General features: G+C 69.6%; 43 protein-coding genes and 1 tRNA gene (3 of these 44 running past the window's edge). 14 read left to right on the top strand and 30 right to left on the bottom strand.

What is annotated here, in order from left to right; translation table 11 throughout:
- From drmD to ACZ69M_RS09395, 3 genes are all read right to left on the bottom strand, one after another.
- Positions 1-1,626, bottom strand: the 5' end (the start) of a protein-coding gene (gene drmD / locus ACZ69M_RS09385) for a DISARM system SNF2-like helicase DrmD (RefSeq protein WP_470048136.1). It extends 1,626 nt beyond the left edge of the window; only the first 1,626 of its 3,252 coding nucleotides appear in the window; the start codon lies at positions 1,624-1,626; its stop codon lies beyond the left edge, outside the window.
- A gap of 138 nt (positions 1,627-1,764) precedes the next feature.
- The gene (locus ACZ69M_RS09390; RefSeq protein WP_470048138.1) at positions 1,765-3,030 is read right to left on the bottom strand and encodes a protein kinase domain-containing protein; all 1,266 of its coding nucleotides are present in this window, start codon (positions 3,028-3,030) and stop codon (positions 1,765-1,767) included.
- A 99-nt stretch (positions 3,031-3,129) separates the two neighbouring features.
- Positions 3,130-4,071, bottom strand: a complete 942-nt coding sequence (locus ACZ69M_RS09395; protein ID WP_470048140.1) for a serine/threonine-protein kinase — start codon at positions 4,069-4,071, stop codon at positions 3,130-3,132.
- Positions 4,072-4,214: 143 nt separating this feature from the next.
- Between ACZ69M_RS09395 and ACZ69M_RS09400 the strand changes: the two genes are divergently transcribed.
- Positions 4,215-6,200 (top strand): N-6 DNA methylase, encoded by a 1,986-nt coding sequence (locus ACZ69M_RS09400; protein ID WP_470048142.1) that lies wholly within the window; start codon positions 4,215-4,217, stop codon positions 6,198-6,200.
- Positions 6,201-6,272: 72 nt separating this feature from the next.
- Here ACZ69M_RS09400 and ACZ69M_RS09405 read toward each other — a convergent pair whose 3' ends face one another.
- On the bottom strand, positions 6,273-7,730 hold the full coding sequence (locus ACZ69M_RS09405; protein ID WP_470048144.1) for a serine/threonine-protein kinase: 1,458 nt from the start codon (positions 7,728-7,730) through the stop codon (positions 6,273-6,275).
- Between the two features lie 167 nt (positions 7,731-7,897).
- Between ACZ69M_RS09405 and ACZ69M_RS09410 the strand changes: the two genes are divergently transcribed.
- The 4 genes from ACZ69M_RS09410 to ACZ69M_RS09425 are packed head-to-tail and all read left to right on the top strand — an operon-like array spanning position 7,898 to position 17,571.
- Positions 7,898-9,628, top strand: coding sequence for a PD-(D/E)XK nuclease family protein (locus ACZ69M_RS09410; protein WP_470048146.1), 1,731 nt, complete (start codon positions 7,898-7,900; stop codon positions 9,626-9,628).
- Positions 9,621-10,808 (top strand): pPIWI_RE_Y domain-containing protein, encoded by a 1,188-nt coding sequence (locus tag ACZ69M_RS09415; RefSeq protein ID WP_470048148.1) that lies wholly within the window; start codon positions 9,621-9,623, stop codon positions 10,806-10,808. The genes ACZ69M_RS09410 and ACZ69M_RS09415 overlap by 8 nt, the downstream gene beginning before the upstream one ends.
- Entirely contained in the window at positions 10,801-14,460 is a 3,660-nt protein-coding gene (locus tag ACZ69M_RS09420; protein WP_470048150.1) for a pPIWI_RE_Z domain-containing protein, read from the top strand. The genes ACZ69M_RS09415 and ACZ69M_RS09420 overlap by 8 nt, the downstream gene beginning before the upstream one ends.
- Positions 14,461-14,481: 21 nt before the next feature.
- On the top strand, positions 14,482-17,571 hold the full coding sequence (locus ACZ69M_RS09425) for a pPIWI_RE module domain-containing protein (RefSeq protein ID WP_470048152.1): 3,090 nt from the start codon (positions 14,482-14,484) through the stop codon (positions 17,569-17,571).
- A gap of 693 nt (positions 17,572-18,264) precedes the next feature.
- Here ACZ69M_RS09425 and ACZ69M_RS09430 read toward each other — a convergent pair.
- Positions 18,265-18,585: a helix-turn-helix domain-containing protein gene (locus tag ACZ69M_RS09430; RefSeq protein WP_037737487.1), complete on the bottom strand. Its 321-nt coding sequence runs from the start codon at positions 18,583-18,585 to the stop codon at positions 18,265-18,267.
- Between the two features lie 21 nt (positions 18,586-18,606).
- Between ACZ69M_RS09430 and ACZ69M_RS09435 the strand changes: the two genes are divergently transcribed.
- The 3 genes from ACZ69M_RS09435 to ACZ69M_RS09445 are packed head-to-tail and all read left to right on the top strand — an operon-like array spanning position 18,607 to position 20,804.
- Positions 18,607-19,611 (top strand): hypothetical protein, encoded by a 1,005-nt coding sequence (locus ACZ69M_RS09435; RefSeq protein ID WP_343325420.1) that lies wholly within the window; start codon positions 18,607-18,609, stop codon positions 19,609-19,611.
- The gene (locus ACZ69M_RS09440) at positions 19,608-20,480 is read left to right on the top strand and encodes a hypothetical protein (protein ID WP_470048154.1); all 873 of its coding nucleotides are present in this window, start codon (positions 19,608-19,610) and stop codon (positions 20,478-20,480) included. The genes ACZ69M_RS09435 and ACZ69M_RS09440 overlap by 4 nt, the downstream gene beginning before the upstream one ends.
- A gap of 3 nt (positions 20,481-20,483) precedes the next feature.
- Positions 20,484-20,804 (top strand): hypothetical protein, encoded by a 321-nt coding sequence (locus ACZ69M_RS09445; RefSeq protein WP_470048156.1) that lies wholly within the window; start codon positions 20,484-20,486, stop codon positions 20,802-20,804.
- 582 nt (positions 20,805-21,386) lie between these two features.
- Here the strand turns inward: ACZ69M_RS09445 and ACZ69M_RS09450 are convergent.
- Together ACZ69M_RS09450 and ACZ69M_RS09455 are read right to left on the bottom strand one after the other, a co-directional pair.
- Positions 21,387-21,471 (bottom strand) — tRNA-Leu (locus ACZ69M_RS09450).
- Positions 21,472-21,681: 210 nt separating this feature from the next.
- Positions 21,682-22,131, bottom strand: coding sequence for a MarR family winged helix-turn-helix transcriptional regulator (locus ACZ69M_RS09455; RefSeq protein ID WP_470048158.1), 450 nt, complete (start codon positions 22,129-22,131; stop codon positions 21,682-21,684).
- Positions 22,132-22,231: 100 nt separating this feature from the next.
- Here ACZ69M_RS09455 and ACZ69M_RS09460 point away from each other — a divergent pair, with 100 nt between their 5' ends.
- Positions 22,232-23,167, top strand: a complete 936-nt coding sequence (locus ACZ69M_RS09460) for an LLM class flavin-dependent oxidoreductase (protein ID WP_470048160.1) — start codon at positions 22,232-22,234, stop codon at positions 23,165-23,167.
- 23 nt (positions 23,168-23,190) lie between these two features.
- Here ACZ69M_RS09460 and ACZ69M_RS09465 read toward each other — a convergent pair whose 3' ends face one another.
- The 3 genes from ACZ69M_RS09465 to sucC form a co-directional block, all read right to left on the bottom strand.
- Positions 23,191-24,744 carry an aldehyde dehydrogenase family protein gene (locus ACZ69M_RS09465; RefSeq protein ID WP_470048162.1) on the bottom strand — a complete coding sequence of 518 codons (1,554 nt, stop codon included), beginning with the start codon at positions 24,742-24,744 and terminating at the stop codon, positions 23,191-23,193.
- Between the two features lie 239 nt (positions 24,745-24,983).
- Positions 24,984-25,883, bottom strand: coding sequence for a succinate--CoA ligase subunit alpha (sucD, locus tag ACZ69M_RS09470; RefSeq protein ID WP_470048164.1), 900 nt, complete (start codon positions 25,881-25,883; stop codon positions 24,984-24,986).
- A 14-nt stretch (positions 25,884-25,897) separates the two neighbouring features.
- Positions 25,898-27,028, bottom strand: a complete 1,131-nt coding sequence (sucC, locus tag ACZ69M_RS09475; protein WP_470048166.1) for an ADP-forming succinate--CoA ligase subunit beta — start codon at positions 27,026-27,028, stop codon at positions 25,898-25,900.
- A gap of 144 nt (positions 27,029-27,172) precedes the next feature.
- Between sucC and ACZ69M_RS09480 the strand changes: the two genes are divergently transcribed.
- From ACZ69M_RS09480 to ACZ69M_RS09500, 5 genes are all read left to right on the top strand, one after another.
- Positions 27,173-28,858: a thiamine pyrophosphate-binding protein gene (locus tag ACZ69M_RS09480; RefSeq protein ID WP_470048168.1), complete on the top strand. Its 1,686-nt coding sequence runs from the start codon at positions 27,173-27,175 to the stop codon at positions 28,856-28,858.
- Positions 28,859-28,868: 10 nt separating this feature from the next.
- A complete protein-coding gene (gene frc, locus ACZ69M_RS09485) occupies positions 28,869-30,128 on the top strand; it encodes a formyl-CoA transferase (RefSeq protein WP_470048170.1) in 1,260 nt (419 codons plus the stop codon).
- A 3-nt stretch (positions 30,129-30,131) separates the two neighbouring features.
- Positions 30,132-32,276, top strand: coding sequence for an acetate--CoA ligase family protein (locus ACZ69M_RS09490; protein ID WP_470048172.1), 2,145 nt, complete (start codon positions 30,132-30,134; stop codon positions 32,274-32,276).
- Between the two features lie 124 nt (positions 32,277-32,400).
- Entirely contained in the window at positions 32,401-33,789 is a 1,389-nt protein-coding gene (locus ACZ69M_RS09495) for an OFA family MFS transporter (protein ID WP_470048174.1), read from the top strand.
- Between the two features lies 1 nt (position 33,790).
- Positions 33,791-35,194: an OFA family MFS transporter gene (locus ACZ69M_RS09500; RefSeq protein ID WP_470048176.1), complete on the top strand. Its 1,404-nt coding sequence runs from the start codon at positions 33,791-33,793 to the stop codon at positions 35,192-35,194.
- A 113-nt stretch (positions 35,195-35,307) separates the two neighbouring features.
- Here ACZ69M_RS09500 and ACZ69M_RS09505 read toward each other — a convergent pair whose 3' ends face one another.
- A complete protein-coding gene (locus ACZ69M_RS09505) occupies positions 35,308-36,468 on the bottom strand; it encodes a sugar phosphate isomerase/epimerase family protein (protein ID WP_470048178.1) in 1,161 nt (386 codons plus the stop codon).
- A 156-nt stretch (positions 36,469-36,624) separates the two neighbouring features.
- Positions 36,625-38,025, bottom strand: a complete 1,401-nt coding sequence (locus tag ACZ69M_RS09510) for a nucleotide pyrophosphatase/phosphodiesterase family protein (protein ID WP_470048180.1) — start codon at positions 38,023-38,025, stop codon at positions 36,625-36,627.
- Positions 38,022-39,191, bottom strand: coding sequence for a metabolite traffic protein EboE (eboE, locus tag ACZ69M_RS09515; RefSeq protein WP_470048182.1), 1,170 nt, complete (start codon positions 39,189-39,191; stop codon positions 38,022-38,024). Before eboE ends, ACZ69M_RS09510 begins: the two co-directional genes overlap by 4 nt.
- Before the next feature lie 3 nt (positions 39,192-39,194).
- On the bottom strand, positions 39,195-40,043 hold the full coding sequence (locus ACZ69M_RS09520; protein WP_470048184.1) for a TatD family hydrolase: 849 nt from the start codon (positions 40,041-40,043) through the stop codon (positions 39,195-39,197).
- Positions 40,043-40,747, bottom strand: a complete 705-nt coding sequence (locus ACZ69M_RS09525) for an EboA domain-containing protein (protein WP_470048186.1) — start codon at positions 40,745-40,747, stop codon at positions 40,043-40,045. The genes ACZ69M_RS09520 and ACZ69M_RS09525 overlap by 1 nt, the downstream gene beginning before the upstream one ends.
- Positions 40,744-41,715: a sugar phosphate isomerase/epimerase family protein gene (locus ACZ69M_RS09530; protein WP_470048188.1), complete on the bottom strand. Its 972-nt coding sequence runs from the start codon at positions 41,713-41,715 to the stop codon at positions 40,744-40,746. Before ACZ69M_RS09530 ends, ACZ69M_RS09525 begins: the two co-directional genes overlap by 4 nt.
- Positions 41,712-42,797 (bottom strand): SCO3242 family prenyltransferase, encoded by a 1,086-nt coding sequence (locus ACZ69M_RS09535; protein ID WP_470048190.1) that lies wholly within the window; start codon positions 42,795-42,797, stop codon positions 41,712-41,714. Before ACZ69M_RS09535 ends, ACZ69M_RS09530 begins: the two co-directional genes overlap by 4 nt.
- Positions 42,794-43,927, bottom strand: a complete 1,134-nt coding sequence (locus ACZ69M_RS09540; protein WP_470048393.1) for an inositol-3-phosphate synthase — start codon at positions 43,925-43,927, stop codon at positions 42,794-42,796. Before ACZ69M_RS09540 ends, ACZ69M_RS09535 begins: the two co-directional genes overlap by 4 nt.
- A 117-nt stretch (positions 43,928-44,044) precedes the next feature.
- A complete protein-coding gene (locus tag ACZ69M_RS09545) occupies positions 44,045-45,388 on the bottom strand; it encodes a ThuA domain-containing protein (RefSeq protein ID WP_470048192.1) in 1,344 nt (447 codons plus the stop codon).
- A 15-nt stretch (positions 45,389-45,403) separates the two neighbouring features.
- Entirely contained in the window at positions 45,404-47,908 is a 2,505-nt protein-coding gene (locus tag ACZ69M_RS09550) for a carbohydrate-binding protein (RefSeq protein ID WP_470048194.1), read from the bottom strand.
- An 80-nt stretch (positions 47,909-47,988) separates the two neighbouring features.
- On the bottom strand, positions 47,989-48,993 hold the full coding sequence (locus tag ACZ69M_RS09555; RefSeq protein WP_470048196.1) for a sugar phosphate isomerase/epimerase family protein: 1,005 nt from the start codon (positions 48,991-48,993) through the stop codon (positions 47,989-47,991).
- 13 nt (positions 48,994-49,006) lie between these two features.
- Positions 49,007-50,281 carry a Gfo/Idh/MocA family protein gene (locus tag ACZ69M_RS09560; RefSeq protein ID WP_470048198.1) on the bottom strand — a complete coding sequence of 425 codons (1,275 nt, stop codon included), beginning with the start codon at positions 50,279-50,281 and terminating at the stop codon, positions 49,007-49,009.
- A 52-nt stretch (positions 50,282-50,333) separates the two neighbouring features.
- Positions 50,334-51,392, bottom strand: a complete 1,059-nt coding sequence (locus ACZ69M_RS09565) for a substrate-binding domain-containing protein (protein ID WP_352044747.1) — start codon at positions 51,390-51,392, stop codon at positions 50,334-50,336.
- Positions 51,393-51,412: 20 nt separating this feature from the next.
- On the bottom strand, positions 51,413-52,435 hold the full coding sequence (locus tag ACZ69M_RS09570) for an ABC transporter permease (RefSeq protein ID WP_351709255.1): 1,023 nt from the start codon (positions 52,433-52,435) through the stop codon (positions 51,413-51,415).
- The gene (locus ACZ69M_RS09575; RefSeq protein ID WP_470048201.1) at positions 52,432-53,949 is read right to left on the bottom strand and encodes a sugar ABC transporter ATP-binding protein; all 1,518 of its coding nucleotides are present in this window, start codon (positions 53,947-53,949) and stop codon (positions 52,432-52,434) included. Before ACZ69M_RS09575 ends, ACZ69M_RS09570 begins: the two co-directional genes overlap by 4 nt.
- 237 nt (positions 53,950-54,186) lie before the next feature.
- Positions 54,187-55,368, bottom strand: coding sequence for an ROK family transcriptional regulator (locus ACZ69M_RS09580; RefSeq protein WP_470048203.1), 1,182 nt, complete (start codon positions 55,366-55,368; stop codon positions 54,187-54,189).
- Positions 55,369-55,582: 214 nt separating this feature from the next.
- A complete protein-coding gene (locus ACZ69M_RS09585; RefSeq protein WP_054230090.1) occupies positions 55,583-56,257 on the bottom strand; it encodes a GntR family transcriptional regulator in 675 nt (224 codons plus the stop codon).
- A 161-nt stretch (positions 56,258-56,418) separates the two neighbouring features.
- Positions 56,419-57,366, bottom strand: a complete 948-nt coding sequence (locus ACZ69M_RS09590) for a beta-ketoacyl-ACP synthase III (protein WP_352044744.1) — start codon at positions 57,364-57,366, stop codon at positions 56,419-56,421.
- A 179-nt stretch (positions 57,367-57,545) separates the two neighbouring features.
- Positions 57,546-57,671 carry the 3' portion of an MFS transporter small subunit gene (locus ACZ69M_RS09595; RefSeq protein WP_165853968.1) on the bottom strand. Its footprint extends 12 nt past the window's final position, so 126 of the gene's 138 nt are visible here — the last part of the coding sequence; its start codon lies beyond the right edge, outside the window; its stop codon occupies positions 57,546-57,548.
- On the bottom strand, positions 57,649-57,671 hold the end of the coding sequence (locus tag ACZ69M_RS09600) for an OFA family MFS transporter (protein WP_470048206.1). 1,315 nt of this gene lie beyond the right edge of the window; the window shows 23 of its 1,338 coding nt (coding positions 1,316-1,338); its start codon lies off the right edge, out of view; it ends in the stop codon at positions 57,649-57,651. The genes ACZ69M_RS09595 and ACZ69M_RS09600 overlap by 35 nt, the downstream gene beginning before the upstream one ends.

Here is a 57,671-nt window from a genome sequence, read left to right on the forward strand (position 1 = left end):
TTCGTTGGTCCAGTGCTTGCCGTCGGACGTCCGGCAGATCGCCTTGAGTTCACGGATGAGCGCGTCCGCCTTGGAGTCGGGCGCCGCCTCGTGGGTGAGGGCCCAGCGCTCCATCTCCTGGAGCAGGTCGAGTTCCTGACCGTCCTCCGCGGGGGTGAGCGAGGTGGAGCGGGTCAGGGCGTCGTCCTCGGCGTCGACCAGGCCCGTGTCGTCGAGATCGGCGACGAGGTCCGCGAACTCCTCCAGCCACTCGGGGACTTCGGCCGCCGCCGTACGGCCGCGCGCGGGGCCGGTGTCCTCCAGGTGGGAGAGGTAGACCTGGACGGTGTGGAGGAAGGCGGCCGGGGAGGAGAACAGCCGCTTCTTCAGCAGCAGGGTCACCAGGTCGGCGGCGCGGCGGCCGCCCCGGGCCGTCGGGGTCAGCTTCTTGCGGCGCAACTCGGCGAACGAGCCGAGCAGTTGGTGGATCGTGCGTTCCTGCTGGGTGTAGTCGACGGAGAGGTCGTGCATCCGGCGGCCACGGAAGCGCTGCGTCACGCCGTCCCGCTCCGTGATGGTCGACTTCAGGCGTCGTACGACCGTGTCCTTGAGCGCTTCCTTGTCGGGGTCGACGCCGCGGGCGAAGCGCTGGTCGTCGATCAGCTCCAGGAGCGCGGTGTAGGACTCGGGGTAGCCGTTGTGCGGGGTGGCGGAGAGGAAGAGGCGGTGCTCGAAGTGCGGGACGAGGCGCCGGATCAGCTTGGTCTGCTGGGAGTCGACCGCGTACACCTGCTTGGGCGCCGCGGGCGCCACATGGTGGGCCTCGTCGAGGACGAGCAGGTCGAAGAAGCGCTTGTGCTCGCCGTCGGAGCCCTCCTCGGGGGCGCCGATGACCTCGTCGAGGAGGCGCTGGGCCTTCTGCCCGCGCAGCCAGGGAAGGGAGACGATGGTGAGCGGGTGGACGCGGAAGGGGTTGGCGGCCGTGCCGTGGGTGCGGCGCAGGCGGGCGCAGTGCTCGGAGTCGACGATCGTGAACTCCAGGCCGAACTTCTCCGCCATCTCGTCGCGCCACTTGAGGGTGAGGCCGGCCGGGCAGACGACCATGGTGCGGCGGGCCCGGCCGCGCAGCATCAGTTCCTGGACGACGAGGCCGGCCTCGATGGTCTTGCCGAGGCCCACGTCGTCGGCGAGGAGCAGGTTGACGCGGGGCGCGCCGACGGCGCGGGAGACGGGCTCCAGCTGGTACGGCTCGACGGCGACGCCGGAGCGGAACGGGGCCTGGAGGGTCTTGGCGTCGGCGGAGGCGACGGCCGACCAGCGCACGGCGTCGAGGAAGGCGGCGAGGCGGTTCGGGGAGTCGTAGGAGCCCGTGGAGGCGTCGGGGAGGGAGCCGGCGGGCAGGACGCGGCGGCCGGGCTCGACCTCCCAGATGACGGAGAGGGTGTCGCCGAAGCGGCCGTCGGCGACGGACTGGAGGTGGAGCAGCGTCGCGGGACGCCGGTCCTCCTCGCCGTCGGAGGCGGCCGGGGACGGCTCGACGCGGGCGACCACCCAGGACTGGCCGCGTACCTCGACCAGGTTCCCTTCTTCGGGGAGCGCCTGCTCCGCCCCCGTCCGCTCGGTCTCGCGCTGAGCTGCTGGCGTCATCGGCGTTTTTCCCCTCGGTGCTTGCGCTGCCGTCCGTAGACAGTGTCCTGCCTCCCCACCGGAACGGTGCAGCCGGAGACTAACATGAGCAATTCACTGTGAACAGAGATTACAAAACAACGGCCCGTCCGGCGCTCTTCAGGCCATGCGCCGCAGCCGGTCCAGGAGCGAGCCGGTGCGTCCGCTTCGTATGTCGTCAGCGGGCAGGACCCTCTCCTCGTCGTCCACGAGGCGCCTCAGCAGTTCCACAGCCGCGTGGCGCTCTCCCGTACGGACCAACAGCACGGCGATCTCGTACCGCGTGTCCAGCACCGCGGGATCGCCCGGCCCGAGGAGGCTTCGCTGTTCGGCGAGGACCGACTTCAGCTCGTCCAGCGCCTCGCGGGTGCGGCCGAGCGCGCCCGCGCACAAGGCGGCTCCGGCTCGGGCGGCGAGGAAGTTCGCGCGACCGAGGCCGGGGGCGGCCATGAGTTCCTCGTACTCCTCCAGGGCGCGGGCGGGGCGGCCCGCCTGGCGCAGTGCGGCGATCTCCGCGAGTCGCGGGTGCGCGAGCGCCGTCGCGGAGGCCGGGCCGGACTGTGCCGGGACCCACGCGGTGAGCAGTGCCGCCACCTCGGCCGCAGAGGCCGGCCGGTCCTCGGGCTTCTTCTCCAGCAGGGCCGCCACCAGCGTGCGCAGACCGGTCGGTACGCCAGAGCGCCGGTCGGCGAGCGGGGGCACGGGCTCGTTCGCGTGCCGGTGGTACAGCATGAAAGGGCTGCCGTCGGTGAACGGCGGCTCCCCGGTGAGCAGTTCATAGAGGACACAGCCGAGCGAGTAGAGGTCACTGGCGGGCACGGTCTTGCCCACGGCCTGCTCGGGTGCCATGTAGACGACCGTGCCGGGGGTGGCGTTGGCGGCGGTGAAGCGGGTTTCGCCGGGCTGGGGTTCCAGGGCGGCCGCGACGCCGAAGTCGAGGACCTTGACCTCAGCGTCCGGGGTGATCATCAGGTTCGACGGCTTGAGGTCGCGGTGCACGACACTCTGACCGTGGGCATAGGCGAGTACGTCGGCGACACGGCGCGCGACATCCGCGGCCTGCTCGACTGAGAGTGGGCCGTCGCTTTCGAGAACGGCGTCGAGGGCACGGCCCGGGACCAGATCCATGACGAGATACAGCTCGCCCTCATGGCTGCCGTGATCGTGGACGGCCGGGATGCCCGGGTGATCCAGACGGCTGGTGAGGCGGGCTTCGCGCAGGAACCGCCGCTCCAGCGTGGTGAGCTCGGTGCCGCGGCTGCGGGGCGCGAGGAGTTTTACGGCCACTTCCCGGCCGTGGTCATGATCGTACGCCGCCCAGACGACCCCCATGCCGCCCCGGCCGAGCTCGTGGGTGAGCTCGTACCGTCCAAGGCTTCGCCGCATTGCGCCCGTCCCCAGTCCCGGCGCCCGCGGCGCCTGCCACACCCCCGGTGGCCGGGGGCGACGCGGCGCACCCGGTCAGTCGGTTCATCTTCTCACTGTTCACACGAGCCTCGGCCCTTGCGGTACCAGGAAAGGGCGGCGGGGATCCTCGGGCAGACCGCGGCGGGTGGCCAGACCGGGCTCCGATTCCGGCAGGTAGGGGGCGAGAGCCGCGTAGACCTCGGTGGCGGAGGAGGGGCGGTCGTCCGGACGCTTGGCGAGCAGGGCCGTGACCAGCTCCTGCAATGCGTCGGGGACCCGCACCCCCGCATCGGAGATGACGGGCGGGGGTGAGCTCAGATGGCGGGAGGCGAGGAGCGCCGGCTGGTCGGTGGCGAAGGGCGCTCCACCTGTGAGCATGTGGTGCAGCAGGCAGCCGACCGCGTAGAGATCGCTGCGGCCGTCGAGCCGACCCTGGCCGGAGAGCAGTTCGGGGGACGCGCAGAGAATGTTGCCGATGCCTTCACCGGTCATGGTCAGGCGCGGGTCGACATCGGTGAGCAGTTTCACCAGTCCGAAGTCGAGAATCTTGACGACGCCGTCCCGCCGGACCATGACGTTCTGCGTCTTGAGGTCACGATGGACGAGGCCGGCGGCGTGGGCCGCCGACAGTCCGGCGCACAGCTGAGCGGCGACGGCCGAGGCCGAGGGCACGTCGAATCGTTCGTCGTCCTGCTGATCGAAGAGGTATTCGAGGGTGGTGCCCTCGATCAGCTCCATGACCAGGCAGCAGGTGTCGTCCGTGATCGAGGCGTCGAAGACTGTCGTGATGTTCGAGTGGTCGAGCCGCGCCGCGGCCTGCGCCTCCCGCTTGAAGCGGGCCAGCGCCTCCGCGCGGCTCCGGGGAACGGCCAGCAATTCCGCGGCGATCGTCTTCACGGCCACGGGCCGCTCGAGATACAGGTCGCGTCCTTGCCAGACCTGCCCCATCACGCCCTGACCGAGGACCGACTTCAGCTGGTAGCGATCGCGCAGCACTGTTCCCGGCGTGAATTTCTGCATTTCTCCCACCCTCCACACTTCCCACACAGCGACCTCGCAGTTCTACACTGTGAACAAAGTCAATGAGCGTAGTAGCCTTCCCCGCATCACGGCCGCTGGGACGCCGACCAGCCCAGCCGGCCCAGCACCTCGGAGACTGTTCGATGAGTACACCCAAAGCCGTACCCGTCAGCTTGGCCGAGATCGCCCGGATCGCCGGTGTGGGGCGCGCGGCTGTGAGCAACTGGCGCCGCCGCCACGACTCGTTTCCGACTCGCATCGGCGGCACCGACGTCAGTCCGCAGTTCTCGCTGGCGGAGGTGGAGCAGTGGCTGCGGGACAACGGGAAGCTCAAGGACATCGGTGGCCGTGAGTTTCTCTGGCCGCGGTTCGAGGCGCTCGGCAGCAGGGACGAGTCGGGCTTGGCCGTCGCCGAGTCGGCCCGTCTGATGCGTGCGCCTCGCGCTCGCATAGCGCAGTCCGAACTCTCCAGCGCTGCAAGAGAGTTGGTGGGCGAGGCAGCGCGACTGGGGCGGAGCGAGGGGCCACGTGAGATCTTTGAGTTCCTGCTGCAACGGTGGCTCGAGACGCATGTACGACAACTCAGCACCACGCCTTCACAGCTCGCCTCGCTGATGACCCGGATCGCTCTCACCGTACGTCTGGGGAGGGATGAAGGAGGGCTGACCGTCTTCGACCCAGCCTGCGGCACTGGCCATCTGTCCGCTGCGGCCGCGCAGGAATACGCCGGTTCAGGTCTGGTGGTGCTGGGGTGCGAGAGAGATCCGGCACTCGCGGCACTGGCCTCCGCCCGGCTCGGATTCATCACCGAGAACCGGAGCGTCCGTACGGAGATCGCCACGGCCGACGCACTGCGCGACGACCCCTTCGCAGGAGTGCGCGCCGACATCGCGCTGTGCAATCCACCCTTCAACGAACGCGATTGGGGCTACGAGGAGCTCGCCACCGACCAGCGTTGGACTCACGGATTGCCCCCACGGACCGAGCCGGAACTGGCCTGGGTGCAGCACCTGCTCTCCCACCTCAAACCCGGCGGGGCGGCTGTCGTCGTCCTTCCGCCCGCCGTCGCGTCCCGCAAGGCGGGTCGCCGCATCCGGGGCTCACTCCTGCGTACCGGGGTGCTTCGAGCGGTGGTGGCGCTGCCACCCGGTAGTGCGCAACCGCACAGCGTGTCACTCCAGTTGTGGGTCCTGAGAGCCGCCCCGGACAGCCCGGTTCCCGCTGCTCCCGGTCAGGACGCGCTGCTTGTGGATGCCACGGGCTTCGCACGGCCCGGCGCGCGCGAGCCAGGACCCGACTGGGATGCTCTCGGCGCATTCGTCCTCTCCGCCCTGGAGATCCTCGACCACCCGGACGCCGGTCTACCGGAAAGCGCCGTCCGCGTCCCGCTGCTCGACCTGCTGGACGACGAGGTGGATGTCACCCCCGGGCGCTACACCGCGTCGAGCACAGAACCTTCCGGCATCGAAATGGCGGCTTCATGGGGGCAGCTGGGCGGCTTCTTGACCGACCTGGCCGGACACGTACAGCATCTGTCCAAACTCGGTCTTGAGAGCGAGACACCGCAGGCCACAGCGACAGTCGGGGACCTCGTCAAGGCCGGCGCCCTCACACTCGTTGCCGGGCAACAGCCATCGGAGCCGGCTACGCCTTCTCGTGAAGCCACCGTTCCACTCCTGACCGTCCCCGACTTGTTGATGGACGGCACTCCCAGGGGGCGGGTCCCCGCCGACTCGGTACACACCGTCATCGAGGAAGGCGATGTCGTGGTCGCCGGTGTGGTCAGGGCGTTCAAGGCGTGGGTGCACGAAGGCCCCCCGGTGGCTCTGGGCCCCCAGCTCTACGCCCTGCGAGTGGACCCGGACAAGCTGGATGCCCACTTCCTAGCCGGCTGTCTGCGCGCGCCCGCCAACGGACGCCAGGCAGGCACTCACGCATCAAGCTCGTCGAGGATCGACATCCGCCGCCTTCAGGTGCTTCAGCTGCCTCTGGAGGAGCAAGCGGGTTACGCCGAAACCTTCCGTCGGCTCAGCGCCTTCGAGGCCCTGCTCACCGAGGCTCAAGGGCTGGGCAAGGGGCTGGTGAACGACGTGAGCGATCGACTTGCGGGGGGCGGACTGACCGTCTGACGGCATGCAGAGGTGTGACCCTCCTCCGTCTTCGAGGCGAACCACACACCAGATCGCTGGAGTTGCCGGATGTCACTCCCCGGCATCCGGGTCGGCGCAACGCTCCTCGACGTCGACGGCCACTTCGGAACACACATCGGTGATCCGTTCCGCCAGCTGCACAGGCAGTTCGTCGGCAAGGGAAAGACAGTCCGCGATCACACGCAGGGTTGCGTCGATCTCCCCGAAGGCGAGTCGACACTCCGCCGCACGCAGCCGAGCCACGGCCCGTGCGACCACACCGTTTTCGCCGTCGCCGGGTTCGAGTTCCCCGGCCAGCCCGTCGTAGAGCTTGGCCGCGTCCCCGCACTCCCCGGCCAGTCGCAGCCCCTCCGCGGCGATCCGCCAGACCCGCGCAACGACAGGTCGGCGTACGCCCCACTCGGCTCGCACCCGTGGCGCAAGCTCCGCCAGCCGTCCGACAGCCTCGGCCGGAGCGTTCTCTTCGATCTCGAGCCAGGCAGCGTCACAGAGACCGGCGACCTCGGACGGGTCGAGCCACTCCTCGGCGTCAGGCGCCGGCCGACCAGGCCTCGTGAAGGATGTACGGGGAGAGCGGAACGGGGCCGTGGGATCGGGCACAAGGCGCGGCCTCGGTGCCGGGTCACCCGAGCGAGGTGCCGCCGACCGGAAGGCCGCCAAAGCCTCGTCGGCGTCGGGCCGCTCCTGCGGCGACTTGGCAAGCATGCGGAGAATGAGCTCGTCGAGCTCCGGCGGAACGCCGGCACCGTGGAGGCTCGGGGGCAACGGCTCCGACTTCAGGTGCATGTCGTTCAGCGTGTGGTGGTCCGCGGCCACGAAAGGCCGACTGCCCGTGAACAGTTCGTAGCAGACACAGCCGAAGGCATAGATGTCCGTGCGAGTCGTGGGCTCCTTCTCCAAGATCTGCTCGGGGGCCTGGTATCCCCGGCTTCCCAGCGTGGAGCCCTGCCGGGTGTAGTTGGTGACGTGCGCGCCCAGTGGTTTGGCGATGCCGAAGTCGATCAATACGGCAACGCCCTTTGCGGAGAGCATGATGTTGTGGGGTTTCAGATCACGGTGCACGAGGGGTCGGGTGTGCGCACAGACCAGGGCATCGGCCACCTGCGTGGCCACGGCTGCGGCGCTACCGAGGGGAAGGGGCGCGCAGCGCGCCAGAAAGGCATGCAGGGACAGGCCGTCGACCAGCTGCATGACGAGGTAGGGCAGGCCCTGATGGGATCCCTGTCCATAGAATTCGGGAATGCCTGGGTGCCGTAGTTCTGCGAGAAATCGTGCCTCTCGGCGGAAGCGGCCTCGCAGGGCCACGGTTTCCTCCTCCAACTCCTGAGGATCGAGGTACCGGAGGTCTTCGGTGTCGGGGCGCAGGAACTTGACGGCCGCCTCACCGCCGCCGCGCACATCGGCGGCGGACCAGACCTCCGCCATCCCCCCTTTGCCGATGAGCCTCTTCAACTCCCAGGTACCGTCCAGCAATTCACCGGCCCTGACCGGCTCGCCCCAGAAGTCCACCGTCGTTCCCCTCGCCATCGCCGCTTACGGGCCGAGCATATCCGTGTACCTGCACATTGGCCGAATGTGCGTGCACTGAGTTCACAAAGTGTGCCATGCTGAAGTCCCGCAGAACTTCGCGCCGGAGTCGGGACCGTCCCTGGCTCACCGATATTCCTGGGGTTGCGATGAACCTTCCACCCGTTCCTGACGGCGTCACGGGGCGACCGGACCTGGTCCGAGTCAACCCCCGCCACACGCTGGAGAACGACACCACCTGTCCTGACCAACGGCGCGCCGCCGTACGCCCCCTGATCGGGCCGCTCGACCCGGTCCCCTTCCTTACCGGTCCGCTGCAGGAGTTCGGCACCAATCCGCTGCAGGCATGCCTTGATCTGGTCGAATTCGAGGGGCGTGCTCTCATCGACACGATCGAGCATCTGCGCGCGAGCAAGGGTGTGCTGCAGAGATGGTGGTCCCCGACTCATCCGGCTCATCTGCAGTGGACCGAGCAGGTTGTGGAACGCTACGTCGCGGCGCGGGCCGCCGAGCAGTGCGCCGCCCAGGCAGGCGGGTTGCCTTCCACCGAAGCGGTGGCCGGCCACTGGGTGTTCCGCACCGAACTGTCACAGGCGGTCGACGCCCGGGGCGTACGACAGTACGAACACACGATTCCCGGCCGACGCTATGAGTCCGCGGACGGCCGTCTTCGCGACCTCTGGCTCACGTCAATGGGACGGGCAAGGGAGAACCGCCCGGACAATGAGAAGGCCGCCATCGCACACGTCATGGCTCTGGGTGGCGTCGGACCCAAGCCGAGGTTCGCCAAGGCTTCATCACCCCGGCCGTCCACCGCCGACAACCCCCCGGAGCGTGTCCGCGTCTTCGACTTCGGCTGCGCGGACGGCAGTTACCGCAAGATTCTGGACTGGGACGCCGCGGAATGCCGTCGGCGCTTCGGACAGCATGCGGCACCCGCTTTCGCCCGGGCGGCGTCGTCCACCGGTGCACGACCGGGGGGCGCTTGTGTGGAATGCAAAGCGATCACGGGTTGCGACGCGTTGCCGCGTACACCGGATCTCTGGGGCGGACGTCCCACTGTGCCGCCACGCCCGCGCCGGTCACTGTCCGCATGGGATCTGAGGCTGTACGGACAATGCCCGGCGCAGTACCACCTCACCCGCCGACTGCACGTCGCCTCCCTCCAGCCGGAGGGTGACGGCGCGCGTCGCGGACGCGCCGTCGACGCGTGGCTCAACGAGGCCCACACACGTCGCCACCCTCGCGGTTGCCGGAACGTCCCCGGGCCGGAAAACCCCGAGGCCTGGAGCGCCGGTAGTTACCGTGTGGAGGGTGATCTCGCCCGGCAAGGCGCGGCGATGCTGCGTCAGCACCAGGCCCTGTGCCCACTCGACAGGCTCGGCCCCGAGGAACAGGTGCTCGGTCAAGAGCGAGTGACGGCGTACGTACCGGAACTCGACGTGGTCGTCATCTCAGTGCCGGATCTCCTGTTCACCCGCGCGGGCGGCTGGGTCTGGCGGGAGACGAAGACCGAGGCCAAACCGCTCTGGGAAGGTACCCCGCTCATGACCCGATACCCGCAGCTCGCGCTCGGAGTGCTGCTGCTCGCATCGGGCGCCAAGGGAGCCGACCCGTCACGCTCCTGGGTGGAACTCGAGCTGCTGCACGCGTTCGATGCCACCCTGGAGCGACTGGATCCCGGTCGCCCCTCAGTGGTGGACGAAGCCCGTGCGGTGATCGCGGAACTCGCCCGACCGCTGCTGAACGACACCGAATACGCCCCGCGCACCGGGCATCACTGCCTCGGTTGCGAGGCCCGCCCGTGGTGTGTGCCCGGCACCGCCTTCGCGGCCGATCACCCTGACGACACTCCCCGGCAGGAGGCCATGCATGTCTGAGTCGCCGACGTTCCCCGGCTTTCTCGCCGACCCCGATGTACGGCTGCTGCGCGACGTCGCCACCGCGGTGGTTCGGCTCGACGCCGTGACCCGACTCGAGTCGTTCTCGCTGCCCTACCCCCCGCAGGCCCAAAGGGCACTCGACGCAGTCGTCCTCGCCTGTCTGCGACAGGGCGCCCGTGCCCCGTCGGGTGTCCCGGAGCTGCTGAGCTGGTGCCGCACCCGTCCACTGGGCAGCTGGCCGCTCGACGCCCTGAGCGCGGCCCCCTTCGACCGCTCCGACCGGCTCATCGACCGCGACTCGGGCGTCCCCACGCAGCTGTGCCACGAACTCGCCGTCGAGGGCAGAGGAGACAGTGCCACCCGCCAGTACGACCGGCTCGTGGTCCATGAGGCAATGCGTCTGTGCCGGGACGCGAACTCTCCGGAGTCGTACTCGGCCTTTCGGCGGACCCTGGTCACCCGCCCTGTCCTGGCTCAGGTCGACCACTTCGAGCTCAGCACCGACCTGTACCTCGATCCTGTGAGGGAACTGCTGGAGCAGATCTACGTACCTGTGCCGGACTCGTATCTCCGCAGGGGCGGTTATACGCCGTGCGGGCGCTGCCGCACGCTGCTGACTCCGCTCAGCGACGGCGGCTGGTGGTGCGAGCACGCGCGTTGCCGACAGCTGGGCGCCCCTCCTCCCGGACTGACTCTGGACCGTGAAAGTGCGGGTGAGGTGCGGCACCTGCGTCGGCCCCTGCGGCTCTACGTGACGAGCCCCGGCCACGCGGAGGTCGATCTGGAGGAGTCCTTGCGAACGCTCGGGTTGTCCGTGGAGATGTGGCCGGGATTCGATGCGTACGACCTCCGGGTCACGTTCCCCGACGCATATGTCTGGGCTCTCGATGTGAAGGACTGGGCCCATCCCGGACTGCTCGGGTACGCGGCGAAGGACGTGCGCCCCGAACCTCCGTATGACGAGGCATGTTGGGTCGTCCCGCAGTTCCGTGTCGACATGCGGCGCGACTACCTCGCCGTGTACGCGCGTGAGCGAGGCGCACGGGCAGGAGGTCTGAGGCTTCTCACCGACCGTCAACTGGTCAGAGCGGCAGCCGCCCGCCTGCGCGGTGAGCGTGGGGACTCTGCCCGCATCTCCCCCTGTGTCTCCATGCCGGAAGGAAACGATCATGCGTGATCGCAGCAGCTGGTATCAGGACCTCGCGCAAACCCTGCGCCCCTGGCCCGAAACACGCGTCGCGACGAAGCCGGCTCTGCTCTGCCAGGTCGAACTCGGTCTCCGCCTGCTGGAACGTCTCGACCCGACACGCATGCCCGACGGCGTTTGGACGCTACTGGGAGGCTATCCGTTCGCGGACGCCGGAGGGCTGATGACGTGTGCTGACGACCAGCTCGCTCTGGCCGCGGCCCGCCATCTGCTCTGGCCGATGCGGCGACGCCGCATGTGGCAGCAGAGCCTCGAAGTCTACGAAGAGCTGCCGGAGCGCCTGCGCGGATACCGGTTGACGGAAGGCTCACCCGCCCGACGGGTCGATCCGCCGGTGGCGTCGCACCGCTTCACCGTCTACGACACCGCGCTGGCCGCCCTGCCGGACTTCTCCAGAAAGCCACTGCCCCAGGCGGAAGCCGGCTCGTACCGCTTCATGGACCACCGCCAGCTGGCCTCCGTCGCGATCACCACGGACCTTCTCCGCGCTCCCGCTCATGGTCACGACCTCGTCTCGGACCGTTCAGGGCCGAAGGGGCCCCTCGAAGTACCGCTCACGGAGCTCGCGGACGTGGCTCGGTGGATGGACGAAGAAGGGCTGAGCCGAGGACTCAAGCCGAGCAACTGGCAGGGCCGGCTCAGCGATCTGGAACTCGATACCCGGACGCAAGAAGGCAGGTCCTTCGCGAGCGCTGAGGTTCTGCAGCTCGATGGACTCACGCACCTCGTGGGAATGGTGGGAGCGGGCAAGTCGACCCTCATGCAATTGGTCGCGGTCTGGGCGCACCGACGCGGGCTGCGCACCACGCTGGTCGTGGGAGATGTGGCCGAGCAGCTGACCCTGGTGGAAGGTTTCCGTGCGCTAGGGCTCGACGCCGGCCTCGTACAGGGCGGTACGACCCGCGAGCAGCACGCGCAGCGCCTGCATCGGCGTCTTGCCGGACGCGGAGAACAGTCGCTACTGCACCACACCGACAGATCGTTCATGCATCTGAGCACTGCCTGCCCTCTGGACGCTCTGCGGCATCTCGAAACAACGACTCCGTTGCGTTACACGGACGCGCCGTGCGGAACGCTGCACCCTGCCGGTGGTGGGCAGCCGGATGCTGCCGTCCCGGATGGCGCCTCACTACTGCGCGAACTGCACGATCAGGACCGCCGTGAGGGGAACCGGTCCGAGGAAAGGCGGTCCGAGGAGCCGCCCGAGCTGAAGCATCCGCATGCGTGTCCCTTGTGGAGTGCCTGCCCTCGTCATTCCGCCGCCCGCTCTCTGGTCGATGCGCTGATCTGGGTCGCCAATCCGGCGAGCCTGGTCCAGACGGCCGTGCCTCGGCAGCTGAACTCGGAACGGCTGCGCTACCTCGAACTCGCCTGCCTGCGGAGCGACATCGTGATCGTTGACGAGGCGGACCGCGTACAGATGCAGCTTGACACCATGTTCGCCCCATCGGCGACCTTGATCCAGCGCGGCAACGAGTCCTGGCTGGACCGGTTGCAGACCCATGCGATCGAGGAATTGGCACGGCAGGGCCGATTGCCGCTGTCCGACCGGGACGTGGCGCGCTGGTCATCCGCTCTGGATGTCGTCGGGCAAGCCGCGGACCGCCTGCTCACCCGACTCATCGACGACCCGGAACTGCGCGACTGGGCCCAGACGGACTACTTCAGCGCATGGACACTCCAGGAAAGGCTGCTGCACGAGTGGTTCCCACTCGCAGCACCGCAGGACGACGACAGGCTCGAAAGCGAGGAAGAACTTTTCGAGGACGAAGAGAAGCTCGGTGCGGGCACAACGCACCCCGGGGCTTCCCGGCTCGCGGACACATACGTGGCGCGTCGCTCCGAAGTGACGAAAGTGCTCGATACCTACCGGGACGACCCGTTGGGCGACCAGGGGCCACACAACTCGGTCACGGACGCACTCACCCGGCTCACCCACGACCTCTTGCACACACTCAACGAGAAGGGCACCCGGGCCCGGGCCCGAACAGTCCTGAGCGACCTTCTCAGCGGTGCACCAGGGCCGTCGGAGCGAACGCCTTCCGTTGCTCGACATCGTGGACGCCCTGTCCGCCCCACGGACGTGCCCCTCACTGAGCAGTGGCTGGACCGGGCAGCTCTGCGTCTGGAATTCACACTGATTCTTGCCGCACTGCATCAGCGACTCGATCGCGTGACTTTCCTGTGGCCCCAAGTGGAAGCAGCCCTGAGGCTGGACACCGGTGGGAACGACCTGACCCGTCGGCCTCCGCTCGACTACGCACCTCTGGTACCCGAGGCCCCGATGGGCAACGTCCTCGGATTCCAGTACCTGCCCGAGGAGGAACAGACGTCGGACGCCGACGGCCGCCGCTCCGGAACACTGCGCTTCTTCCGCTGTGCCGGAGTCGGACGCGAGCTTCTCCTGTCCCTTCCCCGGTTGGGCGCCAGGCCGGAACTCGGTGCGCCTGGCCCGCACGTGCTCCTGATGTCGGGAACCAGCTGGGCCGGTACCTCTACACGTGCCCATGTCCTAGCGCCCGTCCGCGCGGTGCTGAAGCCGAGCGCACGCGCGCTGCGAGCGGTGGGCGACAGTGAGTTTTCGGTCTGCTTCGTACACGACGACACCGGCAGGCCTCTGCGCCTGTCGGGCCAGCCGCTGGACCGTCGTGACGACGTACTGCGGGCGATGGTTCTGAAGCTCGCCAGGGACGGACGAGGTGGCACGGCCGCGCCTCTCAAGCGTGAGCTCAACCGCATCACCGACGACCGCAGGCGGCGGGCGCTGCTGCTCGTCGGCAGCTACCGGGAAGCCGATCTGGCCGCCTCGGTGCTCAACGATGTCCCGCGATGGCGCGGGAGGGTCCGGGTGCTGGTCGCGGACGATGCCCAACTCGACACGTCCGACGGTGGGGACGCGGCGCCGACGGCGGGCACGGTCCGACGGGGTGATCTCGCCTCGTTCGCCGATGACGAGGACGCGGAGCTACTCGTGGCACCGCTCCTGGCCATCGAGCGCGGCCACAACATCCTCACGGTGCCCCATCGGCCGGGCGAGGAGCGTGTAGCGGCATTCGGCACAGTGTTCTTCCTGGCCCGGCCCCACCCACGCCCCGACGATCTGTCCTTGGCCGTGTTCGCCGTCAACGACTGGGCAGCGCGGTTCGTCCGCGGACTCTCCGACCCCTCTCAGGAGAACTTCGCCGACCTTGTCGGGAAGGCTTCGGATCTGGACGAGGCGGGACAGGCCTTCAGGACGACGGCCCGGGGGGTCTGGCGCCGTCTCCTCTCACGCCGCTACATCTACTCGGCACTGACTAAAAGTGAGAAGGAGTCCTTCGCCTGGGACCAGCTGGTGACCATCTGGCAGGTCATCGGACGCCTCGTACGCGGCGGAGTGCCTGCCCGGGTCGTTTTCGTCGACGCCGCTTTCGCTCCGGCTCTCGCGGCAGCCACGGCCCCCGCACCCCGGCTCGACCGCCGACAGGATGTCGGGCTGCTCATGCGACTGCGTGAGGTCCTCGCGCCTTACTTCGACCCGAGCGCGCCACACACCCAATTCGCCGACCCGGCAGATCCTGCCCTGGTCGGCCTCCTGTACCGCCCTCTCTACGACGCGCTGTGCAACCTGCGTTCCTTGTGACCGCTGAGACCAGGACCGGTCGTGAAGCCGGCCGTCACCTCCTCTGAAGGGGCCAATCTCTTGTACGGATCGATCCGGCGTTCCGCGTACCACCTCGCCGCGGACGCCGCACCCTGGACTTCGCGGTACCGTGCGTTGCCGTTCCCGGACCACTGGCACGCCGGTCTGCTCGACCTGTGCAATCACGGTAGGCCCGAGGGCAAGCAGATGTGGACGGTACCCACGGGGCGTCTCGACGGCGTCCTGCAGACATTGGCTCCCGATCTCATCGTCAGGCCACGCCCCCGCCCGCCCGTGGGAGAAGAACCCACGCCGGACGAGAACTTCTGGCTCTACGTGCCCGACGACGTGCCCGATCCGCTACCCGCGCCTGTCTTGGCACGCCTACTGGACGCATGGTTGCGCACCCTAGGTCCAAAGGACTCCGGGAACGATCCGCTGTTCAGGAAGCTGCTGTTGAGCCGTAGCACCGAACTGCGCTCCGGCCTTCCCGAGTGGCAGGACGGCAATGAACTGGTGGTTGATCTACTCGGCACACCGGCAACGGAAGGTGGCACCGCTTCCCCGTCGGGACGGCAGTACCAATTGGCTACGGATGCGCTTGCCCGACGCATTCTCGACCTGCCGTGCTACGAGTTCGACGGTGGCGTTCTTCGCTTCCGCGCCGTACCACGCGGCCCGAAGGAACAAGGCGCTGAACTGGTGTCCCAACCGCTGTCACGCACAGTGAACCGCAAGGAGTGGTGGTTCTCCGTAGTCCTCAACATCTCACTGCAGACAACGCCGTTCGACCCTCGTCCGCGGCTCCATCTACATTGGGGGGTGCGTCGATGGGCCACCCATCCCCGGCACGACACAGGCCGTCTTGCCCTGCCATTCGGACAGTCGACATCTGTCTATCTGCGCCCCGCCATCCCATGGCTGTCGGGCGCCCCGATGAGCGACCGGTTCGCCATTGCCCGCCTCGTCCGAGCGCGTGGGTCCGACACCTACGACTGGGTCCACAACGACCCGGCAGGGATCCTTCACCGGCTCAGCCTCAATGGCAGTTTCCCGTCCCCGGACGAGATCCTGAGTGATCCCCTGGCCTGGCTCGACGAAGGACGCCGGCTACAGGCGGCCGTGACCCACAGCACCCGCATGACATCAGGACACGAGATCGGTGCCGGCTTGATGCCGCATCAGCGGTCGGAGCTTACCCACTGGGCCGAACAGGCGCTGCCGGAAGGCCTGGTCCGCGTGCCCGACCTCGTGCGGAGGGGAGTACGGACGGCACAACCCGCCAATCCCCGCCGCAAACTGAGCGGGGAGACGAAGACAACCGAGGAGACTCGGTCGGCGCACGCCCGGCGGCAGACGCTCGCCGTCGTTGCCAGTGAGTCGTCCCCTGGAAGATCCGGCGAAAGCCCGGTACTCGAAGCCCGTTTGCTGTGGCGGACTTCGGAGCTTCGCCGTGCCGCGATCGAAGCGTTCGTCGGCGTTCTGGGGCTTGATGCCGCCCCTGAGGACATCGCGGAGTCGTCCTTCGAAGAGGCCCGGCCCGGTGTGCCCGTGGTTCTCGAGTGGCGCACCCCTGAGCTCGTCCTTCGACTGCGTTGCCTGCCCCTGAACGGTGGCCTCGGTGAGCCTCTGATCCTCGATCCGGCCGTTCGAGGCCGCGACCACCGCCTGGCGGAGGCGGTCGTCACTCGCCGGAAGATGGCACGCGAAAGGCTCGAAGCTGATGGAACGACCACGGGTAATCCCACCCTCGGGCTGGTCGAGATCGACCATCCGGTGACGTACCGGCCGTCCGACACCGACCCGAAGTTCGCCCTGCGACTCGGCTGCGCCGACGCGGGCGTCCTGACCCAGTTCGCGGTGACTCCTTCGGCCGACCGCCGGATCCAGAACGAGGACACCCTGGACCACCGTGTCCGCAACGCCTGGCTCGACGGGCTGCGCCAATTGGGCGTACGCGTGATGCCGGAGCATACGCTCGGGAAGCGGCTGCCCGATGACTTGAGGTACGCCGCGCTGTGGATGGTCAAGCGCCGTAAGGACGGCCCGACCAGGCTGCCGAAGCACCTTCCTGTCGCGGTCCTCGTCACCCCGCTGCCTGACGCGGAAGGCCTCGCACGTGTCCAGGGCTGGGACGACGACCTTCGGGACTGGGTGTCGTACCCTTCCTTCCTGCTCAGCCTCGTCAAGCGGGCGGAGATCGACCCCGAAATGCACGGCGAGTCAGGCAAGGTCCCTCCGCCTCGAAACGGCGCTCAGCCGCTGCTCCGGACTCGTGTCACGTCCACCGCGTGGCGCAAGAACCTCCAGGAACAGCGACGGGAAACGGCAAACTTCCTGCAGCGGATCCTCCACTCTTTGCACGGTTCGCCGACCGTCCTGATCACACACGCCCAGAACAGCCGTACGCACTGGCCGTGGCTACAGGACAGCCGCGTGATCCGCGACCTGGTGAAGACAGGGCACGCGCCGGAAAGTCGGCTCGAAGACGAGCTTCGGTTGGTGCGAATCCGCGGCAGGGCCGGCCGCGAGACAGCGCAGTGGTGGGGTCTGGCCGCGCCGGGGAAGGGGGACGAGAAAAACGGGCAGCCCGCCGGATTCTGGGCTCTGTCCGATGACGCGCGTCTTTCTTCGGACGAGCGCGTCTTCTACAGCGCCACAAGCCGTCCTCAATCCCATCCCGTGTCGCCCGCGCTGGATCGGCTGACCACACGCACCACCGCCTCGGGCAACCTCGTCTCTCAGGCAGGCAAGAGTGCCTGGAATCCAACTCTCACAGAGATCTCGGTTCTCGGCTGTCATGTGAAACACGGCGATGACCCCGAGGCCCTCGCCATGGCGATGCACCAGCTGCGTCAGGCTCCGGACTATGCGGATGCGTTGTCCCTGCCGCTTCCCCTGCACTTGGCAGGGCTTGCGCAGGCTTACGTTCTGCCAACGGTTACGGGAGACAGTGCGGAAGCGGTCCCCGACCTTGATTCCGCACGACGGGATCAAGGAACGAGGGAGAGCGGCCGAGAGTCCGTCGACGAAGATGTCGATCCGGATCTCGTCGACTGCCCGATGCAGGAGGAAGCGGCCGAACCAGCGACGCAGCTGCCTCTGTTCTGAGGTGAACTGGGCCGGCCGTCGGCATGCATGCATGCAGCGAATCCTGGTATCACGGCCGAACAATGGCTCTCCGAAGCGTTGGACCTCTTGCCGCATTCTTCGATGCCACGGAGCAGCCGTACCGGCACTCACTCATCCCTCTGAACGGAAAATCTCAGATCAGGTGGGCAGGCGGCAGCGTCCGGGCGGCGTCAACCGTGAGCGACGGTTACGCAGTGGGCATGCCGGTGGCCGGCGAGTCCTCGCACGGAGGTCTCCTCAGTCGACAGGCGCGTCACTCGTCTCCGACCGGGAGATGGAGACGATCTCCAGGTGCGCGCCCATCCCCTGCGGCGCCGTTGCAGGGTCGTGTCCCGCGTCGCGGTGCAGGGGATCAAGGGATATGCGTTCCGGGGGCTTCGCCCAAGGCCGGGTAGTTAGCGTTTTCGCAGGTCATGCTCGTGAGTTGAAGGATTCTCGACGCAGAGGAACGGAACTCGTTGGTACAGGCAGTCGACCAAGACAGCTTGTCCCAAAGGAGCTCCGTTGCCCCGTCATTTTGTCCTGCTGTCTGCGCTGACGGCCATCACCCGAACGATAACCGTGGGTCCGTCGTGCACGTTCACTCTAGCGCCGCCGACGGTAGCGCTAGAGAGAATCTGTGCCGTCATGCGATGGACCGTGCACGACTGACCTCAAACAGGCAATTGAGGATCAGCCATGGGCACATTGAGTCGTATTCGATCCGGGCCAGAGCGCAAGGCCCAGAGCGCGCTCCAGCCGGCAGACCGTCAGGACATCCGGCCATCCAGCTCCCGCCAGCAGATCGCCGATGGTCTGTCTGCCGACGTCGCTCTGGGTAGCCAGCGCGCGTAGCGAGAGGTCGGGGCGCTCACCCAGGGCGGCGGCAAGGCGGCGAGCAATCGTCTGGACCACTGCGGCGGCAGGCTCCCCGACGATCCGGGCGTCCGGCCACTTGTCCGGGTCGACGGCGTAACTCCGTGGCGGCGCCGTGCGCGCTCGGCCTCCGGTCATAAAGATGCGCTCCTTCAGATCGTGATCGACACTGACGCCATCGGCCGGTTAACCGGCCACATGTCATGGGCCTTGCGCCTGGAGGTCGCTGTGTCGAATCGCCTGCTGGCGTACGCGCCGAAACCGGAGACGGTGCCGCCCGCCAAGTGGCGCCGCATCGCGCCAGTCGTCCGCTCGCTGGGATTCCTGGCCGTTGCGGCCGGGCCCTACGGCCCGGATGTGATCATGACGCCGCTCGCGCGACTGGTCGCTTGGGCCGAGGCCCAGGGCCTCCCGCTGGAACCCTCGGTGATCCTTGACCAGAGCACCGTCGAACGCTTTATCCTCGTCGGCTGCCGCGACATGGCCGCCAACAGTCGGCGTACCTGCAGCAGCCAGCTGCGCCGGGCATCCGAAGCCCTCCTGCTGGATCAGCTCGGGCAGCATCCGCCGATCCGGCTGAAGGCTGCCGCGACCCCGATGACGCCTTACCCACAGGCGGAAGTCGCCCACTGGCTGATCTGGGCGCAGAGCCTGCCCACCGCGGCCCAGCGGCGCAATGCCTGTCTGCTCTTCTGCCTCGGTATCGGGTGCGGCCTCGCCGTCGAGGATCTTGTGTACGTTCAGGGGCGGGACATCCAGGCGGGCCCCACCGGGCGAGCACTGGTCAAGGTTCACGGGCGCCGGCCGCGCACCGTCGTGTGCCGTTACGCCTACGAGGAACTGCTCCTGGCGGAGGCTGCAGACATCCCGGCAGACGCGTACGTGTTCCGGCCGGACTGGCAGGACCGCACCAGCAAGCACATCGCATCGGATTGGCTCGCCAAGTACCCACGGATCATCGGCCGTTGCGACGGGGCGGTGCTGCAGACCCAGCGGCTGCGCACGACCTGGATCGTCGATCTGCTGAATGCGGGCATTCCGCTGAAGGTGATCCTCAAGGCATCGGGGCTCGCGACGCTGCACAGCCTCTCGCGCTACCTCGTCTTCCTCCACGACGTACCCGAAGCAGAGGCATCCGATCTGTTGCGGGGAGCGGCGGCATGAGCAGGAAGAACCCGGAGAACAAACCCTGTCGGCGTACCGGCCTCGCTTTACACCCTGCACCGCAAGCCCCCGGCCGTACCCTCAACGATCGCGTCGTGAACCAGGTTTTCAATCTTGTGCGGCACAGCGGCGCACTGGAGCGCCTCCCCTCCGACAGCCACAGGCCGGGGCCCAAAGGCATGCCCTTCCGCACCGTATTGATCGGCTTGATCCTGTCCCAGTACATGGGCAAGAGCGCAAACATCGACGATGCCTGGGCAACACTTTTCTTCGCGCTGTCTCCCGGGGCCAAAGCCCTGCTCGACGTTCCTGACATCGACCTGGACATCCCTGAGGGCGCCAGCGGCGAAGAGATCGACCACATCGCGCACAAGCAGTACGCGATGTCGAAGCGGGTCTACCGGTCCTGGACGTCGATGACCAAGCGCCTCGACCCGGCGCCGCACGACCGCCGCAAACGACTGACACTCGGCGAGGCCAAGAAGATCCGGCGGCAGTGGAATGCCTGCGCCTACAGGGACACCGTGCGCAACCTGGAAGCCATCGCCCAGGACTTGGTTCTCGCCCCGGTCATGGCCTCCTACCAGCGCGGCGACTTCGCCCGCTGGCATGGTCACGTCGCGGTCGACGCAACTCCGGTTCCGGTCTGGGACAAAGAGCCTGACCACCGCAGAGACCGGGCCTCGCTTGAGATCACCGCCGGGATGTACGTAAAGGGAGGAGCGCCGAAGCGGCCGGTGTATCCCGGCGGAGCAGCGGCCCCCACGAACACCGGCACCCGACGCGGCGCAGCCAACAAGCCGGCGACTCGCACGACAAAACCGACGCAGAAGAAGACCAAGGCACCGGAGAAGAAGGAGTTCCGCTAGGCCATGATGGCCGCGTTCCCCGGCCACGGCCACGGCGACCTCGCCGGCGCCTACCCTGCGGTCTGCCTCGGCATGATCCTCCACACCCCAGGCACCGAACCAGGCCCGGCCGCCCTCCGGGCCATCCAACCAGCAACAGTCACCTGCTACCGCCGCCCCCAACCGCGCCCGTCCACCGTCGTCGACCTCGACGCCCCCACTGTCCGCACCCTGGCCGCTCTGCCCACCATCCCCAAGCCCAAGCGGGACACCAGCACCTACCCCGACATCTGCACCGGGAAGAGCATCACTGTCCCAGGCACCGCGCTGTCCAAGTGGCGGTAGAAGTACGCCCTGTTCACCCCTCTGTGGCAGGAGGCATGGTCCGGACTGCGCAGTCAGAGCGAGGGCGGCAACGGAAGCCTCAAGAAGTCCGCCCTCGACAGCATCAACAACCCCCAGTTCCGCCTGCCCCACGGACGCGTCGCACAGACGCTGCTCAACGCCGTGATCATCTTCGTGGCGAACCTCAGAGCCATCCGACGGTTCCGCCGTGACCAGGGCATCCAGTCGCGCAAAAACAGCACGCCGCATACAGCACCCACAAGCGGCCAGCCCATCGAGCCATCTCGGTCGCAACCGCTTCCGACCGGGCCGGCCGAGCCTCCGCCACGTGAGTGACGCGCCCCCGCCGTACTCCATCCCCTGAAAGCCCCATATGCCTGCGTCACGGCCACGAACCGTCGCGCAGGCATGTCCTGTTTCCGCAGGTGAGAGGCGCAGCACCCGAACTGCCACTGCACCGCCCCTCACCGAGCCGATCACGCGACCCGAAGGCCCCAGGAACGACAAAAAACCGGTGAGCCATATGACTCAACCGGCAATTCGTGAACGTATCGGGGACGATCTCGTGAACGTCCCTAGTTGTGTCCGAGGGGGGACTTGAACCCCCACGCCCGATAAAGGGCACTAGCACCTCAAGCTAGCGCGTCTGCCATTCCGCCACCCGGACTAGGTGTCTGCCGCCTGACCGGGGGTGTTCCCCGCGGCGACATGGACAACAATACCAAGGTTTCGGAGCGCCTTTCACCTGCATATCCGGGCCGCGGGAGCACCTGCGCGAGGCCGAACGAGGGGCACCCGGCGACTTGCCGTGGGCGATGCGACGATCGCCGAGGGTGAGCAGAGCGGGGAGCCGAACAACCCCGGACCCGTACCCCCCTCACTCCGCGTTCCGACGCTCCTCCACCACCAGGATCCGCAGGGCCCGCACGAGCGCGGCCGCCCCCTCCTCGTCCAGCGGCTCGAGGAAGCGCCGCTCCATCGCCAGCCGCGCACCCTCGGCCCGGTCGAGGCAGTCCCGGCCCGCGGGCGTCAGCTCCACGATGTTCTTGCGCCGGTCCTGAGGACTGCGGCGCCGCTCGACCAGCCCTTGATCCTCCAGGCCGTCGATGAACGCGACCATCGTGGTGCGGTCGATGCCGAGCCGTCCGGCCACCTCGACCTGCGACAACGGGTACTCGGCGGCGAGCACCGCCAGCACCGCGAGCTCATGGCCGTCGATCCCGAACGGCGCCAGCGCCTCCGCGGACGCCCGCGCCAGCCGCTGCTGGGCGTGCTTGAGCAGATAGCCGAGCCGGGACTCAAGGGGTACGGGAGGGACATGACGCACGGGAGGTACGGGAGGTACAGGAGGGCGCTCACCGGTCATGCCGGGAACTGTACCCAAGACTGATTGTCAGCACTCCTGATGATTGTCTACGCTGAGCAATATGAGCGATCAACGCGTGCGCTTCGGTATCAAAACCACCCCCATGCACGTCTCCTACGACGACATCCGCCGCGTCTGGCAGGAGGCCGACGCCCTGCCCGAGATCGAGGACGCCTGGCTCTGGGACCATCTGCTTCCACTCCGCGGCCCCAAGGACGGCCAGATCCATGAGGGTTGGACGCTGCTCAGCGCCCTGGCCGCGCAGACCGAGCGGCTGCGGCTCGGGCTCCTCGTCACCAGCAACCGCATCCGCCCGCCCGCCGTCCTCGGGAAGATGGCCTCGACCGTGGACGTGATCTCCGGCGGCCGGCTGGTCATGGGCATCGGTGTCGGCGGCACCCACCAGCCACCCGGCACGGGCGGGATCGCCGGCGAGAACCCGGCCATCGCCGAGTACGAGGCGTACGGGCTCTCCCTGGTCCCGCCGGGCGAGGGAGTCGCCCGGCTCGGCGAGACGGTCGAGATCCTGCGCCGGATGTGGACGCAGGACGACCCCTTCGACTTCGAGGGGCGTTACTACCGGTTGCGGGGCACGCGGAACGAGCCCAAGCCGGTGCAGCGGCCCGGGCCGCCCCTGCTGATCGGCGGCTGGGGAACTCGACTGCTGCGGCTCGTCGCCGAGCATGCCGACATCTGGAACATCCCCGGACCGCCGCACAACACCGTCGAGTTCGTCGCCGAGCGCGGTCGGGTGCTGGACGCGCACTGTGCGGACATCGGACGGGATCCGCACGCGATCACGCGCTCCGTACAGGTCGTCGTCTCGTACGACGATCCCGCCGCCACCCGCGCCACCGTCGCCGGCCTCATCGGCATCGGCGTGAACCATGTCGTGCTCAGTCTGCCCCAGCCCTACCCACCAGGTGTCGCCCGCTGGCTGGTGGACGAGATCATCGCGGGAGTCCGCAGGGGCCCGAGGGAGCAGGCGGCGCCCTGAAGCGGGTACCGCCCGCCCTCACCTCACGGAACGAGCTGGTACTCCGGGAAGTTGCCCGGCAGCCGCTCCCCCGCCGGCCCCTGCGTGACGGCGCGCACGAGCAGCTCGCCGCCGACGAAGGCGCCGCGCCAGGACGCGCCGAGGCCGCCGAAGAGCTCGTCACGGTCGCCGCGGGAGCGGGGCTTGCCGCGGCCGACCTTGAACGCGCGGATCTGCGGGGCCAGTCGCGCGTACGTCGCCTCGTCGTCCGTGGACAGCGTGGCGACGAGCGCGCCGTTCGACGCGTTCATCGCGGCGAGCAGCTCCGCCTCGGTGTCGACCAGGACGATGGTGTCGACCGGACCGAAGGGCTCCGCGTGGTGCAGCGGTGAGGACGGCGGCGGGTTCAGGAGCGTGACCGGCTGGACGTACGCCGCCGTGTCCTGGCCGGGCAGGAAGCGTGCGTCGGTCAACTTGCCGCGGTGCAGCGGGACGGCGCCGCGGTCGATGGCCTCGGCCACCTGGTCGTGCAGCTCCTTCGCCTTGGCCGCGTTGATGACGGGCCCGAAGTCCAGGGCGGGACAGGGGTCTTCGGGATGCTCGACGGCCAGCGGGTGACCGACCCGCAGGGTGCGGACGGCGGGGAGGTAGGCGGCGAGGAACTCGTCGAACAGCGAGCGCTGGACGACGAAGCGCGGGTAGGCGGTGCAGCGCTGCTTGCCGTAGTCGAAGAGCTTGGGGATGACGGCCGTCAGCGCGTCCCAGTCCGTGTGGTTCCAGATGCCCCAGGTGTTGAGTCCCTCCTGTTCGAGTACATGCCGCTTGCCCAGGTCGGCGACGGCGGTGGCCACCGCGGCGCCCGTGTCACGGCCGCCGACGAAGGAGACGCAGCCGATCTCGGGCGCGCGGACCAGCGCCTCCGACAGCTCGCCTCCGCTGCCGCTGACCAGGGTGACGGGGATCCCTTCGCGTGCGGCGAGCGCGCCGGCCAGGGTGAGGCAGGCGACGCCGCCGTCGGTCGGGGTCTTGGCGATGACCGCGTTCCCTGCCAATGCCTGTACCAGCATTGCGTGAACGAGCACGCTCATCGGGTAGTTCCAGCTCGCGATGTTGGACACCGGTCCCTCGAGCGGAGCCCGGCCGTCCACCATGGGCTCGATGCCGTCGACGTACCAGCGCACGCCGTCGATCGCCCGGTCCACGTCGGCCTGCGCGAGTCGCCAGGGCTTGCCGATCTCCCAGACGAGGAGGAGGGCGAGCAGTTCGCGGTGCTCGGTCAGGGCGTCGAGGGTGGCCGCGACGCGCGCCCGTCGTTCGGCGAGAGGGACATGGCGCCAGGCCCGGTGCTGGTCGAGTGAGGCCCGTACGGCCTGGTGGGCGGTTGCGGCGTTCAGCCGGGGCGGGCCCGCGATGGGGCTTCCGTCGACCGGGCTGGTGGCGGGCAGTGCCCGGCCGTCCGCCCGCCAGGAGGCGTCCCACAGATTGAGGACGCGGTCCTCCTGGAACGCCTCGGGGGCGACGGCGAGGCAGCGCTGCCAGGCGTCGGCCCAGGACGTACCGGACTTGAGGACGAGGGGGGTGTTGAGGGTGGATGCCATTCGGATGTCTCCGCTCTCGGTGCACAGTCGGGGGCGGGAGGTGCCTGGCTCCTGCCGAGCTGCATGGTGCACGGGCCCGGACGAGGAGTGGTCGCATCCGTGCGGAGGAGGACGGTGGTCGCGTCCGCACGGAGGGAAGGGTTCGTACGCGCAGGGTGGTCGCGTACGTACGGAGGAAGGTACTGAGGAGGCTCCGCTCGTGACAGTCACCTCACATCAACTATGAGTGACGTCTCATCTCACCCCTGTGCGGCGACACGCTCCGACACCCATCGGGTCAGCACCAGCCGGGCCGTCTCGGTCGGTGTGCCGCCCACCCGTACTCCGGCCGCCTCGAGGGCCTCCCTCTTGGCCTGTGCGGTGCCTGCCGAGCCGGAGACGATCGCGCCCGCGTGGCCCATCGTCCTGCCCTCGGGCGCGGTGAAGCCGGCGATGTAGGCGACGACGGGCTTGGTGACGTGGTCGCGGACGTACGCGGCGGCCCGCTCCTCGGCGTCGCCGCCGATCTCGCCGATGAGGACGACGAGTTCGGTGTCCGGATCGTCCTGGAAGGCGGCCAGGCAGTCGATGTGGGTGGTGCCGACCACGGGGTCGCCGCCGATGCCCACGCATGTCGAGAAACCGATGTCGCGGAGTTCGTACATGAGTTGGTACGTCAGCGTGCCCGACTTGGACACCAGGCCGATGCGCCCCGGCTTGGTGATGTCGGCGGGGATGATGCCCGCGTTCGACTGCCCCGGAGTGATCAGGCCCGGGCAGTTGGGGCCGATGACGCGGGTGCCCTTCGTGGCGGCGTACGCGTGGAAGGCGACGGAGTCGTGGACGGGGATGCCCTCGGTGATGACGACGGCGAGCCCGATGCCCGCGTCGGCGGCCTCGGTCACCGCGGCCTTGGCGAACGCGGGCGGTACGAACACGACGGTGACATCGGCGCCGGTCGCCGCCATCCCCTCGCGCACCGAGCCGAAGACGGGCACCGCCCGGTCGTCGAAGTCGACGGTCCGGCCCGCCTTGCGCGGGTTGACCCCGCCGACGACGTTCGTGCCGGCGGCGAGCATCCGCCGGGTGTGCTTCATGCCCTCGCCGCCGGTCATGCCCTGGACGAGAACCTTGCTCTCCTTGGTGAGAAAGATGGCCATGTCCTGTTCCTCCTTCAGCCGGTGGTGGCGAGCCGGGCCGCGCGGTGTGCGGCGTCGTCCATGGTGGTGGCCTGCTGGACCAGGGGGTGCGCGCGGCCCTCGAGGATGGCGCGGCCACGGACGGCGTTGTTGCCGTCGAGGCGGACCACCAGGGGTTTGGTCAACCGCACGGCCTCCAGCGCCCGCACGATGCCGTCGGCGACCGCGTCGCAGGCCGTGATGCCGCCGAAGACGTTGACGAAGACCGATTTCACGGCCGGGTCGGAGAGGATCACGGAGAGGCCGTCGGCCATGATCTGGGCGGAGGCCCCGCCGCCGATGTCGAGGAAGTTCGCGGGGCGGGCACCGCAGCCCGCGACCACGTCGAGCGTCGACATGACGAGGCCCGCGCCGTTGCCGATGATGCCGACCTCGCCGTCCAGTTTGACGTAGTTGAGGCCCTTGGCCGCGGCCGCCGCCTCCAGGGGGTCGTCGTGCGCGGCCTCCTGCTCACCCCAACGCGTCTGGCGGAAGCGGGCGTTGTCGTCGAGGGTGACCTTGCCGTCCAGGGCGAGGATCTGTCCCCGGGCGGTGCGTACGAGGGGGTTCACCTCGACGAGCACGGCGTCCTCGCGGGTCAGCACCTCCCAGAGGCGTACGAGCACGTCGACGGTCTCCGGGGGCAGCCCCGCGGCCTCGGCGATCTCGGTCGCCTTCGCCGAGGTGACACCCACGGCCGGGTCGACGAGAACACGCGCCACCGCCTCCGGGCGGCTCGCGGCCACCTCCTCGATGTCCATGCCGCCCTCGGCCGACGCGATCGCGAGGAAGCGTCCGGCGGCGCGGTCGAGGACGTATCCGACGTAGAACTCGCTCTCGATGTCCACCGGTTGGGCCAGCATCACCTTGCCGACCGTGTGGCCCTTGATGTCCATACCGAGAATCTGACGTGCCGTGAGCTCGGCGGCGGCCGGGTCGGCTGCGAGTTTGACGCCGCCCGCCTTGCCGCGTCCACCGGTCTTCACCTGGGCTTTCACGACGACTCGGCCGCCGAGCCGACGGGCGATCGCGCGTGCTTCCTTGGGCGAGTCCGTGACCTCGGCCCTCGGCACCAAGATGCCGTGTTCCTCGAAGAGTTCCCTTGCCTGGTGCTCGTACAGGTCCATCACCGGCTCCTGACTGAAAGTGCCGCACGCCCCCTGGACACCACCCACCGGATGCGGGATAACAAGCTTCATACAGTATTCGTCGACTGTATGCAATGTACCGCGAGAGCGTTCCAACCCCCTACGAAGGGACAGGACTTCGCCATGCCCGACGACATCAGCCAGGACTCCATCTCCGGTGGGCATCTGGTCGCCAAGGCACTCAAAGCAGAAGGTGTGGAGGTCATCTACACCCTGTGCGGCGGCCACATCATCGACATCTACGACGGCTGCGTCGACGAAGGCATAGAGGTCGTCGACGTCCGTCACGAGCAGGTCGCCGCCCACGCCGCCGACGGCTACGCACGCATCACCGGCAAGCCCGGATGCGCCGTCGTCACGGCGGGTCCCGGTACGACCGACGCCGTGACCGGCGTCGCGAACGCCTTCCGTGCCGAGTCCCCGATGCTGCTCATCGGCGGCCAGGGGGCGCACACCCAGCACAAGATGGGGTCGCTGCAGGACCTGCCGCACGTCGACATGATGACGCCGATCACCAAGTTCGCGGCGACGGTGCCGGACACGGCGCGCGCCGCCGACATGGTGTCGATGGCGTTCCGGGAGTGCTTCCACGGCGCGCCCGGCCCCTCCTTCCTGGAGATCCCGCGCGATGTCCTGGACGCCAGGGTGCCGGTGGAGAAGGCCCGGATCCCGGCCGCCGGCCACTACCGGGCCTCGACCCGCTCGGCCGGTGACCCCGAGGCCATCGAGAGGCTCGCCGACCTCCTCGTCCACGCCGAGAAGCCGGCGATCCTGCTGGGCAGCCAGGTATGGACGACACGCGGCACCGCGTCCGCCATCGAACTCGTCCGCACCCTCAACATCCCGGCCTACATGAACGGCGCGGGGCGCGGCACGCTGCCGCCCGGGGATCCGCACCACTTCCAGCTCTCGCGCCGGTACGCCTTCTCCAACGCCGATGTCATCGTCATCGTGGGTACGCCCTTCGACTTCCGCATGGGCTACGGCAAGCGGCTCTCCCCGGACGCGACCGTCGTGCAGATCGACCTCGACTACCGGACCGTCGGCAAGAACCGGGACATCGACCTCGGCATCGTCGGCGACGCGGGTCTGATCCTGAAGTCGGTCACCGAGGCGGCCTCCGGGCGCCTCAACGGCGGCGCGTCGAAGCGCAAGGAGTGGCTGGACGAGCTACGGGCCGCCGAACAGACGGCCATCGAGAAGCGGCTGCCCAGCCTGAGGTCGGACGCCTCACCGATCCACCCGTACCGCCTGGTCAGCGAGATCAACGACTTCCTCACCGAGGACTCGATCTACATCGGGGACGGCGGCGACATCGTCACCTTCTCCGGGCAGGTCGTCCAGCCCAAGTCACCCGGGCACTGGATGGACCCGGGCCCGCTCGGGACGCTCGGCGTCGGCGTCCCGTTCGTGCTCGCGGCCAAGCAGGCACGGCCCGACAAGGAGGTCGTCGCCCTCTTCGGGGACGGCGCCTTCTCGCTCACCGGCTGGGACTTCGAGACCCTCGTCCGCTACAACCTCCCCTTCGTCGGCATCGTCGGCAACAACTCCTCCATGAACCAGATCCGTTACGGCCAGGCCCAGAAGTACGGCCCGGAGCGCGAGCGGGTCGGCAACACCCTCGGCGACGTCCACTACGACAAGTTCGCGCAGATGCTGGGCGGTCACGGCGAGGAGGTCCGCGACCCCGCCGACATCGGCCCGGCGCTCCGGCGCGCCCGGGAGTCGGGCAAGCCGTCGCTGATCAACGTCTGGGTCGACCCGGACGCGTACGCCCCCGGAACCATGAACCAGACGATGTACAAGTGAGGTGCCCCCGATGACCCCGATCACCCCGATCACCGGAACGTCGACCAAGGCTCTCGAAGGCGTCCGTGTCCTCGACATGACGCACGTCCAGTCAGGTCCGTCCGCCACGCAGCTGCTGGCCTGGCTGGGTGCGGACGTCGTCAAGCTGGAGGCGCCGACCGGTGACATCACGCGCAAGCAACTGCGCGACCTCCCCGACGTCGACTCCCTCTACTTCACGATGCTCAACTGCAACAAGCGGAGCATCACCCTCAACACCAAGACCGAGCGCGGCAAGGAGATCCTCACCGAACTGATCCGGCGCTCCGACGTCATGGTCGAGAACTTCGGACCGGGCGCGGTCGACCGCATGGGGTTCACCTGGGACCGCATCCAGGAGATCAATCCGCGGATCGTCTACGCCTCCATCAAGGGGTTCGGGGAGGGCCCGTACACCAACTTCAAGGCGTACGAGGTCGTCGCGCAGGCCATGGGCGGGTCGATGTCGACCACTGGTTTCGAGGACGGGCCGCCGCTGGCGACGGGGGCCCAGATCGGTGACTCGGGCACGGGCGTGCACGCCGTGGCGGGGATTCTCGCGGCGCTGTACCAGCGGGAGAACACCGGGCGCGGGCAGCGGGTCAACGTGGCCATGCAGCATGCCGTGCTCAACCTCTGCCGGGTGAAGTTGCGCGATCAGCAGCGACTGACACATGGCCCGCTCGCTGAATATCCCAACGACGACTTCGGCGTCGAGGTTCCCCGCTCCGGCAACGCGTCCGGCGGCGGCCAGCCGGGCTGGGCGGTCAAGTGCGCTCCGGGCGGCCCCAACGACTACGTGTACGTCATCGTGCAGCCCGTCGGCTGGAAGCCGATCACCGAGCTCATCGGACGGCCGGAGCTGGCGGACGATCCCGAGTGGGCGACCCCGGAGGCCCGGCTGCCGCAGCTCACCAAGATGTTCCAGCTCATCGAGGAGTGGTCGGCCACCCTCCCCAAGTGGGACGTGCTGGAGAAGCTCAACGCCCACAACATCCCGTGCGGCCCGATCCTGTCCACCAAGGAGATCATCGAGGACGAGTCGCTGGCCGCCAACGAGATGGTCGTGTCGGTGCCGCACCCCGAGCGGGGCGAGTTCGTGACCGTGGGCAGCCCGCTGAAGCTCTCCGACTCCCCCGTGGACGTGACCAGTTCGCCGCTGCTCGGCGAGCACAACGAAGAGGTCTACATCGGCGAGCTCGGCCTCGGCGACGAGGAACTTCGCCTGCTCAAGTCGAACGGAGTGATCTGAGTGATGGCCGAAGACCGGATGGTGAGGGTGCGCACGCTCCTCGACGCCGTGCGGGCCGAGGGTCGCAGCGCGCTCACCGCGCCCGAGGGAAAGGTCATCGCCGACGCGTACGCGATCGCCGTCCCCGGCGAGGAACTGGCGACGGACGTCGACGAGGCGGTGGCGTACGCGGCGCGCTTCGGCGGACCCGTGGTGATGAAGATCGTCTCGCCGGACATCCTGCACAAGACCGACGCCGGCGGCGTGATCGTGGGTGTGGAGGGTGCGGCGGACGTGCGCGCCGCCTTCCACAAGATCGTCGAGAACGCGCGGGCCTACGACCCGCGGGCCCGCATCGAGGGCGTCCAGGTCCAGGAACTGCTCCCCCAGGGGCAGGAGGTCATCGTCGGGGCGGTGACCGACCCGACCTTCGGGAAGGTCGTCGCCTTCGGGCTCGGTGGGGTGCTGGTGGAGGTCCTGAAGGACGTCACCTTCCGGCTCGCCCCCGTGGACGCCGACGAGGCGCTGTCGATGCTGGACTCGATCAGGGCGGCCGAGATCCTGCGCGGGGTGCGTGGCGCGCCGCCGGTGGACCGGTGGGCGATCGCGGAGCAGATCCGCCGGGTCTCCGAACTCGTCGCGGACTTCCCCGAGATCGCCGAGGTGGACCTCAACCCGGTGATCGCCACTGCGGAGGGCGCGGTCGCCGCGGACATCCGGGTCATCCTCGCGGACTCGGTCCCCAAGGAGCGGCGCAAGTACACGCGCGAGGAGATCCTCACGTCGATGCGGCGGCTGATGGAGCCCTCGTCCGTGGCCGTGATCGGTGCCTCGAACGAGCAGGGCAAGATCGGCAATTCGGTCATGCGCAACCTCGTCGACGGGGGCTTCTCCGGCGAGATCCACCCGGTGAACCCCAAGGCCGATGACATTCAGGGCCGCAAGGCGTACAAGAGTGTCACCGACGTTCCCGGTGAGGTGGATGTGGCGGTCTTCGCGATCCCCGCCAAGTTCGTGGCCTCGGCCCTGGAGGAGGTGGGACGCAAGGGGATCCCCAACGCCGTACTGATCCCCTCCGGGTTCGCGGAGACCGGCGAGCACGAGCTCCAGGACGAGATCGTGGCCATCGCCGAGCGGTACGGGATCCGGCTGCTCGGGCCGAACATCTACGGCTACTACTCGACGTGGCAGGACCTGTGTGCCACGTTCTGCACACCGTACGACGTGAAGGGCGGCGTTGCGCTGACCTCGCAGTCCGGTGGCATTGGAATGGCCATCCTGGGCTTCGCGCGTACTACGAAGACGGGTGTTTCCGCGATCGTCGGGCTCGGCAACAAGTCGGACCTGGACGAGGACGACCTGCTCACCTGGTTCGGTGAGGACCCGCACACCCAGTGCATCGCGATGCACCTGGAGGACCTGAAGGACGGCCGCGCCTTCGTGGAGGCGGCGCGCGCGACGGTCCCGAAGAAGCCGGTCGTCGTCCTGAAGGCGGGGCGTACGGCCGCCGGGGCGAAGGCCGCCGGCTCGCACACGGGCGCGCTCGCGGGCGACGACGCCGTGTACGAGGACATCCTGAAGCAGGCCGGCGTCATCCGGGCTCCCGGGCTGAACGAAATGCTGGAGTACGCGCGCGCGTTGCCCGTACTTCCCACCCCCAAGGGCGGCAACGTCGTCATCATCACGGGTGCGGGCGGCAGCGGTGTGCTCCTGTCCGACGCGGTGACGGACAACGGTCTGTCCCTGATGGAGATCCCGCCGGACCTGGACGCGTCCTTCAGGGCGTTCATCCCGCCCTTCGGGGCCGCGGGCAACCCGGTGGACATCACCGGGGGCGAGCCGCCGTCGACGTACGAGGCGACGATCCGGCTGGGCCTGGAGGCCCCGCGCATCCACGCGCTCGTCCTCGGCTACTGGCACACCATCGTGACCCCGCCCATGGTCTTCGCCGAGCTCACCGCGCGCGTGGTGGCCGAATTCCGTGAGCGCGGCATCGAGAAGCCCGTGGTGGCGTCGCTCGCGGGTGACGTCGAGGTCGAGGAGGCCTGCCAGTTCCTGTACGAGCGGGGGGTCGTGGCGTACCCGTACACGACGGAGAAGCCGGTGGCCGTGCTCGGCGCGAAGTACCGCTGGGCGCGGGCGGCGGGCCTGTTGGGGGGCGGTTCATGAGGTGAACCAGGGCGGGGGCGGCCGACGGTGCGCGTCGGCCGCCCCCGGGACCCGTGCGCACACGAAAGGCATTTGGACAGGGGGCGCTGGCCAGATCTTTCGACGCGAGGGGTGCTGAACCGACATGACAACCACCGACCTATCGACATCCGTCCCCTACAGGGAGGTGACGGATCGCAACGGCCGCCTGTACCGCATCGGTGAGACCGATCGGGACATCATGGGGCGACCACGCTGGACCATGGTGCTCTTCCCCTGGATGGGGATGCTGGGCATCAGCTCCTCGGAGTACGCGTTCACCTCCGCCGAGGACACCCTGCACGACGCCCATCTCTGGGGCAGTGGGCACATCTTCTGGCTGATGGGCGTCTGGATATTCTTCCAGGCCGCCGTCGCCTTCCCGGCCGGGCAACTGCGCGAGAGCGGACGGCTGCCCGCGCGGTACGCCATGATGCTCGGCGCGCTGGGCACGGTCCTGGGGTACCTCTCGCTCGCGTTCGCGCCGCATGTGACCGTCGCGTACATCGGCTTCGGCATGTTCAGCGGTATCGGCGCCGGCCTGGTCTACGCGACCTGCGTGAACATGGTCGGCAAGTGGTATCCGGAACGCAAGGGCGGCAAGACGGGCCTGGTCAACGGCGGTTTCGCCTACGGCTCCGTGCCCTTCGTCTTCCTGTTCACCTCGTACATGGACCTCGGCAACTACCAGGGCGTCCTGGTGACGGTGGGCCTGGTCTGCTGTGCCGTGGTCGCCTTCGCGGGCTGGTTCTTCAAGGACCCGCCCAAGGGCTGGTGGCCCCCGCACGTGGACCCGCTGAAGGTGTCCGACGACCCGAGGATCCGCCGGGCGCTGGAGAAGAACCCGCCGGCGGTGAAGCAGTACACCCCCAAGGAGGCCGCCCGTACGCCCGTTCTCTGGATGATGTGGTTCTGTCTGCTGTGCACCGCCGGGATCAACATCTTCGGCATCGCCTTCCAGGTGCCGTTCGGCAAGGACATGGGGTTCGCGGGCGGGATCGTGGCCACCGCGATGTCCCTGAAGGCGATCGTCAACGGCACGGGCCGCGGCGTGATCGGCTGGATCTCCGACCGCTTCGGACGCCGCAACACACTGATCATCGTCTGTCTGGTGCTGGGCTCCGCCCAGTTCGGGGTGCTGGTCTCCGGCCAGATGGGCAGCATGCCGTTCTTCCTGTTCTGCTCCATGGTCTCCGGATTCGGCGGCGGGGCGATCTTCCCGCTGTTCGCGGCCATGACGGCGGACTACTTCGGCGAGAACAACAACGCGTCCAACTACGGAATGGTCTACAGCTCGAAGCTGATCTCGGGCCTCGTGGGCTCGGGCATGGGCGCGGTCGTCGTCGGCGCGTGGGACTACCACGGGGCCTTCGTGCTCGCGGGCTCCATCGGCCTCGCCTCCGCCGTGCTGGCGCTGTTCCTCAAATCACCGGGCCGCCCGAAGGCCCGGGGCATCGTCCCCAACCCGCAACCGCTCGGCGAGGAGATGGCGTGACATGACGACAGAACCCATCGCCACCCAGGGCGCGTCGGCCACCACCGGCGCCTCGAACCGCTCGTACCGCGAAGTCACCGACGCCCGGGGCCGTGTCTACCGGATCGGTGAGACGGACCGCGACATCCTCGGCCACTCCCGCAAGTTCATGGTGTATCTGCCGTGGATCGCGATGATGGCCATCAGCGTCTTCGAATACGCGTACGGCTCGGCCGAGGACACTCTGTCCCACGCCCACGGCTGGACGCAGAGCAACACCTTCTGGATATTGAGCGTCTGGGTCTTCTTCCAGGCCGGCATAGCCTTCCCGGCGGGCTGGCTGCGGGAGCGGGGCATCCTCACCGCCCGCAGGGCCATGTACATCGGCGCGATCATGTGTGTGATCGGCTTCCTGGCCCTCTCGCACCTGAGCAACGTGCTGCTGGCCATCCTGGGGTTCGGTGTCATCGGCGGCCTCGGCTCCGGCCTGGTGTACGCGACCTGCATCAACATGGTCGGCAAGTGGTTCCCCGAGCGCCGTGGCGCGCGGACCGGATTCGTCAACGGCGGATTCGCGTACGGCTCCCTGCCGTTCATCTTCATCTTCAACTACGCGTTCGACACCGGGAACTACCACCGTGTCCTGGACCTCATCGGCTGTTACGTGATGATCGTCGTGCTGTCCTGCGCGTTCTTCTTCAAGGACCCGCCGAAGAACTGGTGGCCCTCGGACATCGACCCGCTGACGTACGGCGGCAACAGCAAGACCTCCGCCGCCCTCGCCAAGAACCCTCCCGCGGTGAAGCAGTACACACCCAAGGAGGCCATCAGGACGGGTGTGCTGCCCCTGATGTGGATCACACTCGTCATGACCGCGGGCGTGTCGATCTTCGGGATCTCCTTCCAGGTCGACTTCGCCAAGGAGGTGGGCTTCGGGCCGCTGGTGGCGGCGTCCTCCATGGGCATCATGGCCGTCATCAACGGCATCGGGCGGGCCGTGGTGGGCTGGCTGTCCGACACCTGGGGCCGCAAGCTGACCCTGGTGTTCGTCATCGTCGTGCTGGGTCTCGCGCAGTTCGGCGTGATCTGGGCCGGTGACATCAAGAGCGAGTGGCTGTTCCTGTTCTTCGCCTTCCTCTCCGGGTTCGGCGGCGGCGCGTTCTACCCGATGTTCGCGGCCCTGACCCCGGACTACTTCGGCGAGAACTACAACGCCACCAACTACGGCCTGGTGTACAGCGGCAAGCTGATCAGCGGTCTGTTCGGCGGCGGCCTCGGCTCGATGGTGGTCGCGGCCTGGGGCTACAACGGCGCGTACGCACTGGCCGGCGGTATCTCGATGCTGGCGGCGGCGATCGCGTTGCTGCTGAAGCAGCCGGGGCGCGACAGCGAGGTGCGCGCTCCGCAGCCGCAGCCCGCGAGCTGAGAGGTCCTCTGCCGACGGATTGAGAGGTTCTCCTGCCGGCACGGAGCACGGATCGGGCGGCCCTCCCCACGTGGCGCGTTGTGGGGAGGGCCGCCCGGTGCACTGCCGCGGAGCTAGTGGCGCCGCTTGCGGAGGGCCGCGAGGTTGTCGTAGCCGATCTTCGCGTGCGTGAGTGACTGTCCGGGATCCGTGGCGCTCGGGGCGTTGTCCTGCTCGACCATCGGGTTGTGGTAGTTCCGGTCACCGACGCGCGAGAAGAACGTGGTGTAGTCGATGACGCCGGTACCGAAGGGCACCATGTCGTAGCCCATGCCGTTCGTCGCGTTGACGACGCCGTCCTTGGCGTGGAAGAGCGGGTAGCGCTTGTTGTTGCGGACGACGAGCCCGGCGGGATCGAACACCTTCTCCCGGGTGGAGCCGTCGTGGGCCGTGTACGTGTGGAACTTGTACTGGGCCACGTGCGCCCAGAAGATGTCCATCTCCAGCCAGACCACCTTCGGGTCGGTGATCTTCAGGAAGTACTCCAGCTTGCGGATGCCGGAACTGCGGGTCGGGTTGCCCTGGGAGTCCAGCGGGCCCCCGTCGAGCAGGAAGCCGTACGCCGCGTCGTGGTTGTGGGTGTACAGCTTGAGGCCCTCTCGGCGGGCGATCTCGCCGAGCGCGTTCCACTTGTCGGCGGCCACGTCCCAGTCGGCGCGGTAGGCGCTGCCGGTGGGGTCGCCACCGGTGCCCGTGTGCGCCATGCCGAGGATGTTGGCGATCTCCAGGTGCTTCTTGAAGGTGTCCAGGTCTGCCGTGGTCAGGGGCCAGGACGGGGGTATGAAGCCGTGGTTGCCCTGCGCCCGCAGGCCGTACTCGTCGAGCCAGGAACGCAGCAGCTTGGCGCCCTGCACGGACTCCAGGCTCGCGCCGCCGGGAGCGTTGGCGTGCTGGCCGTATCCGGCGAACTCCACCTGCCGGTAGCCGAAGCGCGAGAGCTGCTTGAAGACCTCGCGGAATCCGGAGGGCAGGTCGGTGGCGAGCGGGTCGCGGCCCGTGGCGTCCCGGACGGTGTAGAGGATGATGCCGCGCTTGTTCGCGGGGACGAGGACGTCACCGCCGTGGTCGTGGCCTCTGCCCCGGGACTGGGCCAGGGCGGGCGAGGCACCGAGGACGGGTGCCGCGATCGCCGCGGTCGCGGCGGCGGTGCAGGTGCTCAGAAAACGGCGGCGGTTGAGGCCGAGAGTGCGGCGCAGGGCTTCGCCGGTCGCGGGTTCGTCGTTGAAGGCGGTCACGGTTTCTCTCTTTCGGATCGGTGTACGGCTTTGACGGGTGCCGCTGGTTCTGCTGCTCGTGCGCAGGTCAGAGGCGTGCGAAGCGCTCGCCGGACGCGTTGTCAGTGGCGCGTGCTTCACTTTCCGTAGTTGCCCGTCACGTCCTGTCAGGTCTCGTCAGGTGAGGCCGGCCAGGTCGAGCAGCAGGGATTTCACTTCGGTGGCCGCGATGCGGCCGGGAGCGGTGCGGGGGGTGGAGCAGATGAGGAGCGGACCTTCGTCGTCGCTCGTGGGAAGGCGGCCGTGGCTGCCGCGAATAGGTGAGGGATCCAGCGGCACGACCGCCATGCGGTAGCGCAGTCCGAGCTTCTTGCGGGCCAGTGCCGTGGCCGCCTTCACCTTGACGTAGGGGTCGAGGGGATCCATGAAGAGTTCGACCGGGTCGTAGCCGGGTTTGCGGTGGATCTCGACGAGCTGCGCGAAGTCGGGCGCGCGGGCGTCGTCGAGCCAGTAGTAGTACGTGAACCAGGCGTCCGGCTCCGCGACGGCGACGAGTTCGCCGGAGCGCGGATGGTCGAGGTGGTGGGTCTTCTTGCCCTCGTCGTCGAGGAGCCGCTCGATGCCGGGCAGGTCGGCGAGGGCTGCCTTGGTGGCCTCCAGGTCCTCAGGGCGGCGCACGTAGACATGGGCGATCTGGTGGTCGGCGACCGCGAAGGCTCGGGAGGCCATCGGATCGAGGTACTCCATGCCGTCCTGCGTGTGCACTTCGAGGAGTCCGGCGCGGCGCAGGGCGCGGTTGATGTCGACGGGGCGGTCCGCGCGGGTGATGCCGTACTCGGAGAGCGCGACGACGGTGCGGCCTTCCGCCTTCGCGTCGTCGAGGAGGGGAGCCATGGCCGCGTCGAGGTCCGCGGCCGCCTGGAGCGAGCGCGGGTCGTCGGGGCCGAAGCGCTGGAGATCGTAGTCGAGGTGAGGGAGATAGCAGAGGGTCAGGTCCGGCCGGCGGGTGCGGTTGATGTGACGGGTCGCGTCGATGATCCAGCGGCTGGAGACGAGGTCGGCGCCGGGACCCCAGAAGTGGAACAGGGGGAACGTGCCGAATTTCTCGGTGAGTTCGTCGTGCAGGGCCGGGGGCCGGGTGTAGCAGTCGGGTTCCTTGCGGCCGTCGGCGTAGTAGACGGGACGGGGAGTGACGGTGATGTCGGTGTCGGCGCCCATGGCGTACCACCAGCAGATATTGGCGACCGTGTAACCGGGATGCGCGCGCCGGGCGGCGTCCCACAGCTTGTCGCCGGACACCAGGCCGTTGTGCTGCCGCCACAGCAATACGTCGCCGAGCTCGCGGAAGTACCAGCCGTTGCCGACGATGCCGTGCTCGGACGGGTGGGTGCCGGTGAGGAAGGTGGACTGGGCGGCGCAGGTGACGGCGGGCAGGACGGTGTCGAGCGCTGCGCGGAAGCCGGACTGGCCGAGGGCCTTGAGGTGAGGCATGTGGTCGAGGAGACGGGGGGTGAGGCCGACGACGTCCAGGACGAGGAGAGGAGTGGGGCCGGCCGGCTCCTGTGATGGTGGGGTCACGGCAGCTCCTTCAGGCCGAGGTCCGTCAACAGGTCCCGGGCAAGGGTGAGTTCGGCGGCGATGCCGTCGGCGAGCTGGGCGCGGGCACGGGGGCGCAGCTCCGGCGGGAGTGCCTGCCAGGTGTAGGTCTCGACCTCCAGGTGGTGGGTGAGCGGGTGCGGACCGCCGACGAGGCGGGTCAGTGCGGCCCGCAGGACGGAAAGTGTGGAGGTGAGGGGTGCGGCGGGGGCCGCGTGCAGCGGGACGTGGAAGTGGGCGCGCCACGGGGAGGCGTCGGGCAGGGCGTCACCGGCGAGGGCCTCGCCGAGGTCGTCGGTGCCGCGCAGGCCCGCGGCGGTGAGGGTGCGCGTCTGGTGCAGGAAGCGGGGTTCGTCGAAGGCGGCGAGGGCCGCGCGGACTTCGGGGAGATGGGGGTGTTCGGCGTGCAGGGCCGCTGAGAGCTGGGATTTGACGATGGGGACGCGGGCCTGTGCGAGCGCGTCCAGGGCGGTGTGCGGGTCTTCGAAGGAGGTGGCGAGATGGCAGGTGTCGACGCAGATGCCGATGCGGTCGTGACCGATCGCGGTGAGCGGGGCGAGGGCGTCACGGGTGGTCTCGACGGTGCAGCCGGGTTCCGGTTCCAGGCCGATGCGCAGGGAGCGGCCGGTGAGTTCGTGGAGGGCGTCGAGGCGTTCGGCGAGCCTGGTCAGTGCGGTGTGCGCCGCCGTCGCCCGCTCCTGGTCGTATGCGGTGCGCCAGGCGAGGGGCAGGGTGGAGATGCTGCCTTCGGTGACGTCGTCGGGCAGGAGCTGGGCGAGGACTCGGGCCAGGTCGGTGGTGTGGGCGAGGCGTTCGGGGTCGGCCCAGTCCGGCTGGTAGACGCGGTACTTGACCTCTTCGGCGCCGAAGCCTTCGTAGGGGAAGCCGTTGAGGGTGACGACTTCGAGGCCGCGGTGTTCGAGTTCGGTGCGCAGGCCACGCAGCGCGGAGGGGTCGGTGACGAGGGCGTGGGCGGCGTCCCTGGCCAGCCACAGGCCGATGCCCAGGCGGTCGCGGCCGAGGCGGCGGCGGACGGGTTCGCAGTGGTCGCGGAGCTGGGCGAGGACGCCTTCGAGGGTCTCGGCCGGGTGGACGTTGGTGCAGTAGGCGAGGTGGACGGTGGAGCCGTCGGGGTGGCGGAAGCGCATCGCTCACTCCCCGCCGCGCAGGATGGAGTTGCCTTCGTGGGTGACGTCGGGGGTGGTGACGTCGAGGCTCAGCCGGCCGCTGAGGCCGTAGAAGGCGACGGGGTTGCGCCACAGCACCCGGTCGACGTCGTCCTCGGTGAACCCGGCGGCCAGCAGGGCGTCGGCGACACGGCGGGTCTTGAGGGGGTCGCTTCTGCCCCAGTCCGCGGCCGAGTTGACGAGCACCCGCTCCGGCCCGTACTCCGCCAGGACGGCGACCATGCGTTCCTCGTCCATCTTGGTGTCGGGATAGACGGAGAAACCCAGCCAGCAGCCGCTGTCCTTGGCCTCCTTGACGGTGTTCTCGTTGAGGTGGTCGACCAGGACGCGGTCCGGGGACAGGGCGGACTCCCGGACGACGTCGAGGGTGCGGCGCAGGCCGGCCTGCTTGTCGCGGTGCGGGGTGTGGACGAGCGCGGGGAGCTCGTGGTCGGCGGCGAGTTGCAGCTGGGCGGCGAGGGCGGTGTCCTCGGCGGGAGTCATCGAGTCGTAGCCGATCTCGCCCACGGCCACGACCTGGTCCTTGACGAGATAGCGGGGCAGTTCGTCGAGGACGGGGACGCAACGGGGGTCGTTCGCCTCCTTGGGGTTGAGGGCGAGCGCGCAGTGGTGGGCGATGCCGTGCTGGGCGGCGCGGAAGGGTTCCCAGCCGAGGAGGGAGTCGAAGTAGTCGAGGAAGGAGGCGACCGAGGTGCGGGGCTGACCGAGCCAGAAGGAGGGCTCGACGAGGGCGCGGACACCGGCGGTGCGCATCGCCTCGTAGTCGTCGGTGGTCCGTGACGTCATGTGGATGTGGGGGTCGAAGATGCGCATCAGGACTCCTTGCCGGATGTGCGGGAGGTACCGCACGGGCCTGCGGGGGCGGCGGTGGGCTCGGTCAGGGCCAGGACGCGGTGCAGGTCCTCGGGGACGGGACGGTCCGCGGCGGTGCGTTCCCGCGCGTAGTCGCCGAGCATCCGGGCGAGTTCGGCGTCCGCGTGGGCGCGCGGCGCCAGGTCGGCCACGACGTCTACGGGTACGCCGGTGAACAGGCACTTGAGGACCGCGTGCCGCCAGGTGTGGGCGTCCAGGTGGCGGGCGGCGTACGGGCCGAGGGCGGCGGCGACGAGCCGGGTGTCGTTGGTGCGCAGGGCGTCCTCGACGAGGGGCAGCGCGTCGGGGCCGGGCACGAGGTGGGGCAGGGCGTGCAGGACGGCCCGGCGTTCGGCGGCCGTGCCCTGCCGGTAGACGCGGGCGAGTGCGTCCGGGTCGGCGCGGGCGGCGTACAGGAGGAGCACGCGGGCGGCGTCGGCGTGCTCCGGGCCGCAGCGACGGCCCGCCTCGGCGATGCGCAACTCCCAGACGGAGATGGGTCCATGGGTGCCGGGGTGGTCGGCGGCCTCGTCGAGAGCCTGGTCCAGCCAGGCGCGGGCGGGCGGAGCCAGGGAGGTGTTCAGACGGGCGTGCAGGGCGGCGAGGGCGGGTTCGGCCGGGTGGTTCGCCGTGCTGCCGTGGGGTGCGTGCGGGTGCTGGTTCACGGGGTGCTCCCTTCGGCGCCGCCGTCGGGGATCGCCCGGGCCGCGCGGTGGAGGAACGGGAGGGACTGTGCGGCGAAGTGGGGGCCCGCGTGGGAGTGGCGGGGCAGTTCGACGACGGTCAGCGCCTGGTAGCCGGTGGCGGCCAGGGCTTCGAGTACGGGCGGGAAGTCGATCTCCCCGTCCCCGAAAGGGAGGTGTTCGTGGTGGCCGCGGCGCATGTCCTCGATCTGGACGTGCCGCAGCCAGGGGGCGGCGGCGCGGACGCAGTCGGCGGGTGGCAGGGGTTCCAGGCACTGGCAGTGGCCGATGTCGAGGGTGAGGCCGAGGGCGGGCGGGTCGCCGAGGAGGCGGCGCAGGTGGTGGAAGTCGGCGAGGGTGGCGAGGAGATGACCTGGTTCGGGTTCGACGGCGAGCGGGACGCCGGCGTGGGTGGCCGCGTCCAGCACGGGGGTGAGTGCTTCGGCGAGGCGCTTCCAGGCGGTGTCCTCGGCTGTGCCGGCCGTGGCGGCGGGATGGGCCGGGTCGGCCTGGTGGGTCGGGTCGGCCGGGAGTACTCCGCTGAAGCAGTGGACGGCGTGGGCGCCGAGGTCGGCGGCGATGCGGACGGCGCGGATGAGGAGGTCGACGCGGCGGGCCCGGTCGGCCGGGTCCGGGTCGAGGAGCGAGGGGCCGTGCTTGCGGCGCGGGTCGAGCACATAGCGGGCGCCGGTCTCGACGGTGACGCCGAGTCCGAGGGTGTCCAGCCTGCGGGCCACCTTCCGGGTGCGGGCGGCGACGTCCGGGGCCAGGGGGTCCAGGTGCATGTGGTCGAGGGTCAGGCCGAGGCCGTCGTAGCCGAGGTCCGCGAGAAGGGCGAGGGCGTCGTCGAGGCGGAGGTCGGCGAGACCGTTGGTGCCGTAGCCGAAGCGGAGGGGGTGGGCGTTCGTGGCGTGGGGCCGGGGGTTCGTGCGGTGGGGTGTCGGGGTCATGTGACGCTCACCTTCCTCGCGAATCTGCGGGCCGCCGGGGCGAGGGCGGCCGTGAGGAGAGCGGTGGCGAGGGCGCCGGAGCGCGCTGCGAGGGCGGCCTGGAGGGGGATCATCGCGCGGATTCCGCCGCCGACGGCTCGCTGGGTGAGCGGGGGTGAGGGGTTGAGGGCGGCGTGGAGGAGGGGGCGGCCCGAGGTGGTGACGAAGGCGGCGGTGAGGACGGTGCGCAGGGTGTCCGCGGCGGGGTGCCGGGAAGGGGCCGCAGCGGGGTGTCGGGAGGGGGCCGTGCCGGGGGCTCCCGGGGGCCTCGTCAACGTCCAGGCGAGCATGCCCGTCGTGGTGAGCGCGGCGAGCGGTGCGAGTGGCGAACCGCCCCGGGTCTCTCCGCGGGACACCGTGGTCAGCGCGAGGGTGTGGGTGGCCAGGGTCAGGGCGGAGGGCAGGGCGGGGCGGGCGCTGCCGCCGGTGGCCGTCGCGCCGAGGAGCAGGTCCAGGCCCCGCGCGGTGGCCATCGCCGCCGGCCCGGCGGGGGTTCGCTTGAGTGCGAGGTCGTACGCCCAGACGGTGGCCGCGAGGGGGGCCGCGACGGCGAGGGCCGGGCGTCCGGCGCGTGCTGCCAGGGCCAAACCCGCCGCCGTGAGGGCGCCTGCGGCTGCGAGGGCCGCGGACGGGCGGATGCGTCCGGAGGGCAGTGGGCGGTGTGGGCGTTCGAGGGCGTCCTCGGCCTGGTCGGCCCAGTCGTTGAGGGCCATGCCCGCCTGGTACAGACAGAGGGAGGAGGCGACGGCGAGCAGGGTGTGGGGGTTGGGGCGGGTGCCCGTGGTGGCGGCGCCGGCGAGGGCGTCGCCCGGGACGGTGAACAGGGCGGGCAGACGGAGGAGTTCGGCCCAAGCCCTGGCCGTGGCCCTGGCTCCGACCCCTGCCCCTGCCCCGGCTCCGGCACCGGCACCGGCACCGGCACCGGCATCAGCACCGGATGTTGTACCCGCTCGCGGGCTCTGGCTCTGGCTCTGGCTCGGGGTGAGGGGCTGCGGCGGGCTCGTCGTGGTCGGTCGGTCCGGCGTGGGCGGGCGCGGCGTCATCGGGTCTCCCCGGGGAGTGCGCGGAGCCGCCCCGCGAGCCCCGCCAGGGCCGCGTACTGCTCACCCAGCGCCGCGGGCCCGTCGCCCACCGGGTCCTTGAAGTAGAAGCCGAGTTCGCTCAGGGGGCCGGAAAGACCGGCCTCGTGCGCGCGGGACACCAGGCGTGCGAGGTCGAGGATCAGGGGCGCCGCCAGTGCGGAGTCGCAGCCCTGCCAGGTGGTCTGCAGGATCATCCGGGTGCCGAGGAAGCCGTCGAAGGCGATGTGGTCCCAGGCGGTCTTCCAGTCGCCGAGGGCCGGGACGTCGTCGATGTGGACCTCGCCCTGCGGGGCACCGCCCAGGGTGTCCGCGAGGACCCGTTCCTTGCCGGCGTTCTTGGCCGCGGCGGCGGCCGGGTCGGCGAGGGAGGCGCCGTCGCCGCCGCCGAGCAGGTTGGTGCCGGACCAGGCACGGACCTCCAGTGCACGCTGCGCGAACATCGGGCCGAGCACCGACCGCAGCAGGGTCTGGCCCGTCTTGCCGTCGCGGCCGGCGTAAGGGAGACGGCAGGCGCGTGCCGCCGAGGCCAGCGCCGGGTGGTGCAGGCCGGTGGACGGGGTGAAGTTCACGTAGGGGCAGCCGGCCGCCAGCGCTGCCGCCGCGTAGAGCGAGCTCGGGGGCAGGGCGGAGCCCACGGGCGCGGGTTCGGTGGAGGCCACGTTCAGCACGACCGCACGGGTCAGGCCCCGTCGTCGTACGAAGTCGCGCAGATCGGCCGCGAAGGCGTCCACGAGCTCGGCGTCGTTCCGTGTGTCGCCGGGGGCGGGGCCGCCGGGGCGGATCTCGGCGTCGGCGGCCGCCAGTTCGGCCGCGATCGCCGAGGGGAGGCCGGGTGGGAGCACGCCACCGGCGGCCAGGGCCTCGGCCCGTTTCGGCAGGGGGCAGTCCACGGTGTCGTGGCCGCCGAAGACGAGGGAGGACAGAGTGGGCAGGCCGCACTCGGCGAAGAGGGATGTCTCGGTGACCATGCCCGTCGGGGGGTGCAGGCCGGCGGTGAGGGCCGCGCAGCCCGCGATGACGGTGGTGGCGACGGAGCCGCGGGCTCCGATCAGCCACACCCCCACCCGAGGTTCGGAAAGGGACGCGGGCATGGGGGACATGGGCAGCCTCCTTGTCGTACGTCAGCCACACAGGGGGAGGAGAGAAGAGAAGGAAGTGAGGTGGGCGAGACGGCGGGCGGGGGTCCGGCGTCCCCCGCCCGCCGCCGGTCAGTCGCCCTTCGTGGGCAGTTCCTTGATCCGGACGTCACGGAAGGACACCTGGTCGTCGGCTCCGTGGTTCTGGAGGCCGATGTGTCCGTCGCGCAGGCTTCGTACCGGATCGGTGTTGGTGAAATCGTTGATCTTCACGCCGTTGAGCCAGACGCGGAGGTGCTCGCCCTCCACGCGGATCTCGTACGTGTTCCACTCCCCCGGCGGGTTCAGCGCGCGGTCGCGCTTCTTCAGGTCGGCGGACTGGAAGCTGTACACGGCCCCGGTGGTGCGGTCGGGGGCGTCGGTCGCGTCGATCTGGATCTCGTAGCCGTTGTTGACGGCCGACCAGGGGTCGTCGGACTCCGGGAAACCGACGAACACTCCGGAGTTGTCGTCCCCGGCCACCCGCCAGTCCAGCTTCAGCGAGTACGAGCCGAAGCCGGAACCGGCGTACCAGAGCATCCCCAGGCCGTCGTGCGACGTCAGCGTGCCGTCGTCGCTCAGCGAGAACGAACCCGGGCCCGCCTGTCGCCACGCCGCCAGCGATCCGGCCGTGCCGTCGAAGAGCGGCCGGTAGCCGTTCTCCGGGCGGCAGTCGGCCTGTGCGGCGCCGATGGCGTACCGGATGCCGCCCAGCAGGTGCTGCCGGAAGGCGGGTTCGGCGTAGGACTCCTTGGTGTGGCCGCCCCCGGTGTAGAAGGCGCGGCCGCCCCGGTACTCCTGGCACCAGGCGATCGGATGGTCGCCGCTCATCGTGCCGCCGGTGTACGAGGACTCGTCGAGCGAGGCGAGGACGTGGGCCCGCTCGCGCGGATTCGAGCGGTAGTTGTACCACTCGTCCGTGCGCTCCCAGGATCTCGGGAGCTGCGAGGTCGCCGGGTGGGAGCGGTCCTCGACGGTGACCGTCGCGGGCTGGATCGCGGGGTGCGACTGGAAGTACGCGCCCGCGAGGCCGCCGTAGAAGGCCCAGTCGTACTCGGTGTCGGCGGCCGCGTGGATGCCCACATAGCCGCCGCCCCGCTTGATGTACCGCTCGAAGGCGGCCTGTTGGGGGGTGTCGAGGACGTCACCGGTCGTCGAGAGGAAGACGACGGCGTCGTACCGTGCCAGGTTGCGTGGCGTGAAGGCGCCCGCGTCCTCCGTGGCGTCGACGGCGAAGCCGCCCGTGGCCCCGAGCTCCCGTACGGCCGCGATCCCCTCGGGGATCGAGTCGTGCCGGAAGCCCGCGGTCTTCGAGAAGACCAGCACCCGGCTCCTGTCGGGGCCGTCCGTGCCCTTCGACGCCGCCGGTCCCGACACGCAGCCGAGGAGCAGGGCGGCAGCGGCGCCCACGGTCAGCAGGCGTGCCGATGTGCGCATGACCGTCACCCCCCGTCAGCTCGTCGTGAAGGTGAAGTCGTCCACGTCGTAGAGCGCTCCGGTGCCGCTTCCCTTGAAGACGAGGTAGAGCGTGGTGGTGCCGCGCGGGGCGTGTGCGAGATCGGCGCTCACGTCCTGGAAGGTGTCCCAGCCGCCCGTCACCGGTACGGTCGCCCGGCCCAGAATGCGGCCGGTCGGGGAGCCCGCGCGGATCTCGAGGGTGCCGCCCGCGCCGGCGGAGGCGACGCGTGCCGTGATCTTCTGGGCGTCGCTCAGGGAGTAGGGCGTGAAGGAGATCCAGTCGCCGTTGTCGATGTCACCGACGGTCTTGCCGCCGTGCGCGGTGGTCTTCGTCTGGACGGTGATGCCGGAGGCCTTGCTGTAGTGCTCGGCCTGGCGGTGCTTGGGCTGGAGCACGTTCTGGTCGTGGGTGGTCAGCGGGGCCTGGCCGCCGCCTCCGCCGTCGGTGTACTCGGCGTCGAGGACTCCGAAGATGTTGGCGTCCTGGTCGTGGCCGCCGTCGGCGCTGGTCTGGAGGGTGCCGGAGCAGCCGTTCGCCGAGGTGAGCGGGTGGCCGTGGCTGTCGTGACCGAGGATGAAGGTGACCTTCACCTTGGCGCAGTCGATCGCTCGGCCGTCCTCGGGATCGGTGACCTTCACCTTGAACGGTACGGGGTCGCCGAAGCTGAACAACTGACCGTCACGCGGTTGTTCGATCACGACCTTGGGTGCGGTGTTGCCGACCACGATCTGCACGCTGGCGCTGCCGGTGCGGCCGGTCGCGTCCTTGGCGGTCACGGTCGCCGTGTAGGTGCCGTTCGTCCTGTACTTGTGGGAGGGGTTCGCGGCCGTCGACGTACCCCCGTCACCGAAGTCCCAGCTGTAGGTGAGGGCGTCGCCGTCCGCGTCGGACGAACCGGCCGAGGAGAAGCTCACCTTGAGCGCGGCCTGTCCCGAGGTGCGGTCGGCCGCGGCCTGCGCGACGGGCGAGTGGCCGTCGGTGGCGTTCTCGATGCGGTAGAGGCCCGAGTTCTCGTCGCCGCCGAACCAGGCGGTTCCGTAGTCGAGGACGTACAGGGCGCCGTCCGGTCCGAACGCCATGTCCATCACCTGCGTGCCGGTCCACGGGACGGAGTTGATGGACTGCACCGTGCCGGCGGAATCGCTCGCGATCCGCTTGATCCAGCGGCGGCCGAACTCTCCGGCGAAGAAGTTCCCGTCGTACGCCTGCGGGAACTTCACGGGCGAGTCGAGCGAGGCGTCGTAGTGGTAGACCGGGCCGCCCATCGGGGACTCCGAGCCGCTGCCGAACTCCGGTACGGAAGCGCCGTCGTAGGGGATCCAGGCCGGCTGGGCCGGGGGCAGGTCCGTCAGTCCCGTGTTGTGCGGGGAGGTGTTCTTCGGGGCGTTGCAGTCGAAGGCGGCGCCGGAGGTCTTCGTCGCGAAGTCGTAGTCCACGTAGGCGTCGTTCTTGCCCGTGCAGTACGGCCAGCCGAAGTTGCCGGGGCCGGTGACGCGGGCGAACTCGACCTGGCCGCCGGGGCCGCGTGCCGGGTCGGCCGCGCCCGCGTCGGGGCCGTAGTCACCGACGTAGACGATGCCCGTCGCCTTGTCAACGCTGAAGCGGAACGGGTTGCGGAAGCCCATCGCGTAGATCTCGGGGCGCGTCTTGTCCGTGCCGGGCGGGAAGAGGTTGCCGTCGGGGATGGAGTACGAGCCGTCCGCGTTGACCTTGATGCGCAGGATCTTGCCGCGCAGGTCGTTGGTGTTGCCGGCCGAGCGCTGGGCGTCGAAGACCGGGTTGCGGTCGGGGCGCTCGTCGATGGGCGTGAAGCCGTCGGACTGGAAGGGGTTGGAGTCGTCTCCGGTCGACAGGTACAGGTTCCCCGCCGCGTCGAAGTCGATGTCGCCGCCGACGTGGCAGCAGATGCCGCGGGTGGCCTGGACGTCGAGGATCTTCTTCTCGCTGGCGGTGTCGAGGGTGCCGTCCGTCTTGAGGACGAAGCGGGAGAGACGGTTGACGCCGTCGAAGGGGGCGAAGTCGGCCGCCGTGCCCGTCTCGGGGGCGTCGCCCGCCGGGGTGTTCAGGGGCGGCGCGTAGTAGAGGTAGATGAAGCGGTTGCCGGCGAAGCCCGGGTCTATGCCCACGCCTTGCAGGCCTTCCTCGTCGTGCGTGTAGACGTCGAGCTTGCCCGCGAGCTTGGTGTTTCCGGCCGCGTCGGTGAGGCGGAGTTCGCCGTCGCGCGAGGTGTGCAGGACCGAGCGGTCGGGGAGCACGGCGAGCGACATGGGCTCGCCGACCTCGGGCTCGCCCTTGGCGAGGGTGACCTGCTGGAAGTCCTCCGCCGCTGCCGTGTTCCCCGGGTCGGCGACGGCTGCGCCGGCCGGGGGTGCGCTGAGGGTGAGCGAGGCCGCCGCGAGCAGCGCGCCGCTCAGTAGGGCGAGCGCTCGGCGCAATGCGGGGTGTCGTCTGTGGGTCTCGGTTCTGTCGGTGCGGGTGGCGCGGTCTTTCCCGTGCACGAATGCCTCCAGAAAGGGGCTGGTTGTACGAGCGGGTGCTTGCGCCGGGGTGCGCCGTCACCCCGGAGACACAGGAGAAGTCAGTCGTTGCCGCCGAACGCCGCGTCGAAGGATGCCGACGGCGGCTCGAAGTCGTACGCCTTGAGACGGGTCAGGGCCTCGGGTGCGCCCTGGAGCCGGTCCATGCCGGCGTCCTCCCACTCGACCGAGATGGGGCCCGTGTAGTCGATGGAGCGGAGCATGCGGAAGACGTCCTCCCAGGGGACGTCGCCGTGCCCGGCCGACACGAAGTCCCAGCCGCGCCGGGGATCACCCCAGGGCAGGTGCGAGCCGAGGCGGCCGCCTCGGCCGTCGAGCCGCTTGCGGGCTTCCTTGCAGTCGACGTGGTAGATGCGGTCGCGGAAGTCGTAGAGGAAGCCGACCGGGTCCAGGTCCTGCCAGACGAAGTGCGAGGGGTCGAAGTTCAGTCCGAACGCCGGTCGGTGGTCGACTGCCTTGAGCGCGAGGTGTGTTGTCCAGTAGTCGTAGGCGATCTCGCTCGGGTGGACCTCGTGCGCGAACCGCACGCCCTGCGCGTCGAAGACGTCCAGGATGGGGTTCCAGCGCGTCGCGAAGTCCTCGTAGCCGCGCGCGATCATCGACTCGGGGGCGGGCGGGAACATCGCGACCAGGTGCCAGATCGCCGAGCCGGTGAAGCCGACGACGGTGTCGACGCCGAAGGCCGCCGCTGCGCGCGCGGTGTCGGCGATCTCGGCGGCGGCCCGCTGCCGTACGCCCTCGGGTTCGCCGTCGCCCCAGATCCGGGCGGGCAGGATCGCCTGGTGCCGCTCGTCGATGATGGCGTCGCAGACGGCCTGGCCGACCAGGTGGTTGGAGATCGCCCAGCACTTGAGGCCGTACTTGTCGAGGAGCGCGTGCCGGGAGTCGATGTAGGAGGGGTCCGCGAGCGCCTTGTCGACTTCGAAGTGGTCGCCCCAGCAGGCGAGTTCGAGGCCGTCGTAGCCGAAGTCACGGGCGAGGCGGCAGACCTCTTCGAGGGGGAGGTCGGCCCACTGGCCCGTGAAGAGTGTGAAGGTGCGCGGCATGTCCGGGGCCTCCTCAGACCGCGATGGGTGTGTAGACGGAGTTCTTCTCGGCGCTCTCCTCCACCGCCGCGAGGACGCGCTGCACCCGCAGCCCGTCGGCGAAGGACGGTTCGGGGCGCCTGCCCGCGGCGATGGCCCGTACCAGGTCGCGGGCCTGGTGGGTGAAGGTGTGCTCGTAGCCGAGGCCGTGGCCCGGCGGCCACCAGGCTTCCAGGTAGGGGTGGTCGGGCTCGGTGACGAGGATCCGGCGGAAGCCCGCGTGTGTGCCGGGCTCGGTGTGGTCGTGGTACGAGAGTTCGTTGAGCCGTTCCAGGTCGAAGGCGAGCGAGCCGCGCTCGCCGTTGAGTTCGATGCGCAGGGAGTTCTTGCGTCCGGTCGCGAAGCGGGACGCCTCGAAGGAGGCGAGTGCGCCGGAGGCGAAGCGGCCGGTGAAGAGGGCGGCGTCGTCGACGGTCACCGTGCCGACGCCCCCCGCCCGCGGGCTCGTCCCCGATACGGCGGTCAGTCCGCTCGGCACTCCGCCGGGCAGTGGGCGCTCCCGCACGAACGTCTCGGTGAGTGCGGAGACCCCGACGACCGGCTCGCCCGCCAGGTACTGGGCGAGGTCGACGATGTGGGCCCCGAGGTCGCCGAGCGCGCCCGACCCCGCGAGCTCCTTGCGCAGTCGCCAGGTGAGCGGGAACTCCGGGTCCACCAGCCAGTCCTGAAGGTACGTCACCCGTACGTGCCGCAGGGCTCCGAGCCGCCCCTCGGCGACCATCTTCCGGGCGAGTGAAGTCGCGGGCAGTCGGCGGTAGTTGAAGCCGACCATGGACATCTGACCGCGGGCGAAGGCTGCCTCGGCGGCCTCCGTCATCGCCTCCGCCTCCTCGACCGTGTTTGCGAGGGGCTTCTCGCACAGTACGTGTTTGCCGGCGGCCAGGGCGGCGAGGGCGATCTCGGCATGGCTGTCGCCGGGGGTGCAGATGTCGACGAGGTCGATGTCGTCCCGGGCGATCAGAGCCCGCCAGTCGGTCTCGGCCGCCGCCCAGCCGTGCCGGTCGGCCATGGCCCGCACCGCGCTCGCGTCCCGGCCGCAGACGGCGGCGAGGACCGGGCTGCGCGGCAGGTCGAAGACGCGGCCCACGGTGCGCCAGCCCTGGGAGTGGGCGGCGCCCATGAAGGCGTAACCGACCATGCCCACCCCGAGCGTCGGCTTGGCCGCCTTCGCCCCGGCCGCCTCGGCCCCGGGCCCGGAAGCGAGCCCCGCCTCCACCCCGGCTGCCTCGCCCTGGTGCGGCTGTCCCATACGGATGTCCTCCTCGTCGTCGTGACGCTGTGGGGGGTGTGAGCGGGGCGGATCACCTGAAGCCGGTGGCCATGTACTGGCCGACGTTGTCCTTGTCGACGACGGCCGAGTAGAGCGTGAGCGAGACCGGGATCTCGAACTCGGCGAGCCCTCCGATCCCCTTGCCCTGACCGAGCGCGCGGGCGAGGTCGATCGCGGAGGCGGCCATGGTCGGCGGGTAGAGGACGGTGGCCTTCAGGACGCTGTTGTCGGCCTGGATGGCCTGGAAGGCGGAGAGCGCGCCCGCGCCACCGACCATCAGGAAATCCTCGCGCCCGGCCTGCTTGATGGCGCGCAGAGCGCCCACGCCCTGGTCGTCGTCGTGGTTCCACAGAGCGTCGAACTTCGACTGGGCCTGGAGGAGTTGGGCCATCTTGGCCTGTCCGGACTCGACGGTGAAGTCGGCGGCCTGACGGGCGACCTTCTTGATGTTGGGGTAGTTCTTCAGGGCCGCGTCGAAGCCCTGGGTGCGCTGCTTGGTGAGTTCCAGGTTGTCGAGCCCGGCGAGTTCGATGACCTTGGCGTCCTGCTTGTCCTTCAGCTTCTCGCCGATGTAGTGGCCGGCACTGAGGCCCATGCCGTAGTTGTCGCCACCGATCCAACAGCGGTACGCCTGCGGGGTGTTGAAGATCCGGTCGAGGTTGACGACCGGGATGCCCGCGCGCATCGCCTTCAGACCGACCTGGGTGAGCGCCTTGCCGTCGGCGGGCAGCACCACCAGGACGTCGACCTTCTTGTTGATCAGTGTCTCGATCTGGCCGATCTGCGCGGCCGTGTCGTTGGAGCCCTCGGTGATCTCCAGCGACACGTCCGAGTACTTCTTGGCCCGGCTCTTGGCGTTGTCATTGATCGCGTTGAGCCAGCCGTGGTCGGCCTGCGGACCCGCGAACCCGATCGTGACGTGCTTGCCGGGCTTGTCGTCGGCGGCCGGCCGGGTGTCCGCGGCCGCCTTCTCGTCCTTGGTGTCGTTGCTGGTGCAGCCGACCAGGAGGGCGCCGGCCGAGGCGGCGGCGGTCCCGAAGAGGAGGCCTCTGCGGCTCGTGAAGCTGGTGGAACTCGTTGATTCTGGCATGGCGGTGGGCCCTTCCCGTGTCAGGTGCTGCTTGCTGCCGTACGCCGCTGGACCAGGACCGCGGCGACGATGATCGCGCCCTTGGCGATCTGCTGGACGTCGCTCTGCAGGTTGTTCAGCGCGAAGATGTTGGTGATCGTGGTGAAGATCAGGACACCGAGCACCGAACCGGTGATGGTGCCGCGGCCCCCGCTGAGCAGGGTCCCGCCGATGATCGCGGCGGCGATGGCGTCGAGTTCGTACAGGTTGCCGTTGGTGTTCTGGCCAGAACCGGACAGGATGATCAGCAGGAAGGCGGCGATGCCGCAGCACAGTCCGGAGAGCAGGTAGAGGTACAGCCGCTGACGCCGTACGTCGATGCCGGCGAGCCGGGCCGCCTCCGCGTTGCCGCCGACGGCGACCGTGCGGCGGCCGAAGGTGGTGCGGTTGAGAATCAGCCAGCCGATGATCGTGACGACGGCGAAGACCAGGACCAGCGGCGGGATGCCGAGGATGTACGAGTCGCGTTCGCCGAGTTTCAGGATCCCGTCGATGGTGACGATCTGGGTCTTGCCGTCGGTGATCTGGAGGGCGAGGCCGCGGGCCGAGGCGAGCATGGCGAGCGTCGCGATGAACGGGACCATCCCGCCGTACGCGATGAGCAGGCCGTTGACCAGACCGCAGCCCACACCGACGAGCACCGCGGTGAAGAGGATGCCCGCGAAGCCGTACTCCTGGGTCGCGACCGTCGTGGCCCACACCGAGGACAGCGCGACGATCGCGCCGACGGACAGGTCGATGCCGCCCGAGGTGATGACGAAGGTCATGCCGACCGTGACGACGCCGATCACCGATGCCTGGGTGAGGACGAGTTGGAGGTTTCGGGTGTCGAGGAACTCGTCCGGCTTGGTGATACCGCCGATGACGATCAGGGCGACGAGCACGCCGAGCAGCGAGAGGGTGCGGACGTCAGCGCGGGCCACGAGGGTGCGCCACGCCGGGAGTTCGCTCATCGACGGCACTTTGTCGGTGCTGCCCCGGGGCGGGGACACGGGCTGCGTCATGACGCCGGGCTTCCTTCCATGACAAGATCGAGTACGCGGTGTTCGTCGAGCTCCTGGGCGGGCGCCGTGTGCACGACGCGCCCCTCCCTGAGCACCAGCACGCGGTCGGCGAGTCCCAGCACCTCGGGCACCTCGCTCGACACGAGCAGGACGGCGAGGCCTTCGTCGGCGAGGCGCCGGATGACCGCGTACAGCTCGGCTCGGGCGCCGACGTCGACACCGCGGGTGGGTTCGTCGAGCAGCAGGACGCGGCAGCCGCGCAGCAGCCAGCGGGCCAGGACGGCCTTTTGCTGGTTGCCGCCGGACAGCGTCCGGATCGGGACGGACGGGTTGTCGGGGCGCAGCGACAGCTCGCGTGTCGCGGCGCGGGCGGCGCCTTGTTCGGCGCCCCGGTCGATCCAGCCCCCGCGTGAGAAGCGGGACATGGAGGACACGGACACATTGCGGGTGACGGACTCCAGCATCAGCAGGGCCTGCGCCTTGCGCTCCTCGGGGGCGAGTCCGAGTCCGGCGCGGACGGCGGCGCGTACGCTGCCGGTCCGCAACGCCCGTCCGTCCACGCTGACTTGACCGGCTGTCGGCTTGCGGGCCCCGTAGATCGTCTCCAGGATCTCGGAGCGCCCGGAGCCGACGAGCCCGGCCAGGCCGACTATCTCGCCGGGGCGCAGTTCGAGGTCGAGGGGCTCGAACTCGCCTGCGCGTGCCAGTCCTTGAACCTTGAGCACCGGCTCGGACGACGGCCCTCGCGTGGGCCGTTGCGGGAAGACGTACTCGACGTTGCGGCCCGTCATCAGCGCCACCACCTCGCGCGTGGGGGTGGACTTCGCGGGCAGTCCGCCGGCCACCGCGCGGCCGTCCTTGAGTACGGTCACCCGGTCGCCGATGCGGCGGATCTCCTCCAGCCGGTGCGAGATGTAGACGACGGCGACGCCGTCCGCGGTGAGGTCGCCGACGATACGGAAGAGGTTGTCGACCTCGTCGGGGTCGAGGGCGGCGGACGGTTCGTCCATGACGATGAGGCGTACGTCGTGGGACAGCGCCCGCGCCATGGAGACGATCTGCTGCTGGGCGGCCGACAGCTCACCGACGAGGCGTGCCGGGTCGATCTCCGGATGGCCGAGTCGGCGTAGCAGCTGCGCCGTCGACGCCTTGGCCGCCTTTCCCCGTACGACGAAACCGGCGGCGGTGGGTTCATGGCCGAGGTGGACGTTCTCGGCCACCGACAGGCCCTCCACCAGGTCCAGTTCCTGGTAGATGGTGGCGATGCCGAGGCGCATGGCGGCGATCGGGGAACGGAGCGTGACGGGTTCGCCGCGCCAGCCGATGGTGCCGCCGTCGGGCTGGTGGGCGCCGGCCAGGACCTTGATGAGGGTGGACTTTCCGGCCCCGTTCTGGCCGAGCAGACAGTGGACCTCGCCGGCCTGGACGTCGAGGTCGACGCCGTCGAGGGCCCGGACTCCGGGGAACGACTTGGTGATGCCGGACATGGTGAGTAGCGGTGGTTCTGGTGCCATGACGGTTCCCCTTGGCGGACGTGCGGGCCGGTTTCAGGGCGGTGCGCTCGCGGAGCGGGCGTTTTCGGGCAGGGCAGAGCAGGACGCTGTACAGGTGTGGGGTGCTTGAGTGAGATGACCTTTGATGCGGCTCGGGCAGGAGTGCTGCGCGCGGCTCGGGCAGGAGTGCTTCGTGCGGCGCTGACAGGGATGCTTCGTGCGGCTCTGACAGGAATGCTTCGTGCGGCTCGGGCGGGGTTACGCGGGCGAGAACAGGTGGTCGCTGATGAGCCGGGCCGCGCCGATGACCCCGGCGGTCGGCCCCAACTCCCCCAGCACGATGGGTAGGTTGCCGGTCGCCAGCGGCAGCGACTGGCGGTACACCTGGGTACGGATCGCGGCGAGCAGCGTGTGGCCGAGGCCGGTGACGCCGCCGCCGATCACCACCAGACCGGGGTTGAAGAAGGAGACGAGGCCGGCGATGACCTGCCCGGTGCGGTTGCCGCCCTCGCGGATCAGCCCGAGGGCGGTGGCGTCGCCCGCGGCGGCCGCGGCGGCGACATCGACGGCGCTCAGCGTGCCCACCGCCTCCAGCCGCGCGGCGAGCTCCGCCGAAAGCCCCTGCTGGGCGGCCTCCGTGGCGTCCCGGGCGAGCGCGGCCCCGCTGAAGTGGGCCTCCAGGCAGCCCCGGTTGCCGCAGGCGCACGGACGCCCGTCGGGCACGGCCTGGATGTGCCCGATGTCGCCGGCGCTGCCCGTCGTACCGCGGTAGACCTCACCGCCGACGACGATGCCGCAGCCGATGCCGGTGCCGATCTTGACGCAGAGGAAGTCGCCCACGGAGCGTGCGACGCCCGCGTGCTGTTCCCCCATCGCCATCAGGTTCACGTCGTTGTCGACCATGACGGGGCAGCCCAGGTCCTGGCTGAGCGCCTCGCGGACCGGGAAGCCGTCCCAGCCGGGCATGATCGGCGGTGCGACCGGAACGCCCTCGGGGAAGCGGACCGGACCCGGGACACCGATCCCGGCGCCGTCGAATTCCTCCGCGAGCCCGGACGACCTCAACTTGGCTGCCATGGACAGGACTTGCTCGAAGACGGCGACCGGTCCCTCGCGGACGTCCATGGGCTGGTTGATGTGCCCCAGGACCTCCAGTTCCGCGTTGGTGACGGCCACGTCGATCGAGGTGGCCCCGATGTCGACGCCGAGGAGGCGCAGCGCCGGGGCGAGCCGGATGTTGTGGGAGCGGCGTCCGCCGCGGGATGCGGCGAGGCCGTCGGCGACCACGAGCCCGGTCTCCAGGAGCCGTTCCACCTCGACGGCCAGTTTCGACCGGGAGAGGTCGATCTGGTCGCCGAGCTGGGCCCGGGAGTTGGGGCCGCCGTCGCGCAGCAGGCGCAGCAGGCGCGCCTGGTGCGCGTTCGCGGGTCGTGCCGTCATACGTCTCACGAGCCCCTCCCCGCCTCAATCGGCCAGTGTCCAATGGGTTTTGGCCACATCACCGTGGCTTGCTTTCGATGGAAACGTAGCAGCGGCTGCCGGGAGTGGGAAGAAGTTGCGCAGAGATTGCCGTCAACTTTCTCCACTGAGTGGACAAAGAAAGACCCGGACGCGGCCGGTCCGGGTCACAGGGGGAGCGCACGAATGAGGTGGGTTACTTCTCGCGCTCGTGGTACGTCTTGCGCGTGTGCTCCGTGTGGGCGCGCATGACCTGGGTGGCACGGGGTTCGTCGCGGGCGGCGATGGCCGCGATGAGGTCGCGGTGCTCGATCCAGGACTGGTGGCCGCGCTGGCGGGCGACCGGCGTGTAGTACCAGCGGACCCGGCGGTCGACCTGGGCGGCCAGCTCGGCGAGGACCGCGTTGCCTGCGAGCTCCATGACCTTCGCGTGGAAGCGGGCGTTCATCGCGACCGCGCCGTCCACGTCATCGGCGGCGACCGCGCGCTCACCCTCGGCGCACAGCTCCTCGAGCGCGGTGATCCCGGCGGTGCCCGCGTTGGCCGCGGCGAGCCGGGCGGCCTCGGCCTCCAGCAGCGTACGGACCGTGAGGAGCTGGTCGGCCTCCTCCTCGGTCGGCTCGTGCACGAAGGCGCCCTGGGCGGGCCGAAGATCGACCCACCCTTCCGTGTTCAGCCGCTGGAGCGCCTCGCGGACCGGCTGCCGGGAGACGCCGAGGTGCCCGGCGAGCTCGCTCTCGACCAGGTGCTGGCCCGGTTGGAGGGCGCGGGTCGTGATGAGTTCGAGCAGCGCCTCGTAGACGCGGTCGCGCAGCGGGCCTGGCCGTTCGAGCTTGGGCACCGCCCCCGGCGGCAGTCCTGTCGACAACATCGGGGTCCCCTCCTGCCGAGCCATCCCGTCACCGTGACCGTCGCGTCACCGGAAAGCACGTGTCAAAAGACAGTATCGATTGTCTTTCGTCTACAGTCTACGGCGCACCATGGCCAGGCCCGGGGAGGGTCGGACGCGTCACACCCGGTTGTCCGCGCACGTCAGGGGCAGCGGACGACCTGTCCCGCGTACGAGAGGTTGCCGCCGAAGCCGAACAGGAGCACCGGGTCGCCGGTGCTGATCTCGCCGCGTTCGACGAGCTTGGAGAAGGCGAGCGGGATGCTGGCGGCGGAGGTGTTCCCGGAGTCGACGACATCGCGCGCGACGACGGCGTTCACGGCGCCGATCTTCGCGGCGAGGGGTTCGATGATGCGCAGGTTCGCCTGGTGCAGGACGACCGCGGCGAGGTCCTCGGGCGCGAGCCCGGCCCGCTCGCAGGCCTGCCGGGCGATCGCCGGGAGCCGTGTCGTCGCCCAGCGGTAGACGCTCTGCCCCTCCTGCGCGAACCGCGGGGGCGTGCCCTCGATGCGTACGGCGTGCCCCATCTCGGGCACCGATCCCCACAGCACCGGCCCGATCCCGGGCTCGGTGCCGGGAGCGGCGGCCTCGACCACCGCGGCCCCCGCCCCGTCCCCGACCAGGACACAGGTCGTACGGTCGCTCCAGTCCGTGACCTCGGACATCTTGTCCGCGCCGATGACGAGGGCGCGGGTGGCCGCCCCCGCGCGCACGGCGTGGTCGGCGGTGGCGAGCGCGTGCGTGAAGCCCGCGCAGACCACGTTGACGTCCATCGCGGCCGGGGAGGGCACGCCGATGCGGGCGGCGACCCGGGCGGCCATGTTCGGGGAGCGGTCGATCGCCGTGGAGGTGGCGACAAGGACCAGGTCGATGTCGGCCGAGGTGATCCCCGCCGCCGCGAGCGCCTTGGCCGCGGCGTGCGCGGCCAGCTCGTCGACGGGCTCGTCGGGACCGGCGATGTGGCGCGTGCGGATGCCCACCCGGCTCGTGATCCACTCGTCACTGGTGTCGACCAGGCCCGCCAGGTCCTCGTTGGTGAGTACCTTGGCGGGCTGGTAGTGGCCGACGGCCGCGATGCGTGAGCCGTTCATTGGGGGGTCTCCCTCGGTGCCTTGGGTAGGGGGATCCTCCAGTCTGATCAGTGACTCGCGGGTACGACGGCAGGTGTTGCCACAGGAAAGCGGCGTGAGGCTTGTCGGCTTCTGTCAGACCTTCGGACGTCCTGCCAACGTCCGCACACACGCCCGGTGCACGGTCCGTACGGCGGGCGTCACCCCGTGAACAGCTGCTTGGCCTTCAGGACGAGCTCGTACAGGCCGTAGCAGAGCGGCGCCCCCACCCACAGCCACGCGAACGCGATCAGCGGACGGCGGTCAGGCGGACTGCTGGGGCTGGA

The sequence above is a fragment of the Streptomyces sp. NPDC107454 genome (assembly GCF_055582885.1).

Coding starts and splice junctions, on each gene's coding strand:
- ACZ69M_RS09540 (WP_470048393.1), bottom strand. CDS start 43,927: ATGCCCGCGTCCCTTTCCGAACCTCGGGTGGGGGTGTGGCTGATCGGA.
- ACZ69M_RS09445 (WP_470048156.1), top strand. CDS start 20,484: ATGATGGCCGCGTTCCCCGGCCACGGCCACGGCGACCTCGCCGGCGCC.
- ACZ69M_RS09570 (WP_351709255.1), bottom strand. CDS start 52,435: ATGACGCAGCCCGTGTCCCCGCCCCGGGGCAGCACCGACAAAGTGCCG.
- ACZ69M_RS09590 (WP_352044744.1), bottom strand. CDS start 57,366: ATGAACGGCTCACGCATCGCGGCCGTCGGCCACTACCAGCCCGCCAAG.
- ACZ69M_RS09585 (WP_054230090.1), bottom strand. CDS start 56,257: ATGTTGTCGACAGGACTGCCGCCGGGGGCGGTGCCCAAGCTCGAACGG.
- ACZ69M_RS09575 (WP_470048201.1), bottom strand. CDS start 53,949: ATGGCACCAGAACCACCGCTACTCACCATGTCCGGCATCACCAAGTCG.
- ACZ69M_RS09500 (WP_470048176.1), top strand. CDS start 33,791: ATGACGACAGAACCCATCGCCACCCAGGGCGCGTCGGCCACCACCGGC.
- ACZ69M_RS09480 (WP_470048168.1), top strand. CDS start 27,173: ATGCCCGACGACATCAGCCAGGACTCCATCTCCGGTGGGCATCTGGTC.
- ACZ69M_RS09565 (WP_352044747.1), bottom strand. CDS start 51,392: ATGCCAGAATCAACGAGTTCCACCAGCTTCACGAGCCGCAGAGGCCTC.
- ACZ69M_RS09395 (WP_470048140.1), bottom strand. CDS start 4,071: ATGCAGAAATTCACGCCGGGAACAGTGCTGCGCGATCGCTACCAGCTG.
- ACZ69M_RS09555 (WP_470048196.1), bottom strand. CDS start 48,993: ATGCCGCGCACCTTCACACTCTTCACGGGCCAGTGGGCCGACCTCCCC.
- ACZ69M_RS09530 (WP_470048188.1), bottom strand. CDS start 41,715: ATGACCCCGACACCCCACCGCACGAACCCCCGGCCCCACGCCACGAAC.
- ACZ69M_RS09535 (WP_470048190.1), bottom strand. CDS start 42,797: ATGACGCCGCGCCCGCCCACGCCGGACCGACCGACCACGACGAGCCCG.
- ACZ69M_RS09495 (WP_470048174.1), top strand. CDS start 32,401: ATGACAACCACCGACCTATCGACATCCGTCCCCTACAGGGAGGTGACG.
- ACZ69M_RS09410 (WP_470048146.1), top strand. CDS start 7,898: ATGAACCTTCCACCCGTTCCTGACGGCGTCACGGGGCGACCGGACCTG.
- ACZ69M_RS09400 (WP_470048142.1), top strand. CDS start 4,215: ATGAGTACACCCAAAGCCGTACCCGTCAGCTTGGCCGAGATCGCCCGG.
- ACZ69M_RS09465 (WP_470048162.1), bottom strand. CDS start 24,744: ATGGCATCCACCCTCAACACCCCCCTCGTCCTCAAGTCCGGTACGTCC.
- sucC (WP_470048166.1), bottom strand. CDS start 27,028: ATGGACCTGTACGAGCACCAGGCAAGGGAACTCTTCGAGGAACACGGC.
- eboE (WP_470048182.1), bottom strand. CDS start 39,191: ATGCGCTTCCGCCACCCCGACGGCTCCACCGTCCACCTCGCCTACTGC.
- ACZ69M_RS09390 (WP_470048138.1), bottom strand. CDS start 3,030: ATGCGGCGAAGCCTTGGACGGTACGAGCTCACCCACGAGCTCGGCCGG.
- ACZ69M_RS09420 (WP_470048150.1), top strand. CDS start 10,801: ATGCGTGATCGCAGCAGCTGGTATCAGGACCTCGCGCAAACCCTGCGC.
- ACZ69M_RS09560 (WP_470048198.1), bottom strand. CDS start 50,281: ATGGGACAGCCGCACCAGGGCGAGGCAGCCGGGGTGGAGGCGGGGCTC.
- sucD (WP_470048164.1), bottom strand. CDS start 25,883: ATGGCCATCTTTCTCACCAAGGAGAGCAAGGTTCTCGTCCAGGGCATG.
- ACZ69M_RS09440 (WP_470048154.1), top strand. CDS start 19,608: ATGAGCAGGAAGAACCCGGAGAACAAACCCTGTCGGCGTACCGGCCTC.
- ACZ69M_RS09580 (WP_470048203.1), bottom strand. CDS start 55,368: ATGACGGCACGACCCGCGAACGCGCACCAGGCGCGCCTGCTGCGCCTG.
- ACZ69M_RS09430 (WP_037737487.1), bottom strand. CDS start 18,585: ATGACCGGAGGCCGAGCGCGCACGGCGCCGCCACGGAGTTACGCCGTC.
- ACZ69M_RS09520 (WP_470048184.1), bottom strand. CDS start 40,043: ATGCGCATCTTCGACCCCCACATCCACATGACGTCACGGACCACCGAC.
- ACZ69M_RS09415 (WP_470048148.1), top strand. CDS start 9,621: ATGTCTGAGTCGCCGACGTTCCCCGGCTTTCTCGCCGACCCCGATGTA.
- ACZ69M_RS09490 (WP_470048172.1), top strand. CDS start 30,132: ATGGCCGAAGACCGGATGGTGAGGGTGCGCACGCTCCTCGACGCCGTG.
- frc (WP_470048170.1), top strand. CDS start 28,869: ATGACCCCGATCACCCCGATCACCGGAACGTCGACCAAGGCTCTCGAA.
- ACZ69M_RS09545 (WP_470048192.1), bottom strand. CDS start 45,388: ATGCGCACATCGGCACGCCTGCTGACCGTGGGCGCCGCTGCCGCCCTG.
- ACZ69M_RS09460 (WP_470048160.1), top strand. CDS start 22,232: ATGAGCGATCAACGCGTGCGCTTCGGTATCAAAACCACCCCCATGCAC.